This is a genomic window from Endozoicomonas montiporae CL-33 (assembly GCF_001583435.1).
GTDB lineage: Bacteria > Pseudomonadota > Gammaproteobacteria > Pseudomonadales > Endozoicomonadaceae > Endozoicomonas_A > Endozoicomonas_A montiporae.
On sequence record NZ_CP013251.1, the window covers coordinates 4,302,673 to 4,360,122 of the forward strand.

The following is a 57,450-nucleotide window of genomic DNA, read 5'->3' on the forward strand; positions in this document are numbered from 1 at the left end:
TCTGTTAGCCATTATTGCCGTCACGGGTATTTTTGGTTTACGACTTATCAAATCAAAACTGTTGCTCATCAGCATTGCCAGCTTTAGTCTGGTGATTCTTATCGCCGCTGCCGGAATCAGTGATCGTAAGTCCGGGGGTGCAGCCGAAGAAGGGGTTGACGCTTCTGCAATGGGTCGCATTCACGCCTGGGAAGCTGCATTTTTCATGGGATTGAGAAATCCGTTGACGGGTGTAGGTTTGTCAATGTTTCTGGATAATTACTGGAATTATGCGACTCACAGCCGGGCAGAAGGAATGGCGCACGTCACTCATAGTAGCTGGTTTCAGGTTCTGGCAGAGACGGGCTTCATTGGACTGGGTTTGTTTCTTTTTCTTATTTACACAAACTTTATGTCTATACGCTCCACCCTTTCAAGACTGGATAAACTAAGAGACACCCCTAATGAGAACCCGCAACTCACTGCAATTGCCATGGGAACTTACGCCGGTCTGGCGGGTTTCTGTGCTTCAGGCAGCTTCCTGAGTCAGGGCTTTTTGTGGCCAATTTATATAATGACCGCTATCTGCATCGCTATTGCCAACTACATGGACAACCATTACCCGGAACCAGAGCCTGAATTAAAGAATGACGAGCAAACAACAGATACAAAAGGAAAGTTTGCCAACAAGTTGAAGGTAAAGGGTTATTCGAATGCTAAACCGACTGAAGATCTGGCTAAAAAGCAGTGACAGTTTTCTTGCTCGCAAGGTATTTACTTTCCTGAAAGAAATTCGAACCTTTGAGTTCCCAGTCATTCGCCCGGTTCACGGATTACTCTACCATTGCCATAAATCCTTCACTGCCCTGGTTCATGGCACTCTGCGTTTTTTATACTGGACACCCCTGTTCAAAAGCCAGCTCAACAATAACCCCAAACAACTCTTCGTTTATTCTGGCATTCCTCTGTTAATCGGACCTTTGAAGATCAACATGGGCGATCAATGCAGAATATCAGGTCATACTACCCTGAGCGGAAGGCACTCCCGGAATTTCCAGCCTGAATTAACTATTGGTAATAATGTTGATGTCAGCTGGCAAAACGAAATTTTCGTTGGTCGTAAGGTCATTATTGGTAACAACGTTCGTATGGCAGTAAAGGTTCGGCTGATTGGCTATCCCGGGCACCCGGTTGATGCCAATGACCGCGCCAAAGGCTTGCCCGATACCGAAGACCAGATCGGTGACATTATCCTCGAAGAGGATGTCTGGCTGGCAGCGGGCGTAACGGTGATGGGCGACGTGACTATTGGTGCCGGCACCATTGTTGCCACTGGCAGCGTGGTCACCAAAAGTCTTCCTGCCGGCGTTCTGGCAGGAGGCGTTCCCGCCAAAGTGATTAAAACCCTGCCTTCAACCGTACCTCTGGAGAAGCAACATGGCTGACCTCGTGGTGTTCGGTGAAGACTGGGGGGGGTTACCCTCCAGTACACAACATCTGATCGGTCATCTGCTGAAAAGACACCGGGTCATATGGATTAACTCTATTGGCTTACGAAGTCCAAAACCCGGGTTAAGGGACTTTCTCAGAATTATCGCCAAAGTCAGGGCAATGCTCGGACTGTCTCAAAAACCAGAGCGAGTTAAAGACGGGCCGCAACCGATCATTCTGAACCCCAAAGTCATTCCTTTTCATGGCTTTTCACATGCCAGAAAAATCAATAAACGCTGGCTGACAGAAGCTATCCTTTCAGCCTGTGCCGAGCATGATTTCAAAGACATTATTCTCTGGACCTCCCTGCCCACTGCCGTGGATATTGTTGGCAGTCTGGGTGAAAAAGCTTCCATTTATTATTGTGGCGATGACTTTAATGCTCTGGATGGAGTGGATCATGCAACCGTAAACCCAATGGAGCGGGAGCTGGTGAGTAAAGTGGATCTGACTCTGGTAGTCAGTGAGGCACTTGCACACAAGTTCGCCGGCCACAACACCATCATGTTGCCCCATGGCGTGGACTTCGAGTTATTCTCAAAGCCTTCTTCATGTCCTCGCGATGTGCCTGACAAAAAACCGACTGCAGGATTCTATGGCAGCCTTTCCGAATGGCTGGATGTTGAAATGATGGCACAAACCGCAACCGCCATGCCCGGCTGGAATTTCGTCTTTGTAGGCACGGTAAAAACCCGGGTTGGCGTTTTGGAAGAGCTCCCAAATGTTCATTTTCTCGGTCCCAAAGCGCACTCCCGGTTACCCGGCTATGTCCAGAACTGGGATGTTGCCCTGTTACCCTTCAGACACAATCGCCAGATTCAGGCCTGTAATCCTCTTAAATTACGTGAATACCTTGCCTCTGGTACTGCTATTGCCAGCACCGACTTTCCTGCCGTCAGGCTTTATAAAGACCTGATAGCCATTCAGAAAAACAAAGAGCCTTTCTCAAGAGTGATTCAAAGAGCTTACGAAAGCCGTGACAATAAACAGGCCAGACAGGACTTGGTCGCTAATGAATCCTGGCAGCACCGGGCTAATCAACTTGAAGACCTGATCATTCATCTGGCTCAAAAGTAACCCTCTCAAGTCCTCCTGTTGCGAAAATTACAACTACAATTAAATACAACCTGTACGTCTAAGGCTCTGATGTAGAAACAAAAAATCGTCAAAAACCAATAATAAACCACGGTTTCAGAGCCTGATAAATGAATCATTAACACTTAATTGACGCCACAGGCAAGCACACTATGTAAAAGGGAACCTTGCAGTGAAAAGGACATTCAGTTTCCAGATAATCACCTTCTGGCTCATTATCACCCTGCCTGTCCTCTCAGGCTGTGCCAATAAAAATGGCCAGATGGGACCGATTCAGGCAGCCGTGTCCGGCACTGAGGCAGAACCTGAAACCAATCAGAAATTATTGACCTCCATCGAGAAGATGATCGAAGAACACCGGGGTAAAAGTTATGCCGATCATGCTTTTGTACGGAAGATGTCGCTTAATTTCGAGCCCAGCGTAAGAAACCTTACCGACCATCAAAAGAAAGTCGTTGAATTATTCTTTCAAACGCTTCCTTCCAATGACTCCATCAGCATCATTGTTTCAATAGCGCCCACATCGAAAGAAAACGGATTTGAAGATCTGCATACCTCCTGGCTGAGAGTTCAGGGGATAAAAAGCCTCTTGCAAAGCTATACACCCGATATAGAAGAGCTTTACCAGCCCAGTCAGGAAAAAGACACGGTGGTTGTTCAGGTGTTCGGAGGAAAAGGTGTCTAACGATGTATTGTTAAACCTGTTCCGACTACTGAATATTGCCTGGGTAAGACGTTACACCATTGTTATACCCATGTTGATCATGCCTGTCGTCGGATTTGCTGTGAGCTTTCTGTCGCCCAAATTCTATGAAGCTCACACAACCATTCTGTTACAGGACACGAGTGAACTTAACCCGATACTGGAAGACTTTTCCATCTCAACCAACCTTGAAGAACGACAGGCTGCTTTGAAGATACTCCTTAAAAGCCGAAACGTTCTTGGAGCAGTGGCTAAAGATGTTGGATACATCAATGATAACTCTCCCCAGAATGTTCTGGATGAAAAGCTCGACGAGCTATCACGCTCACTGTCCATTGTATTTGGTGGTGAGCTGATCAAAATATACTACCGCTCGGAAAGCCGCACCGACATTGCCCTTCTGCTGGAAACAGTGACCAAGCATTTTCTTAAAATAGTTCTGGCTCCCCACAAATCCTGGACCAGTACTTCAGCAGACTTTCTGGAAAACCAGCTGGAGCGACAACAGCAGGAATTGATAAAGGCAGAGCAAAAACTATCAGATTACAAAGCAAAATACGCCCTCGAACTCCCCGAGCTGCATAAGGCAAATATCACGCGTCTGGCAGAGTTGCGTCAGTTGTTAATGGAAAAACAAACCGATCTGTCAGGTGCTGAAGCTGCTGTGGAAGAATTCAACGGCAACCTCGCTCAAACCAACCCCGTGATAGGCAAGCTGGAGGAACGACTGATCGCCATTCGGGCTGAGCTGAGTATGCTGCGATCACGTTATACCGAGAACCACAGTAAGGTTCGTGCAGCAACAAGAGAGTTTGATCGTCTGGAAAGCGAACGCAAACGGCTTATATCAGAAACATCCCAATTGAATCCGGAAGACATCAAACGACTATGGAACCTGGCCTCCACCAGCGCAGGCAATCCTGATATTGGCAATCAGGGTACGCCCACCACCATTCTCGCCTCACAGTTGCAAGCAGTTCAGGAAGCGAATGCACGGGTAACGGGACTCAAAAACGAGGTGGAAACTATCCGGCAACAATCCGAAAAACTGCAGGACAAAGTGGTCTCGTTCGCCGAAGTAGAAAGAAGCCTGACCGAATTGCAGCGCGATTATGATATCAAGCTCAAGCTCTATGAAGATTTCCTCAACCGCTATGAAATGGCGCGGGTTTCAGGCGACTTGGGTCGGTATGAAGAAATAGAAAAAGTAAAAGTCATTGATAAACCTTTTACCCCCAGCCGCCCCAATGGCATACCGGCGATCCTGTTTATTGTTGCTGGTTTTTTTGCCGGACTTGGCATTGGCACCGGGCTGGCCGCCATTTCAGAAATATCAGACACCAGTCTGCGTTTAAGGGAAACCATAGAGACCATGACCGGTTTACCGGTTATTACCCGGCTGCCCGCAATGCCTCATGCCCTGCCACTGACATACAACCCTCAAACCGATTCATTCTCACATGACGAGGGGGCCAGCGTATGAAGCAGTCAGTAATCGCCCAGATTGTACAACAGCTTGCTCCCGGCGGGATCGAGACAATGGTTCTTGATCTACAGCAACTCTCTGATAATCCGGAACGAGTTCACATCATCAGTCTTGAGGGAACAACAGACTCTCTGAAAGAAAACTGGCCGAGATTACACAACATTACCCGCCTGCATGCACTCAACAAACCGCCAGGCATACAGTGGTCTACAGTACGACAGCTGACTGATTTACTCAGAACTCTTAAAGTGAATGTTGTTCACACGCATCATGTCGGCCCCATGCTTTATGGCGGACTGGCAGCCAAAATCGCCGGATGCGGTCACGTCCACACAGAGCATGACGCCTGGCATCTGTCCAACCTGAAACGCAGAGCTCTGGCAGGCACCTTTTTTCACCTGTTAAGACCCATCGTTATTGCCGACGCCCAGCTCGTATCACAAAGCATCCAGCGCTATATCCCGATGTTCTCTACTGAAGTCATTATGAATGGCATCAGTGTCGAACGTTTCTGCCTTGGCGATCAGAGTCTTGCCCGCCAGCATCTGGGGCTACCTTTGAACGTTCCGTTTATTGGCTGCGCAGCACGACTGACTGCCGTTAAGTCTCACGACGTGCTTCTCTCTGCTTTTTCGAGACTGTCCGCTGACACCCATCTGGCTCTGGCTGGCAGCGGTGAACTGGAGTCCACTCTGCGCAAACAGGCAGAGTCTCTGAATGTTTCTGACAGAGTGCATTTTCTCGGCGTTGTTGAAGATATGCCGTCATTCTTTCAGGCCATTGACGTCTTTTGTCTGGCTTCACAGCGAGAAGGCTTGCCTCTGTCGCCTCTGGAAGCCCAGGCCTGTGGCCGAAATGTTGTCCTTACCGATGTTGGAGGCTGTAGTGAAGCCGTTGCGCCGGATTATGGCTTACTGGTGCCTGCCGGTGATATCGACAGTTTATCCACCGCACTGCAACGTCAATTGGATGAAGGGTGTTCGGATCAGGCGAGGCACTCTGCCAGACAATTTGTGCAGAAGCATGGCGACCTTAACCGCATGATTTCCCAGTACCAGCAGTTCTATCTGCAGAGTCTCGGGAAACAGGGGTTGGCTCCGGAGGGTTATGATGTTTGACTGGTTAGCCCTTACTTTATTCATCGTCGCGTGTCTGGTGATTATTTATCACCACGTCGGCTATCCGCTGTTATTACGGATAATGTCCAGAAGTCATCCAACACCAACACCCTATTTTCATCGTCACTTTACCATTACTCCTCTGGATTTAATGTTACCCAGAATCTGTCTGGTGATGCCTGCCCACAACGAAGCCGACACTATTTCAGACAAGATCTACAACCTCGGCACGCTGGATTACCCGGATAACAAGCTGCGCATCATTATTGTCTGCGATGGTTGCACTGATGAAACCGCCGATATTGCCCGGGGTGCCGCCAAAGCCAGGGAGAACCGACATCTTACGATAGACGTCGTCGAGAAGCCGGAAAACTACGGCAAGGTAGCAGTACTCAATGAAGCCATCAGTCTGTGCGACTGCGATGTAGTGGCCCTGTCCGATGTCTCCGCACTCCTCTCCATCGACAGCTTACTGGTCACTGCTTCACAACTCAGTGAAGAAGACACAGGCGTTGTCTGCGGGAGTTATCAGTTTTTCCAATCGTTAAGTGCCGGTGAGCAGGCTTACTGGGCATATCAGCGTCAGATCAAGACCAGCGAGAGCGCTATTGGCGCAACCCTTGGCGCTCATGGGGCATTTTATGCCTTTCGCCACAAGCTGTTTGAGCGATTACCTCCGGATACCATTAACGATGACTTTGTTCTGCCCGTTAACATCGTTATGAAAGGGTATAAATGTCTTTACGACCCGCGAATCGTTGCCGTCGAGCTGGAACAGGCCTGTAATGAAATGGACTTCAATCGTCGTAAACGCATTGCTGCAGGGAATATACAGCAGGCCATTCGTTGCATCGGTTTATTACAGCCCCGATTTGGCAAGATCGCCTTTAACTTTTTCTCAGGCAAATTTCTGAGACCTATGATGCCTGTTTTTCTCTTTCTGGCACTGCTGTCATCAGCGTGGCTGTCCGTTGAACACTGGTTCTTCACACTGGCATTTGTAGGGCAATTAACCGCCTATGTGGTATCCATTTTATATATTGTGACAGGCAGCCAACCGGTCTGGAAGCCTCTGAGAGTCTTGTATTACATCATTTCCGGGCATCTGGCCATGAGCATTGGATTACTCCGGTATGCCATGGGTCTGGAGTCCGGACAGTTGAAGAAAGTCGAACCCGGTTCGGAAACTAAAAGAAGTAAGGGAAGTACCCAAGGAGTATGACGTTATGAAAGGCGTAACCTACGTCCACCCTGTGACAGCCATTTGCAAGCGGGCAATGGATATGACGATAGCCATTATCGGATTGATACTGGCATTACCGTTATTCCCGATAATTGCCATTGCAATCAAATTGGATAGTCCGGGCCCGGTCTTTTATAAACAAATGCGCATTGGCTATCAACGCAGCAACTATATCAGCCTGTTCCAGATGGTTAAATTTCGTTCTATGCGTGCAGATGCCGAGGCAAAAAGTGGCCCGGTCTGGGCACAGAAAAACGATCCCAGAATCACCAGACTGGGTAATTCCTTAAGAAAAACCCGCCTCGATGAATTGCCACAGCTATGGAATGTGCTGGTTGGTGATATGTCCATTGTAGGGCCAAGACCAGAACGTCCCGGCATTTGCAATAAGCTGGAGCGAAATATTCCCTTTTATACCGAGCGAACCTACGACGTTGTACCCGGACTGACAGGCCTTGCCCAAGTCAACCTTGGGTATGACGAAAGTATTGACGATGTCCGTAATAAAGTTGCCTACGACCATGCTTATGCGCTGGCACTGAGCAGCCCTGTGGACTGGCTGAAAATGGACACTTTTATAATGTTCAAGACGTTTATGGTGCTGGGCAAAGGACAGTGATTCAACACTGCCCTTAACAGGCTTTATTGGAACAGGTGCTGTTTTACAAGCAAGTCTAAGGCCTTTCTCATGGCCTCCCGACTGTGGGCGCCTGACTGATGCGGGTCTGAAAGGGGTTGCTGTTCAATTTTACAGCGAACACCTTCAGGAAGATCATATTCTTCGGGCCATAGCAGTAGGCCGGGGTACACTCCTGTCATCTCTTCCATCCAACCCAACTTGTCCGAAATAGACTGCTTTCCAACAACCGTTCGCTCAGGGTTTATGTTTCCGACAAACACCGTCATGGCATTACTGTTATTGATTGCCTCTGAAATACCATTCATCAGTAAAGACGGGAGAATACTGGTCATAAAACTGCCCGGACCAAGAATAATCAGGTCAGCCTGCTCTATAACACTAACGGCTTCAGACGTCGGCTTGATATCAGGAAGCAGCATCAATTTATCGGGCCGCTTATCCAATGCATCAATGGTGGTCTCTCCCACAATTTTTTCACCATCAAGCATGGCAGCCAGACGGGCAGGTTCTTCAGACATGGGAATAAGATGTGCGCCGACCTGAAGCATTTTGCGAATCAGATTTATGGCATCCAGAGGGCGAACACACATCTGATCCATAGCCAGCATAATCAGGTTGCCCAGATTGTGGCCACTGAGCTCCCCACTGTGTTTAAAGCGGTACTCAAACAGGATTCTGGCAAGGTTGGGGCTATCCGAACAGAGCTGACTAAGGCAGTTGCGCAAATCGCCCCAGGCAATACAGCCACTGGCCTCCCTGAGCCTGCCCGTTGAGCCTCCGTCATCGGTTGTGGCAACAATGCCCGCCAGTTTTTCTTCCATAAAGCCAAGGCTGGCCATAACTCGCCCCAAACCGTGACCACCACCGATGGCAACAATTTGACGACACTGATAAAGTGCTTGAAGGGATTCCATTGAAAGTCGGATAAGCCAAATAAGAATAATGAACAGATTATAGATTAATAATAAAACTATAGTTTTGATCTGCTTACTGATTATCCTGCCTTATCAAGATTTCCTTCGGAAAAAGAAAATCGATCCGGCGCTAATTCCGGGCGCTTTTGCTTCAGATATCGCTCCAGTTCCCTTATCTGGTCATCTGACAGAAACATACCCAGCTTACTTCTGCGCCACAGAAGGTCATCCACCTCATAAGCCCACTCAGTCCTGATCAGATAATCGACTTCCGCCGAAAAAAGGTCTGCGCCAAAATGCTGACCAAGATCATCCAGAGATTGAGCTCCCTGCAACCATTCGATACACAGGGTTCCATAACTCTGGCAAAGCCTTTGTGCAAAAGCATCGTTTAGCCATGGATAAGTATTCTGAAGCGTCTTCAGGAAGGTAGAAGGCGATTCGAACTGCTCTGCTCCCGGTAACTGCTGGTGTGCTGTCCACGCAGGATTCATTTGGGGAAAGTAATTCGCCAGTCGTCCGACAGCCGCTTCTGCCAGTTTGCGATAAGTTGTCAACTTACCGCCAAAGACCGACAACAAAGGCGTAGAACCTTCAGAATCTTCAAGTTCGATGGTGTAGTCTCTGGTAATGGCCTGAGGCGAATCGGACTCATCTTCACAGAGTGGCCTGACACCGGAATAACTCCAGACCACATCCTCTGTTGATACCCGGTGCTTGAAATGCTGATTTACGATGTCACATAAATACTGTTGTTCCTGCTCGGAACAGGTAGCCGATATTGGATCGCCATCAAACTCAACATCCGTAGTACCGATCAAAGTAAACTGCTGCAGCCAGGGTGTTACAAACGCAATTCGTCCATCCTGATTCTGCAAAATAAAGGCTCTGGGATCATCGTGAAGCTTTGGAACCACAATATGGCTGCCTTTGATGAGACGAATTTGTCGAGGCGCACGCTGTCTCAGAACAGCATCAAATACAGAACTGACCCAGGGACCTGCTGCATTCACCAGAGCCTTGCAGGTGACTTCGGTTTCTTCACCCGTTAAATGATCTTTTAAAACAACATGCCACAGCTGGTCGTCCCGCCATGCTTTTACTGCTTCCGTCCGTGTCAATACTGTGCCGTTCAATCGCTCCAGTGCCATAGCATTCAGCACAACCAGACGTGCATCATCCACCCAGGCATCAGAATATTCAAAACCCTGAACAAACTCCGGTTTTAACGGCGATGCCTCCGAAAACCAGACTTTGTGAGAACCGGGCAGAGATACCCGTGAACTGAGATAATCATAAAGAAAAAGCCCCGCCCGAATTAACCAGGCGGGTCTTAGCTGAGGGCGATGGGGCAGGCAAAAGCGCATGGGCCAGGCAATATGGGGAGCCATTTTCAAAAGAACTTCACGTTCAGCCAACGCTTCCTTAACAAGTCGAAACTCATAGTGCTCAAGATATCGAAGCCCGCCGTGGATCAGCTTGCTGCTGGCAGATGAAGTAGCGCCTGCCAGATCACCTTTTTCGCAAAGCCCTACCTTCAAACCACGCCCGGCGCAGTCAACGGCAATCCCCACACCATTGATGCCACCACCGATGATGAAGACATCAAACATTGTTGTTTTTTTAATGACAGACATCGTTTTTCCAACCGTTCAGGTTATGGAAAATCATCATACGATCATTAGCGAACTTTTGCGAGCCATTACGAACCCCTGAAACGCTGTCGTTTTATACCTTTACGTATCTTTTATATTTTTACGTATCAATGCTGATAATGCGTGGGGTTATCAGAAACAGTCGAACCTGCTGTCGGCTAATTGTCTTCTGGTTTCTAAACAATGTACCCAATACAGGAATGTCACCCAGCACAGGAACCTTTGTCGCATTTTCACTTTCCGTTTCCTGAACAAAGCCACCAATGAGCAGGCTTTCCGATTCATTAACAACGGCCTGAGTGCTGATCGAACTGTTGCTGACTTTAGGCAGAGAAGCCCCTTCTGCCGTCTCATCACCGCCATTCTGGATATTCACACTCATATGAATTTTACGGCCTTTTATCTCATTCACTATTCTCGGGGTCACCTGCACAACAGTTCCCGAGGTGACGGGGAACAGCTCGGCATCCTCTGTACTTTCGACTTTGACGTAAAAAGTACTACTGCTATCAAATACCGCTTCAAGATTATCCAGAGTCAGGATAGAAGGCCTGGAAACCACTTTGGCACGGCCTTCATCAGCCAGCAGACTCACTCTTGCATTAAAACTCCCAAGGTTCATGCCTACAACAGTGGTAAATGACTGAAAATCCTGAGCATGGGTGGAGCCTGCCGGATTGAAAGAAACCTCCGAACTGGTGCCGCGGGTATTGTTCCAGTCAACCCCAAGCGCCGAAATATCCTGAGAGTTCACATCAATAATCGACACACTGACTTCTACCTGGGCAGAGGGTTTATCCAGCGACTTAATCAGCTCCTCATACATGGGCATCTTGGATTCAAGGTCATGAACAATAATCGCGTTTAAACGAGGGTCGGCATTGATCAATACCTTCTCGGCTTCTGCGCCATCATTCAGTGGTTGCGGGGCACTGGCCGCATCCTGCGCAGCTCTTAATGCGGCTTTTTTCTCTGCCGCCCTGGTGACACCCTGAGCCGGTTTAAGGGAAGGATTAGACAGAGTTTTACGGGTAACCTGAGCCACACCTCCACCACTGATAATGCTGCGTAATAATGAGGCTACCCCCGGAACGGTGACGGCCTGACCACGGAAATTAAATTGCTTATCGGTTGCCCAGGCGTACTTCAGGCGGAACATCTTTACTGATAACTGGCTTTTCTGCCGATCACCTTCTTTCCGGTCCAGCAACTCAGCTGTTTGCGTGACCATCTCAATATAACGAGGCGGCCCGGACACGTACACCAGACCATTTTTCGGTTGCTCTTTCCAGAAAAAGCGGCCATCCCAAATGCCGACCCGCTTAAGTGTTTTCTTGAATTTATCAATGCTCATGTAATCAAGACTGATGATTTTCTGCTGGGCTGCATTACCGTTGTACACATAAAGCGTATGACCATCGAAATACCAGATAAAACCATAGACATTGGACATATGATCCAGAAAATCAACCGGTGTCAGTGGGCCAATTTTTCCATTTACCAGCCCTTCCAGATCTTCAGCCAGAATCGTGGGCATATAATAACTGGCCGCAAAATTTTGCAGAACTTCGGTCAGGTCTTCACCACTGCCATAATAGGCATAGGGTCGCTCCCCAAATGCTTCCAGCGAGGGTGAAGAATCATCCGGAATATTTTCCGCTTCACTGCCAGACTCTGCCATTTCAACTTCAGTCTCTACCTGTCCGTCTTCTGCTATTGTCTGGTTCAGCAGTTTTGAATCATTATCCAGTGGCAAGTCAAATCCGGCCTGTTGTGGATTTTGCTTTAAAGGAGGTTCCTGATTCACCGAGTTTAACTGGTAGTTATAATCAACACTCTCAACACCCGATCCCATCTGATGCTCATCAAGCCACTGCTGTAACTTATAATATTCTTCCTGAGTCGGCTTGGCTTCTTTCGGCGGGAATGACTGGGCATCCAGAGAATTCATACTCTGCATGTCTGGCGAGGCTGGTAGCGCTTCAACAGGAATGTAAATAACCTGCCCGGTCATCAGCCCGTCAGGATTCGTAATATTATTGAACGAAATCAGTTCGTAAATATCAAAACCATAGTTTTCAGCAATAATTGCAAGCGTTTCATCAGGGCGAATGATATGACGGCGAGCATTTTCTTTATCAATATGCCCCCAGTTATTGTTTGAAACTGCATTGGGCGTGACCAATACAAAAATAAGCGGTATGAATAATATCCACTTAATGTAGCACTGACCTGAACGGTGCAGGTTGATAAGAAAGCTCATTACACGAGTGCCTCCATGCCAGTCTCGCTACAGCTCACTTCAACTACTTAATCAAACAATTTGGACTTCTCTTTTAAGTATTTCGTCAATTCGCATAAAAAAATAAAGTTTTAATGCTGAAATCGATAAATAATTCCATTTAATTGACAGTGTATCCAACTCCGCCCGCTAATTCTAATGGTTTTAAATTCCACACTTACAGCTCGACTACCTGTGGCCGATTAAATGTCTATCCCTTTTACCTAAGAAGAATACGACTATGGATGTTTCATTTAACAGTGGTTTGTCAAGTATTTCCAGAGTTGCAGACGACGTGGTTGATAAAGATTTCCCCAAAGATAAGTCATCGTTTAAACCTTCTGGCGAAGGGATTACAGCCTATTTCTGGACTGCACTCGAAATGGGCAGGACATTCCAGAACCGGGAAAAACGCTTTGCCATGAGCGTAGACTCAAGCAAATTGTCCCTGTCGCCCGATGAACATCATATGATGACCAATATGGCATTAGCCATTTTTGAGAAACACAAAGATGAAAGCCCGAAATATCAAAAAGCACTCGACGTTCTGAAGGAGTCCAGAGAGCTTCAGGAAATGCTGATGATGAGCCGCAATATACTGGTGGCCGGATAAGGAGAAGTCCCATGGATAAAACGCTGAAAGAGTGGTTATTCGCCCAGGCCGCTTACTATCTGGAATATTTACAACCGCGCAAATCGATTGCCCTGCTTGAAGCCATGCGCCAGATGGAGCCTGAAAACCCTGATGTTCATCGCATGCTGAGCTATGCCTACCTTCAAACTGACCAGCCTGCAGAGTCCATCAAGGCGGCCGATACTTTTCTGCAGTACGTGAAGCCCGGCACAGACACCCGTGCCATAAAATGGATCAAGGGACGCGCCCTGCTCAGGAAGAAAAAGCTTAGACAGGCTACTGTTCGTTAATAGCCTTTTTTCAGCCTGACACTAACGCCCCCACAATCAGGCTGAAAGCATGAATCCTGCTCTTTCCTTTCTCAACAAAATGGGCCAGCGTAACGACTTGATGCTGGCTGTTTTGCTGGTAGCTATTGTCGGCCTGATTATCCTGCCCATGCCCACCCCGGTGGTGGACTTTCTGATCGCTTTGAATATGGGGCTGTCATTCATTCTGATGATGACGTCTATCTACCTGAAGTCGCCCCTGGAGTTTTCGTCATTTCCGGCAGTACTGCTGGTGACAACCCTGTTCAGGCTGTCACTGTCTATTACCACCACGCGTCTGATTCTTTTGCAGGCCGATGCCGGTGAGATTGTTTACACCTTTGGTAACTTCGTGGTGGGCGGTAACCTGATTGTGGGTATCGTTATCTTCCTGATCATCACCATTGTCCAGTTTCTGGTTATTACCAAGGGTTCTGAACGGGTGGCAGAAGTAAGCGCACGCTTCTCTCTTGACGGCATGCCCGGCAAGCAAATGAGTATCGACGCCGACCTGCGTGCCGGCTCTATCGAAATGGAAGAAGCACAGAAGCGCCGTGAGTTGGTTCAAAAGGAAAGCCAGATGTACGGCTCCATGGACGGTGCCATGAAGTTTGTTAAGGGTGACGCTATCGCCGGCCTCATCATCATCTTCGTGAACATTACAGCAGGCGTCGCCATTGGTTCCAGTATGCTCGGACTAAGTGCCGGAGAAGCCCTGCAACTCTACGCGATCCTGACCGTGGGAGACGGCCTGATTTCCCAGATTCCCGCCCTGCTGATCTCCATCACCTCAGGTATTATCGTTACCCGTGTTTCGAACGAAGATTCCAAAGACCTCGGTAATGAAATTGGTGGACAGTTACTGGATAAACCCAAAGCTCTGATGGTTGGGGGAATCCTGTTGCTGTGTTTCGCCATGATTCCCGGCTTTCCAACACTGATCTTCCTGTTTCTGGCAGGTTTCATTGGCGGCGGCGGTTATTATCTCCTGAAAAAAGCCACACAGGCGGAACAGGATGAAGCTGATGGTGGCATCCCCGCCATGGCAGCAGCTACAGAAACACCGGACAAAGCTAAATCCCGCCTTGACCAGCAGGAAGAATTCACTCAGACACTGCCTCTGATCATCGACGTACCCACTTCCATTCAGGAAAGCCTGAACACGCAGTCATTGAACGACGAATTGCTAAAAGTTCGCAAAGCCCTTTACATGGATCTTGGCGTACCGTTTCCGGGCATCCATCTGCGCTTTAATGATTCCATGGCAGACAACACCTACTCGATTCTGTTACAGGAAGTTCCGGTGGCCAGCGGCCATTTCCGTCCCGGCTTCATTTTTATCCGTGAGTCCATTGATCATCTGGAAATGCTGAAGATTCCATTTGAGCAAGAGGATGATTTTTTGCCGGGACTCGACACCATCTGGGCCACTGAAGACCAGAAAGAGCGTCTGGAAAAAAACAATGTAAACTTCATGGATGCTCCGAAAATCCTTACTTTCCATCTGGCACATGTGCTGAAAAAATATTCTGAAGAATTTGTCGGCATTCAGGAAACCCGCTACCTGCTGGAAAAAATGGAAAGCTCGTTTGGTGAACTCATCAAAGAAGTACAGCGACTGCTGCCCGTTAACAAAATCACTGAGATTTTCCAGCGGCTGGTGTCGGAAGACATCTCTATTCGTAACCTGCGCTCCATCCTGCAATCATTGGTCGTCTGGGGACATAAAGAAAAAGAAGTAGTGCAACTGACTGAATACGTTCGCTCATCATTAAAGCGTTATGTCAGCTACAAATACTCTAACGGTCAAAACATGCTGCCAGTCTATCTTCTGGATCAGGACGTTGAAGACACCATTCGAGGCGGTATCCGACAAACCTCTGCAGGCAGCTATCTGGCACTGGACCCATCGCAGTCAGCACGTTTTGTAGAAAACGTTAAAAACACGGTCGGCAAAATTGGCCATCTGGAACACAAGCCCGTACTGATAACGTCAATGGACATACGTCGCTATGTGCGCAAGCTGTTGGAGTTAGAGGTATATGATCTGGCGGTGCTGTCCCATCAGGAGTTAACCGAGGAAATTACCGTTCAACCATTGGGCAGAATATCGCTATGAGACGTTTGGGTTAACCTTTGCATACAGAAACTGGTCATAGAAACGCTCGCCTTTGTAGATGTGCTTTCTTAATACGCCTTCACACTGGTATCCACATCTTTCAAGAACTTTGCAAGAGCCTTCATTGTACTCAACGACATCTGCAAACAGCCTGACAATTTTCTTTTTTGCAAACGCATAGTCAGACACATAAGCAACCGCTTTAGACATAATGCCCTTGCCCCAGTGCTCTTCCGATACCCAGTAACCGATCTCGGCAGAGAAACGATGCACATCCAGCTGTGTCACAAAGCCAATTTCGCCAATCGCTTCCTGCCCGCTGGCAATAATAAAACGAGTATCCGCTTCGTATTCCTTTACATGCTGAATCCACGCCCGGGCATGCTCAATACTGTAAGGATTGGGGAAACTGTCTCTGAGATTTCGGGCAATTTTGGCGTTATTCCCATGACGGGATAAAGAGGATGCATCCCCATACAGAAAACTTCTGACACAATACCCACCACCCAGATCGAATTGCATATCCATTGCCTTTGAAAATCATCAACAGATATGTCATCGGCTTAATAATGACAGCCTTGAAAGCCCTGAAACCTTTAACACGCATCTCTTATAAAACCCGATCAAGCCGATAAATACCCTGTTCAATCAGGCGAAAAAGATATGCCAATACGAGAAACAAACACTTCAAAGTATCCTGAAAATATGGTGGTCAACGACCATTATGTAGGGACTGCAAAAAGTAAGGTGGGAAAAGGTCTGCTGGGGATTGGCCGGTTTCTTACCTATCCTGTCAGTCGGGTTGCCAATAATGTTACCAAACTGATCGGTAATAGAAGACCGGGAAAAAGTAATCACTTTACCAGCAATTCCCGACGAATTAATTCAGCCCAACAGTACCAAGGTCTGAGAAGGACCCATAAAAAAGCAAATTCCTGAACTTTGAGCTAAATTTCATGCAGTACTCATTCACTGTCGTATTTCTATGCCTGCTAAGCAAGACAAAATTTTGGTCGATCGGTTAATCAATACTGTTCGCCAGCAAGCATCCCTAATACCTGATCATCGTCCCAATAATTGCAAGGAAAAAATTCTTCTCTCTGATGCAATAATGTCCGGTCTGGCTGTGATGCACATGAAATGCCCTTCACTTCTGAGCTTTGAGCATGAATGTAAAAATCCAAGGGTTGTTCACAACCTGCGCCAGATGTACGGCGTTCAGCGTATTCCCAGTGACACCCATCTGCGGGAGATACTTGACCCTATTGAAACTGATCATTTCAGGCCATTTTTCAAGTCACTCTTCTCTTACGTCCAGAGTTCGAAGTGGCTAAAAAAGTTTCAGTATTTTGAAGAAGGCTATCTGGCTCCAGTGGATGGTACAGGGCATTTCGCTTCAGGCAAGATTAGCTGCCCTGAATGTTGTATCAAAAAAGCCGATACTGATACCCCCCAGTATTACCACCAACTGTTGGCTATATGTCTGGTCAAGCCCGGACAAAAAGAGGTCTTGCCTCTGATGCCAGAGCCTATTACCAAGCAGGTCAATGCTTCTAAAAACGATTGCGAAAAAACCGCACTAAAGCGGTTGCTGGAAAACGTCTACAGAGAACATCCCAAACTAAAACTGGTACTGACATTTGATGACCTGTATTCAGATGGGCCGACGATAAAAATGGTCAAGTCTTATGGGTACAGCTTCATTATGGTGGCCAAGGACAGCGACCATGCGTCATTGGTTGAGGCGGTTGATACTCTGGATGCCAGGGGTGAGGTTAACCGTTATGAATACGTTGATGAGGACGGCTACCGGCACTGGTTCAGATACGTCAACAACGTTCCCATCAACAAGAGTCACAAGGATGTTCTGGTCAACTATCTGGAATATGTTGAGATTAGCCCCAAGGGCGAGAAATACACCAATGTCTGGGTAACAGATATCCAACTGACTGACGACAGCGTCACCAGAGTGATGCGCGGAGGCCGTGCGAAATGGAAGATTGAAAATGAAACCTTCAACACGCTCAAGACACAGGGTTACCACCTCGAACACAACTACGGACACGGCAAGGAGCATTTGGCTACAAACTTTGCCTGCCTGACGTTTACCGCCTTCCTTATTGATCAGATAGAACAGTTAGGGTGTTGCTTGTTTCAGAAAGCCTGGACGGCAAGCCACTCTAAAAAAGCGCTTTGGGAGCATATGAGAAGCCTGTTTCAGTGGTTTTTCATTGACTCTTGGCGAGACTTTTTTATGGCAATAATCTCAAGAACCTCTGAAGGAGTTGGTCATAATATCCGTTCTGTTATTCCAGATACTTCATAGCTGCCGGGGTGAGCCTGTGTCTGAGCGAAAAATTCATCCAGAATGTCAGCTTTGGGCTGAAGGTTGTTTGCTGCAAATCCGAAAAATGGTTCACCCTGCAGCAGGGTATACGTCTTAAGGCGTATATTTGTCGGGAATTGCTGTCACTTTACAGACATTGAACGTAAAAAGCGGAAACTGCCACTGGCAGCCCGCAAGGCACTGAAAGCCGTTACCACGGCTCTGTTTATTATCCCTTCTCTCGCTCTTGCCGTCATTGGCATGCCTTTTCGTATTGCCGGAAATGCGTTTCGGAGTGAGATGTCGATGATTTGTTCAGGTAAACCTGAGAAGCAATACTCACCACAACAGGGACTTCATCTGATGACATATAACACCGGATTAATGCCCGGTTTTATACGAAATTTAAACGACTTACGCTCATCCAATCGTCGAGCAGCTGAAATAGCTGAAGCACTGAATAGCCAGTCATCCTCTACCCAGCCGGATGTAGTCTGTTTTCAGGAAGTCTTTGATCGACATGCAACAGAGCACCTTTGCGAAGGGCTCAAACAAAGCTACCCATACATCGTCCACAGTGTTGCGCCCCGGGAAACAGGGCTAAATAGCGGATTAGCCGTTGCCAGTAAGTTTCCTGTACTGGATGCGTCATTTCGGCCATTTAAAGATCTGGCAGGTGAAGATCAACTGGCCAACAAAGGCCTGTTACGACTGGTTCTGGACTTGGGCGAGGGAAAGACAGCCATCGTATACAACACTCATCTGCAAGCCAAAGAAGGCGACAAATATCATAAGATCAGAACCTCTGAGCTGGCACAAATCCGGCAATGGATGGAACAGGACAGCAAAGAAGAAGAGTCGCAACACGAAGGCATTTTTCTGTCGGGCGATTTGAATATTTCTCAGGCTGATGAGCAGGGAAAATCAAATGCCGGGAAAGAGTATCAGGAGGGCATCGATGCTTTGGGCAGCGATTTTCATAACAGCTTTTATGAAACACACAACCCGCAAGATGGCAAGCGACTGCCTGGTAGTGCTCCTGTATTCCTCGATCTGAATCAGCCTGAGAGCCAGCACACACATACAGAACCCACTGGATCATGGTATCAGGGCGCAGGTGCTTCAGAACGACAGGACTGGGGAACGTCTAATTGGGAAGACAGCCGGAAAGTCGCTGATCACTGCTTGTATGACTACCAGTTTCTTTATGGCCCGGAAAAGGAGAATTGGGCATCTCATGCCGAGGTTCAGCAAATAGGAACAAACCTCAAACCTCTGCAGCAAAGTGGCCTGTCAGACCACTTGCCCGTTTCAGTCATATACAAAGAAGCAGCAGGGCTGAAACCAGCCCTTATGTCGATCAGAAACAGTCAGTTCCATACCCGTAAAATTCAACTTCTGATCGACCTCCTGAAAGACAAAAAGCACCTTAACCCCCTCGTACAACTACAACAATTCAGGTCGCGAGAGGGTAGTAGTCTCTCAGATAAAGAACACGAAGAACTCAACTTGCTGGAAAGAACCCTGAGAAATGCTTTCAGGCTTGAATAACAATTTAAAAACGATATGGCAGGTTGGTAATGCCAGAAACACAGAGACATAAGCTTTTTGCCTGTGTCAGGGAGTGGGACTGTGCCCTTTTATTCGCAAATTTATACGACATTTAAATGGCAACTCCCAACACAGCTATATAAATCCCAGCTTAACTGGATGTCATACAATCAGCTTCAAGCTTCCTGTAAATCAATCCAAGGATATCCCATTTCTTCATTGCCCACTCTGGTGAAAGCAGATATTGCCTCTCTCCAGAACCGGTCAGCCGATGAAACAGCAGATGTTCAGGTGCACGACGAATGACTTCTGCCATGACATGGGTGTATTCATCCATAGTCATTTCTTTTACCCTGCCCTGCTTCCAGTCCCGAGCCAGCTGAGTGCCTTTAACAATGTGCAATGGGTGGACTTTGATGGCATCTACACCAAGCTCGACCACACGATCAAAGCTGGTCAGAGTATCTTCCGGCACCTCTCCGGGCAGCCCCATAATCAGGTGTGTACACAGTTTCAATCCAAAGCCTTTCGCTCGTTTTACTGCGTCTTCGTATTCAGCAAATCCATGTCCCCGGTTAACGGCTATTAACGACGCATCAAAGGTGGATTGAAGTCCCAGCTCCAGCCAGACTTCATAACCTTTGTCCTGATACTCTTTCAGGAGAGCCAGTACCGGATCAGGTACACAGTCAGGACGTGTACCAACCGCCAGACCAATCACATCGTCATCAGACAATGCTTCGTCATAGTAGCGTCGCAAGTCATCAACAGAACCATAGGTGTTACTGTAGGACTGGAAATAAGCAATGAACTTCCCTGCTCCGGTTCGCTGTGACACTTTCTTTTTAGCGGACTGAATCTGGGCAGTGATATCTCCGGCATTCGTTGTGTCAGGGCTGAATGAAGCGTTATTGCAAAACGTACAGCCACCAATACCTTTAGTGCCATCACGGTTTGGACAGGTGAAAGAAGCATTGACTGATATTTTGTGGACTTTTTCACCGTACTTTGCACGCAGATAGCGTCCAAAGGTATTGACGAATCGTGTCATGTCCATAAAAGAGGGCACCTGAGACTTACAAAAGGGCGACAACATAATGTCTGACAGGTCTGCCGCCTATACGCATATTACGTGGACATGAAGGTGAGTTTGGAAATAGCCTGCAGGAAAGGTACACAGGTTAATACCATCAGTAAAACCTGTGCCTGAAGTCAATCAGCTTTTTTCATACGGTCAATCACTTCATCAACAACCGCTTTGACTTGTTCTTCATTCGCCTGAAGCGACAGCGTGTTATCGTCAGGAGCTACGCGCCATTCAATAATACGCTTAGCCAGTTTGCGAGCCATGACACCCACAACATCGTCCAGATAAGTGTCGTTAAACATGGGCAGGGGCATAAACCGCAAGTGCACCAGCAGCTGTTCCGGCTGTCCGTCTTCTTTCATGTGAATAGCAAAATCACCAGGGTCCGTGGTGCTCTGACTAATCGTTAACGTGAAGTGTTCACCGCTCATAAGATTCTCCATACCTGACTAAGTCAGTTGTCGGCTCTGATATCGAGGGCTAAAGATCGTTTTTACATAGATTGGAAATAACGATTTAACCTGTTTAGAACCGGTATCCCTGAACCAGCTTTTACCAGCCCATAACTTTTAGCTGATCATTGATGGCCAGCTATCAAGAACAAGGTCGATATATCTATCTATAGTAAATATGAGAATCAGCCCATAAACGGGGAGCCAGAAATGATCAATAACACCGACGCCGAACCACTTCGACCCGATAACAGTCGTGATCCGGTCAACCCGGTACAACCCAAAAGCCCGGTTGACGCCATAGAGGCCGACCGTTTTTCCGACATGATGAAGAAAAACAAAGACATGGAGGCTTCAGCTGAAGCTGATCAGGGTGCTGAAGGTGAGATTTCCCCTGCAGAATTGCAGGCACAAATTCGGGAAGGGATGTTCAAAACCGGATTTCAAAAGGCGATAGAAAGAGCAAGAGAAATGACAAAAGAAATGAAACAGTAGTATTTTGAAAAAAATACCGAATTCAAAGTCATTAGATTGACACCAAGCATATAGCTTCAAATTAATATGAAGTAAATATATAAAAAACACCCCCTCAATAAATTACACTAATTAAAATACCTTTTATCCAGGCTAAACTCGCCAACTGACTAAACGGTTTTATAGAGATCAACATCGTACAGGGAGTTGTTGTACATGTCTGAGAAGAGCAACAATGTAGTCTCTATCAATAAGCCCACCTCTCCTGTTATGCAGTTTGAGATTGAAACCTTATTTGAAAAATTAATCGACCAGTACATCACTCCCCAGCTCCCTTCTGTTGTTAATATTTTGATCGATCATGTATCGGAACAGCAGTTATCTGCTGTCAGTAATGTGGAACTGATGCAGTTAATGGAAACAGAAAAGAAGATAAAAAGCTCTAAAACCGAAATCATTGATTCGTGCGCAGATTATTTATACAACAGCATTAACAAATGGACACAGTCCGAAAAGAGCATTGATTCGACTTTGTCAGAAGACGACTTATGTCTGGTTGATAACACCACCTTTGAACAGAAGCTGGCGTGGCAGGCAGCGGCCAGACAGATGGAAACTTGTGAACAGGTTCAAAACCTTTATAACTGTGAATCAAGACTAAAAGACTTCCTCCCCCCCGACAGTCCACAAATACCTATCAGTTCTAATACTCTTTGCTTTAGTTTTGCCACAGCTCTCGCTCCATTAAATCTCAACCTCAGCACCATACATGAGTTTTTATCTTTCTTTGCAAAACATTTGAAGCTGCCGGCAGCACAGATGTGGCAACAGGCTGACAGCGATCTATCGGAGATGGGTCTGGAGTTAAACACACCTGAAATCGCGTCACACAGTGCAACAAGTGACCCCGTTACTCCTCAAACAAGCTCGAATGGATCAAAGAAAGCCGACTCCGCTCTGGTCGATCATATTGCTGAGCAGGTTGTTTCAAAAGTCGAGTCACTGATTGGACAACAAATTAATAAGACTATGAGTGAAACAGGCTCAGATTCATTAATTGTTTCCCCAGCCAGTTATCCAAGTCAGGATCTTGCTTCAATGCTGACCAGTATTCAGGATGAGCTGTCTGAGCAAACGTCCGTCATGTCCAATTTATCGGAATCCATAAAACACGGACTGGTTAATCGTGGAGTTACCCAGCACCTATCACCAAGGCAGGAAGATCTGATCAACCTGGTAGGTTTATTATTTGAATTCATCATTGACGACCATGAGCTTCCCGATGTTATAAAAAAAACCATAGGGCTTTTACAGATTCCAGTGTTAAAGCTGGCTTTAATTGATAAAGACTTTTTAACGAACCGAGAGCACCCCGGAAGACAGCTCCTGAATGATATGACATCCGCAGGCATGCACTGCAAAGAAAATGACAAACCGGTGGTTCACCTGATTGAAACTACAGTGATGACCATTATTCGAGGCTTTACTGATAACCCGAATATCTTTTCAGAGTGCCTCGACGAATTTAACCAAAGCCTGTTATTAATCAATCAAAAACCAATACACACTGTTGATGCTGACTGCTGGGGAACAGAAAGCGCTGAAGATATTACGGTGGCTACAACCCTCAACCACGACGTTACAGAACAGACAGAAGATGAGCCCGATATCACTGATACAAGCAGTTCTATTGATGAGGTATTGGACACATACCTGTCCAGATACAACCCTCAAAACCCCCTCAAAGATTTGGTATGCACAGGCTGGAAAGCTGTTTTACTCGATGCTGCAGTTTTTGATATTTGAGGGAGAGCAGGAAATGGCAGGGTGGCATAAGAGCAGACTACTACTGCAGCTCCGAATTCAAGCCTTGCGAGATTCCATCATAGCCACAGCAGCAGGTTGGAGGTAAGATCTCATAGGAACTTAATAACCGTCAAGTGTCGTATCTTGCTAATTCGCCCATTACCCGTTGTCACTGCCTTTCTGGATGCTTTGAATGATTCGCTCAAGTCCATCAATTCCTCTGCGCAGTTGAGTAGATCCCAGAAAGTGGCACTGGGCGTTTTTATCATGGGAATCGTGGTAACTAAAACTATTAACTGGGCTGCTTTTGAGCGCAGAAGCTTAGGCAGATTCAAAGCGACCCGTCTGTGCTGGATGTTTTATCAAGCAGAAATTGCATGGCAAAGCCTGCTACAGGCCAGCGTCAGAAATATTCTTCTACGCTATGGAATACAAAGTGGAACCCTTGCTATCGACGATACAGGAAAAAAGCGCACTAAAAGGACTTCAAAAATCGACGGTGCCCATAAGATAAAAGACAAATCAACAGGTGGTTATTTTAATGGGCAGGAACTGGTGTTTATGGTGCTCGTTACTGAAGTAGCTACCTTTCCAGTAGGGTTTCGCTTTTATATTCCTGACCCTGAGTTATCTGCATGGAGGAAGAAAGACAAGGCGCTCAGGAAGCAAGGCATTCAGAAAAAAGAACGACCGAACCGTCCTGAGCCAGATCATGTTCGTTACCCCACCATGCAGTCGTTGACGCTGGTTATGCTGCAAGAATTTGTTGATTCGTTTCCCAACATTACGATCAAAGCAATTCTCGCTGATGCACTGTATGGCACAGGAGACTTTATGGATAAGGCTGCGGAAATAACAGGCGGAGCCCAGGTTGTCAGCCAACTGCGCTCGAATCAGAAAGTATCCAACCGAAACTACTCGGAAGCGACTCTCAAAGCTTACTTTTCGCGCCAGAAAGGCGCTGAAACTCAACTCATAATACGCGGTGACAAAGAAGAGCAGGTCACGATGCTGGCTGCTCGGCTGTATGTTAAGGCTCATGGGAAAAGACGTTTTGTTATTGCCCTGAAGTATGAGGGTGAAGAGGATTATCGCTATCTGGTGGCTTCAGATATGTCATGGCGGCATACCGACATAGCCAGGATTTACACCTTGAGGTGGTTGGTCGAGGTTTTCATTCAAGACTGGAAAGCTCATTGTGGCTGGAACAGGTTGAGCAAACAGCAAGGTGCTGACGGATCGCAGCGCGGCGTGATCCTGAGCCTGCTGTGCGAACACATGCTGTTACTGCACCCTGAGCAATTCGTCCTACTGAAAAACAAACAGGCCGGAATGCCCGCAGGCTGTCTGATCGAACGCCTCAATGCAGAAGCCTTGCTTGCTACGGTGAAATCAGTTGTTGAATCGGAAGATCCAGATACCGAGCTTAAGGCTCTGGCCTTAGCCTTAGAGCATACTTTGCCCAAGCGGGAGTCGAGCAGGCATATGGCTGGTAGAGACCTGGGAGAACAAAAGGCAACTGACTCACTCAAAGCACACGCCCGGAAGTTTAAACTTTTAGATGCAGCTTAGAATCGAGATAAATACGTTACTTGTTTAGGTAAAACTGCAGCATCGAGTTTTAGAATTCTCGCTGAAACAAAATCACTCTGATGTGCAATGGTTCCACCGCGTCAATATTATGGATATGCTGCTATGGAATCTTCAGGAGGGCCACCAACAATCGCTCTCTCATGATGACTGGCTATTACTGAAAAATCACCTTTTGGAACTCCTGAATGAAATTGAATTCAACCCTTTCGATGTTGCGGAATGGTTTCATACCATCAATGCCATGACAAGCAGGCAACTTGATCTTGAAGAAGAAGAAATAATCATCCAGAAAGGAGTTGAACAGAACCCTAGCCAGTATCAGTTTAACGTTGATAATAACTGGGAGCCTGAATTTGAGGATACAGAATATGAAATGCCAGTGGTTGGGCAGTGGGTTGAGTTCATCGGAAAAAATGACCACCGCTTGCGATGTAAGCTGGCTACAATTAATTTACGCACGGATCGTTATGTTTTTGTGAATAAGTCAGGCATGAAAGTTGCTGATTGGTCGGGCTCAGAACTGGGAAGAGCAATTAGCAACCAGAGAGTAGAGCTGCAGGACAATCATCAATTCTTTGACCGGGCATTACAGGCAGTAATGGGAAACTTCCTGAAGTTTTAATTTGCTAAAAGGACAAAGAAACGGAGAAACACCATGCTGGACCTGACCAACCTTCAGCAGATCACTGACGGCAACAGAGCCATGCTTAATTCACTTTTATCCGAGTTTGTACGCACGACAGACAGTGACCTTAAGGATCTTGCCAACGCAGTCAGCAGCCAACAAAAGGATCTGATCACCAGACTTTCTCACAGAATTAAAGGCGCGGCCTCAATTGTCGGTGCTTCTGAGCTTGCCGAATTAACCGGTGAGCTGGAAACAAAAGGTAAACAGGCTCATCCTGATGATTCATCAGAATTGCTAAATAAAATCATCGATTGCTACAACGATGTATCTAAAGAGATTGACCTCTACAAATGAGTCGGGGGAGAAGTTCCCAGCCCCGTGATTCCCTGGAAAACAATCTCAACTGCCAATGCGCATAACAGCATCCCCATCACCCTGATCAAAATAGCTGAGCCACTGTCACCCAGCCATTTGTGAATCGAATTAGCCATTAACAGAAGCAGATAGGTAATAAGAAGAACGACAATAAGCGTCACTGATGTCAAAAGCTGCTCATCAAGGCCATATCGACGGTTATCGGTGATCACCACAACGGCTGTCAGCGCGCCCGGACTTGCCATGGAAGGAATCGCAAGAGGAAAGACTGCAATATCATGTCCGGGCTCTGCCCGATCGTGAGAGTGAGAAACATCATCCCCAAACAACATCTTCAGACTGAACAGGAACAGAATAACACCACCTGCAATCTGGAATGATCCCAATTGAATACCCATCGCGGTAAGAATTAGCTGACCGACCACAACAAACAGCAACAGAATGGCGCCACTGTAAATGGTTGCGCGTAATGCAATACGGTTTCGGTCACGAGGAGCAAATCCGCCTGTTATTGACAAAAACAGCAACAAAGTACCGATCGGATCAATAACAGCAAAAAGCAGGACAAAGTCGTGAATCAGTTGTTGCATAAGTACGCCGGCCAGTTGAAACAAAAGAAACTACCGTTAATAAATATCGACCAATCACATACTTACTTCTGTAATCCCCGCCGAGCTGTTTTGTCTCGCTCTGACGCCGGGCTCAAAACGACATAAAAGCCTGCTGGCAGTGCTTCAAATGTAATGATTTTAGGGGTTAGACCCGCCGATGAGGCGATTATATTGGGTATGATAAACATCGTACTGCAGGAAGATGGAACCTCAGTATAGTTCCATCTTCCGACTTCTCATCGCGAACGCCGGCTTACCAGGGGATGACCGAACCATCGTATTTAAAGAACTGGCCGGACGTTTCAAGTGTGAGCTGCTCCATGACGTTACGCAGACCACCAATGGAGGTTTCAGTGTTAATCAATGCATTGGGGCCACCCATATCAGTCTGTACCCAGCCCGGATGACAAATCGCCACACTGATACCTTTACCCGACAAATCATGGGCAAGGCTTTTCCCAACCGCATTCAGCGCAGCTTTGGAAGAACGGTAGATATAACTTCCGCCAGAAGTATTGTCTGCGATACTGCCCATTATGCTGCTCATCAAGAGAATTTTCCCGTCAGCAGCCATCAGTTCTACCAGTTCCTGAACCACCAGTAATGGAGACACAGTATTTATCTGTAAAACCTGCATCCACTCCTGCTCTGTTACTTCACCAAAAGGCAGGCGCTCACCGTATATACCAGCATTATTGATGAGCAAATCAATGCGCTGTCCCTGCAGGGTGTATTTCAGATTAGTCAGCTGTGCAGCATTGGTAACATCCAGAGGAATCGTTTCCAACCGATCACCGACATCCTGCTTAAGCTTCAGCAACTCTCCCGCAGACTCGGGTGCACGACAGCAGGCATAGACCTTATCCCCATCCGCCAGATATTGTTTACAAAACTCCAATCCCAAGCCTCGATTGGCTCCGGTAATCACAACGATTTTACTCATGGCTTTCTAAACTCCATAAAAGCGCTTTCAAGTTGTTGAAGATATCCAGCTCTCAATTCATCAGTGATAAAGCTGGCGTGAAAACTGTTTTTTACTAACTGGTAAATATCGTCGTCGGTTAATGACAAAGCCGCCTTGATTGCCCGATAGTTGTCGTTCACATAACCACCAAAATACGCCGGGTCGTCAGAATTAACGGTTACCAGCAGTCCTTTGTTTAACATAGACTTCAGATTATGATCTTCAAGGCGTTTGACGACCTTCAATTTCTCGTTCGACAAAGGACAAACTGTCAGGGGAATCTGGTTTTCAACCAGATAGCCCACCAGATGGCTGTCTTCCTCACACCGAACACCATGATCAATACGTTCTGCCCCAAGACTGTTGATGGCTCCCCAGATGTAGTCCGCAGGCGCTTCCTCTCCGGCATGAGCTACCGTTTTTAAGCCATGTTCTCTGGCTTTATCAAATACTGCTTTGAATTTTTCAGGAGGATGACCCATTTCAGAAGAGTCCAGCCCCACACCGATAATCCACTGATGCCATGGCCGTGACAGCTCCAGAGTGTCCATGGCAGCTTCAGCACTCAAGTGGCGCAAAAAACACAGAATAATCTCGCTGGTAATACCCAGCTTCTGCTCACCATCCCTGAGTGCAGAGTGAATGCCTGTAATCACCGCTTCAAACGAAATCCCGCGATCAGTATGGGTTTGAGGGTCAAAAAAGATTTCGGTATGAACAACATTATCCCGCTGGCAACGCAATAAATAAGCCCAGGTCAGATCATAAAAGTCCTGACTGGTTTGCAAAACACCGGCTCCGGCATAATAAATATCAAGAAACGATTGCAGATCACTAAACTCGTAGGCTTGACGAACCTCTTCAACACTGCTGTGTGGTAACTCGATGTTATTGCGGGCGGCCAGCTCAAACATCAACTCCGGCTCCAACGTTCCTTCAATATGCAAATGTAACTCAGCCTTGGGCAACGCATTAATCATGGAGGAAGCTCCTTCAGATATTTCGGGCTATTATGTCAATAATGGAGTAATAATTAATGTAAAGATACTTCTAAACTCAGGGATTGAAGGTCATGGCAGGAAAGATTGACAACAACTCGGGCATTACTCCTCCTATACAGCCAGAGAGTACACCTCAAACTGAGCCGCCTGTTGGAAAGTTAGGCAGCAAAACCGTTTCTCCCCATTCCCTTGATGAAAACCTGCAACAGGGACTGCAATCCAGAGCCCAGCCCGATAAAGAGATCACTGACCGTTCAGTGTCACGGCCGCCTTTGAGCAAGGAAAAACTTGATTTGGTGCGAGACCTGATCCGCAATAAGTCATGGGGGGGCGTTCAGAATGTGTTGAATGAAGATGTCAAGTCACTGGAGCACTTTGACCAGCTGGCTGAGATTGCTCCAAGAAAACTGCCTCTAGAAGCCCAACAGCTCGTGGTTAACCGTTATGCAGAAGTAGCGGCCGAGCGTATTCATGCACAACTGACCGATTTAAAGGGCAGTGCTTCGGAACAGCTCGACAGCCTGAATTTATACTTTATTCGTCCAGACAGCCCACACAACGCCGTTAAAATTATATGCCGCTCTGTCAGTAATGACTTTATGCAAGCCAGCAAATTTCAGCCTTCTCTTGAACAATCACTCAGAGATCAGATGGAAACTCACTCATTTAAGCTCTTAAAGCGGAGTGTAAAAATACTGGACGAACAAGTTGCCACTGAAGGTAGCCCGGAACAGAAACGGAAAAACCTATGGCAGATTAACCAGCGGTTAATTGAAGTAGGCGGGTGATTCTGGGACACCAGCGATAACCCTGATTACAAGTCACCTAACTGATAATCAAACTGGGCTGCAGCCTGCCGTTTTTGCCAGCGTAATTATGGTGTACAGAAGAATAACTGTAACGGTATCAAAACTGGCAGCAACCGATTGAGACGTAATACCAATTCCGTTTTCTAAATATGACCATGAGCAAACCATTCCGGGTCGCGGGACAAGGCGGAATTGGTATAAACCTTGTCCCAGAGCTGCAAGTTGTAATAGTTTTTCCTGACAATGAATAATCCTTTGAAGATCACTGATGTCTCGACTTTAGAGTTCCCAAAGAACACCGTGAAACTTCTGTCTTCAAAATCATACAGACAAAAAAAAGGAGCAAGCCAAAAAGCTCACCCCTTTCTTTTTTGTCACTGACTGTCCCTTTATCAGAACAGTACAGCCACCACTGTCGCAATGCTCAATACCAGAGTACCGCCGTAGCACAGAGCTTTAACGGCAACGCCAGGGTGCATGCCCAGATCGTGAGAACCGTGATAGATACGGTGGATACAAGCCCAGTAAGAAGGAACCAGTACCACCAGCAGTGCCAGCTGACCAATGATGTTGTTCAGGAAGAAACCGGACATACGCTCGTAAGACAACGCTTCAGCCGGAATCACGCCCAGAGAGGACAGCAGAACAACCAGAATCATCGCCGGGAAAAACAGCGCGATGGTAGTGCCGCCAGCACCAAACAGGCTCCACAGCAGGGGTTCAATATGACGCTTCTGACTCATCTTATTTACTCCCTTAAACCATTACTGCTGCAGCCAGAATCACAGCAGAAATACCTGCCAGACCCGCATACATCAGCTTGTTAACAACATTATCAGCAACTTTCTTGCGAATGAACTGCGGCAGAACGCGCGGCGTCATGTCGAAGTAAGTCACAGCGTGGTACAGGGTCATGCCCAGAGTCACCACAGTGAACAGAATCATCAGTGGGTTAGCCTGGAAAGACAGCCAGCTGCTCCACGCTTCTTCACTTTTGCCCAGTTGCAGGATACCCCAGAACAGGTTAACTGCGTACAGCGCATCGAACACACAGGATGCTTCACGCACCATGTAGTTACGGTAGTACGGGTGATCCATGAACCAGGTACGCTTCATCGGGCGTACATAAGGACGACGACTCATCACTTAGCTCCTTTGCGTGGCATCAGGAAGGACAGAGCCCAGTCCTGGGAACCTTGCAGTTTGTTCTGGTTGATAGCAGCAGCCGGGTCAACGTTCTTAGGGCAAACCTCTGAACAGTAACCAACGAAAGTACAGGACCATACGCCGTTCTTGCCCTGAATCACTTCTGTACGCTGATCGTAACCTTCGTCACGGGAGTCCAGATTGTAACGGTGACCCAGAGCGATAACCGCAGGACCAGTGAACAGCGGGTTCAGACCCATCTGTGGGCAAGCGGAGTAGCACAGCATACAGTTGATGCACATGGAGAACTGCTTATAGAGGCCCAGCTGCTCAGGTGTCTGCTTGTTCACACCTTCTTCAACCGGCTTCTCCATCGCATTGATGATGTACGGCTTAACGGATTCCAGCTTCTTGATGAAGTCAGCGGAGTCCACCACCAGGTCACGCTCGATCGGGAAGTTGGCCAGAGGCTCAACTTTGATAGCGTTCGGGTAGTAGTCGCGCAGGAAGGTTTCACAGCCCAGCTTTGGTGTGCCGTTGATCACCATACCGCAGCTACCACACACCGCCATACGGCAGGACCAGCGGTACGACAGGGAAGAGTCCAGTTCATCCTTGATGTGTTCAAGAGCGTCCAGCATGGACCAGTCTTCAACGTAAGGAATCTCAAACGTGCCGTAACTTGGCTTTTCATCGGTTTCCGGATTGTATCGCAGAATCTCGATGCTAATGGTTTTATTGCTCATTCACGCAACTCCTTTTACTTCTTGTTCTTTTCAGCTTCAGCACCGTACACACGGGCTTCTGGCTGATAACGGGTAACGTTTACGTCCTGGTATTCCAGAGTCGGTTCAGCGTCACCATTGAAGTAAGTCAGGGTGTGCTTCAGGAAGTTCTCGTCGTCACGCGCTTCGAAACCATCGATACGCTGGTGCGCACCACGGGATTCCTTACGGTTAACACCACCCACTGCCATACAGTGAGCAACGGTCAGAGAGCTTTCCAGTTCGAACGCCTGCAGCAGCTCAGTGTTGAAGACCTTGCTCTTGTCTTCAATCTTCACGTTTTTCATGCGCTCACGCAGTTCGGCCATCTTGTCAACGCCTTCCTGCATTTCTTCACCGATACGGTAGATGCCGAAGCACTTCTCCATAGTCAGTGCCATTTCCTTACGGATATGGGACAGCTTTTCAGTACCGTTAGCATTACGCATGCTTTCAATGCGATCCAGGTGAGCACGAGCCTGATCGAGCAGCTTCTTCTCGTCAGACAGGGTGGCCTGCTTGGCGAAGTCAGCGGCACGATCACCGGCAACAGCACCGAATACAACGGTTTCTGCCAGAGAGTTGGAACCCAGACGGTTCGCACCGTGCATACCAACAGACGCACACTCACCCGCAGCGTACAGGCCAGCGATGTCAGTCGCAGTATTGATGTCAGTGCGGATACCACCCATGGTGTAGTGAACCGCCGGACGTACTGGTACAGGTTCTTTAACCGGATCAACACCCAGATAGTTCTTGGCCAGGGAGCAGATCAGAGGCAGACGCTCCATCAGCTTCGCCTCACCAAGATGGGTCAGGTCCAGCATGACGGCATCACCCAGTGCGGTTTTCACAGTGTTGCCCTTACGCTGTTCCTGCCAGAAAGCCTGAGACAGCTTGTCACGAGGACCCAGTTCCATGTATTTGTTCTTTGGCTGACCAACTGGAGTTTCCGGTCCCAGACCGTAGTCCTGCAGGTAACGGTAGCCGTCTTTGTTCAGCAGGATACCGCCTTCACCACGGCAACCTTCGGTCATCAGTACGCCAGAACCCGGCAGACCGGTTGGGTGGTACTGAACGAATTCCATGTCACGCAGAGGTGCGCCAGCACGCAGAGCCATACCGTGACCGTCACCGGTAACGATAGCGCCGTTGGTGTTGAAGCGGAAAATACGACCGGAGCCGCCAGTTGCGAAGACAACAGACTTGCCCAGGAATACCTTAGGCTCGCCAGTTTTAACTTCGATTGCGGTAACACCCTGAGCACGGCCATCTTCCATGATCAGGTCAGTGGCAAAGTACTCGTCGTAACGTTCGATAGACGGGAACTGGGTGGAGGTCTGGTACAGGGTGTGCAGCATGTGGAAGCCGGACTTGTCCGCTGCGAACCAGGTACGCTCAATCTTCATACCACCGAAAGCACGTACGTTTACATCGCCGTCGGCCTTACGGTTCCATGGGCAGCCCCAGTGTTCCAGACGAATCATTTCGTTGGTGGAGTTCTGAACGAAGTAATCGACTACGTCCTGATCACACAGCCAGTCACCACCTGCAACGGTGTCCTGGAAGTGGTTTTCAAAGGAGTCGTGATCCTGGATTACGCCAGCAGAGCCACCTTCAGCCGCCACGGTGTGGCTACGCATTGGGTAAACCTTGGAGATCAGGGCAACTTTCAGACTCGGATCTTTTTCCGCTACTGCAATGGCAGCTCGCAGACCGGCACCGCCAGCACCTACGATTACTACATCGGCCTTAATGACCTGCATTATGCCAACCTCTGTGAGGGTCCGGTGTACCCGAATCGCAAGCGCCTCTGGTTCCGGACGGGTTTATTGAAAACTGCTCGAAAAGCACAAAACCTGAATGGGAATAGCAGCTGTCATTGACCGCTATTCCCGTTCAGGCTTTCAGTAAAAATTTGACCAGACTCATTCATCAAACTGACATCCCAACTGCGGATTAAGACGCGAAATTGAATACCGAATGTATTTGGCTGGCTTGACAGTATTTAGTCATGGTCGCGTACTCCGGTTTGTAAAGCACTGAATTGTCACAGAAACTGGACGGAACAGGCCATCAGTATAGCTGCGATAACGACTTCGGCTTCCCCACTAGGAGCCTGTCGGACTTAGCCGACCGTAGCGAGAAAAAGACCGGTTTGAGACAGTTTTGACGATCATTTGAGGCGAATAGCGAGCTATTCAACGAAAAGGATCGTCAAAAATGGCCAAATCCGGCTTTTTCGCAGTAGGTCAGTGGTAAGTCTGACAGGCTCCTAGGAGGCTGTCCGAGAGTAGCGCCCGTAGCGAGGATGGCAGAAAATTGAGGATGAAAAAGCGGTTTTGTAAGGAGAATAGCGAGCTATTTGACGAACAAAAGCGATTTTTCAGACCAATTTGCTGCCACCGCAGTAGGGCAGACTATTCTCGGACAGCCTCTCCTAGTAACGACGTCGATATATACATACTGTCAATAATTAATTTGTTAGCGAAATTTAGAGATTTGAGGGGAAAAACACAATCACGAAATCCCTCAATTAAATCCGTATTTGACGTAGGACAAGGGCAGGAACGAAGTCGTTCACAAGTGAAAACAAAAGAACAGGATCGTCAGTAAAAACACGTCATTAATGCAACAGCTTTAACAGTTTTAATCATGCCCAAGAAGGCTGTCATCATTACTGATACTTTTGATCGCCGAGGTATGAGTTTTTTCAAACCGCTTTTGCAGTGCCGCAATTTGCAGGTCTACACTGGCATCAACGACACCTATCTCGCTCTCCATGATACAGTCGCCCGTAGAAAGACGCTGGTCAGCAACAAGATCAATAAAGCCAACACCTTTATATTCAGAAAGAATGTCGTTTAACTTGGCCTTCACCATCTTGAATTGACTGGGAGGAATACGAATGGTGACCTGCTTTTCATTTCTGACATGCTGCAGGGCATTGCGAACCAGGTTAACCGCCAGTTCTTCCTGATCAAACTCGCCAATAATCTTTTTTACACCGGACATCAGGATTTCTGCCAGCGTTGTTTCCACTTCCGCAAGATAGTTAATGGTTCGACTGACGACTTTAAACATCTGGTCAGCCTGATCTATCTTGCTTTCGGCAACACCATCCTCGTAGCCTCTTTGCTTTTCCTGCTCATACGCAAGTTTGGACGCTTCAATGATCTGCCCTGCTTTTTCCCGGGCTGCAAGGATAATGTCCTTTGCCTCCAGGTACTGAGCATAATCACGGGCTTTTAATACTTTGGCTGCCGGGTCAATATGCAGCATGCCATCAATCAGGACAACAGGAGACGCCATTCTTTATCAACCTCCCTGTAAGCTTTGACCATTAAATTGACACATTCTGTTTCCGAGAGATTCAGAGCCTGAGTGTCTGATAACGAGGCTTTACACGACTGAGGCAGTTTTAACTCCAGCCTTTTTCTGAACGACTGCGGTGATTGGGAAAATGCCTTCCCGATCACCTGTAAGCCATTGGTCTGGAGAAACTGTCTGAAGCGTTGTAAATGATTCCAGTCAATCAACAAACTGGGCCCCTGGCTGCTGGCTGCCCGACTGATAAACTGCGCTTTTTTTACAGCAAACCGGTAAGCGTCGGCCCCAAGACACTTTTCCAGAGCAACCCGCTCTTTACGGCGAACCGCATTGCGGATGACATCCTCATTGAGAACAATGCCTATATAGGTCGCAGTCTTTAAAACAGTATCCGTTGTCGCCAGGACAATTCTTTTTGCGGGCTGCTCAAAATCATAGTCGTAATCTTCCTGCAATGAGAACTGCGTTAGCAGATAGTGGGAAAGGTAGAAATCGGCATTCCCGGCCTTTCTGAGCTGGGAGACCAGCGGTGACAGTTTTACTGTTGTCAGCCAGGTAGAATCAATGTAACGAACCAGATAAAGGTTGAACTCAGCAACCCGTTGAAACAGGTCGAGGCTTTGCCGACCATCAATAAGCGGATGAGAGGTAGTCATTTCGCTTCTCCAACCGCTTTAGCCGGAGTACGCATGTAGAACCACCAGTAGGCACCACCTGCACCCGCCAGAATAAGCACCACCAGACCCAGTAGAATAAAAATGATCAGAGTCGATTTTGACTGGCTCTTTTCAGGCGTCAGCAGGCTGTTCTGATTGATTCGAGTCGCGGGAAACAGGGAAACCGTGATTTTATCCAGTGACAAGCCTTCAATGCTGTTTGAAACCAGTGTTTTTACTTTAGGGATAAAACCTGCCAGCTCCAGTTCCGGAGTGTATTTGATAAAGACCGAGGCTGAAGACGGGTAGTTAACATCGCTCAGAGTATCCTGTTCCTGTGGTAATACCACATGAACGCGAGCCGTAATCACACCATCAATCATCGACAGGGTAGACGACAGTTCCTGTGACATTGAATAGGTATAACGCGCTCTTTCTTCTGTTGGTGAAGAGATCAGGCCATCTTTAGGGAAAATGTCACCAATGGAGGAATACTTTTCTTTGGGGTATCCAAGACTTTTAAGTAGCTTTATGGATCGGGACACTTCGTCAGTCGCTACGACTAAAGTCACATTTTTGTCTTTGTCGAGTGTTTTTTCTGCTGCCACTTTACCGTCCAGCAAAATAGCGAGCATTTCATTACCTTCTTTCTCGCTAAGACCGGAATAAAGCTCAACCTTACAAGCCACAAGCAATAAACTGAGAGAGAGAACGCCCAGTACCCTGAGCCTGCGCAGTAAGTTATATTTCATCAAAGAGCAACCTGCTGGTTACAATGTTCCGGACGATTGCTACCAGCCAGGAAGCCTTACTGGTTCTTCAATAGCGTATCGAACGTTTGAGTGCTCTTACTGACGATTTTACCGATGTAATCCTCAGTCACCATCAGGTTGGTCATCGCCATCTGAGTCTTAAACATTTGTTGCATGTTCATGACCTCACCTTCACCAGGTGGTGTCATGGCGCTCTGGACATTAGCTCGCCCAGCTTCCACATGATCTCTTAATCCCTGCATACCCCGGAGTATTTTGTCTCCCAGAGTCAGTGCTTCACCGTCAACAGGTGCTACCTGCTCAACCCCTTCTGCCAGAACGTTTTGTCCGTTCGCATTTTTTCCGGGGTTTTGTGACAGCAGCTCTCCAAATTTTTCAGCCGCTGAAGCATCCGCCTGATCAGGGGATTCAGTCGGCTCCAGAGATTTGAGAGCCTTTTCAGCCAGCTGGCTGGAGTTGCTAATATTTTCGGCCATTTTTGGGACCTCTTGAGTCGCTAAGGTACTCCATCGTCAGGTGATACTCCTCCCGAATGAGAACACCTTACGCAGAATTAAACACTCCCAATTTTTTCGAACTGCTGGGTTAATGTGTCAATCGAAGTTTCAATATTAGGTCTTGTAAACTCTTCGTTCGCGAGATAGATAAACAGCAGAAGTTCTTCCTCGCCTTTCAAGCCCACCTGCAGGGGAAATCTGGACGCTTTTGTGTAGTGGCATTCTTTTAGAGCGGCTACCAGCAACCCAAGACAGTCATGAACAGGAATTGTGCGAACCAGATACATCAATACACCGTCGTCCTGCTGTTCAAGATATAACTCACCACGACGCTCAAAATTGAGACTCAGTACGCCACTCTCGCCGAAGCCGAGACCTTCAATCCCCATCCCTTTGCCTATATCGGCCATCACATCGTCTCGCCAGTCCATAACCCGGGACTCTCCCTGTTGCTGTTCCTAGGAGTCTGTCGGACTTACCACTGACCTACTGCGAAAAAGCCGGATTTGGCCATTTTTGACGATCCTTTTCGTTGAATAGCTCGCTATTCGCCTCAAATGATCGTCAAAACTGTCTCAAACCGGTCTTTTTCTCGCTACGGTCGGCTAAGTCCGACAGACTCCTAGCTCGCCCCATAAAAACTCGGCGAGCTTTCTATGACCCACGCCCTCTTCTTGGTCTTTTTGCAGAAGGCTACTCTTCACTTTCATCATTGGGTCTTTTAACGGATGTCAGATCAACCGCAATTTCTCCGATGATACTGTCAGAATCCTGCGGGCTTGCGACTTCCTCAGCAGCTTCCTGCTCGATTTTGGAGTCCAGCCCCTCTGCAGCAGCCGAAATAATGGCCTGCTTGGTATCATCGTTGACAAAGACTTCATCCGGAATCATACGCACCGCTGCAACGACTTTAGTCAGCGTAAATATCTGTGCATCAAGCTGCTGCACATTCATTTTATCGGGTATTTTTTCAAAGTCGGCTTCGGTCACCCATTGCTGCTGTATCAAGTTAAGCAACTGTCCCATCAGAACATTCTCATTCAATTCTGTTTCAGGATACGTTCTGACCAGCTGCTCTTCTGTTTCAATACAACTATCATGAATAGCCACCAGCTGTTTCAGCTTGCTCAAATCCTTAACAATGGCATCCAGATGTTCTGGCGGTGCCGACGGATCCATAGAAGCCATTTCAGACGAGAGCAGTTTCAACTGCATAATAATGGCTTCTTCCACATCCTCAGTACCATAGTTTTCAGTAAGAAAATGATGCAGCTTTTCCAGCGACTGGTCATCTCGAACATAAGACTGAACATTGCTGTCGTAGGCTTCACGAATATCCCTGACTTCACCCAAATGAGGAAACCCGGCAGCGTCTTCAGAGACATTGACAGCTGCTTTTATCAGCGACTTGTTCTCGGCCCTGATGTCATCTCGTATTTCCCGGATCTGATCCGCTTTTTCTTTGTCGCCCAGGCGCTCAAAATAGTCTGCTGCAATATCGAGAGCCATAAACTGATCAACCTGATCATCGGAAAACTCTTCCAGTCTTTCCCGAATCTGCTGGTTCGTCAGGTTTTTCTGAGTCTGGAAATTATTGAGGAGATCTTTAACACCCTGAACGCCCTGGATGGTCTGGATTTTTTTGACACGATCGAGGATGGAAGCAGACAGTCCGGAACCCGTCTTGAATTTACGCTTATCTGAGGTTTTATTTTTAAATTGTCCGGCAATAAACGACATTTCTTCTGCAGCATCGGCGAACTTGGATGCATCATTAGAAGTGGCAACCAACCCTTCACCCTGCAGTTTGCCCGGTTGTCCCTGTGGGCTTTTTGCACCTTCAAGCTGCTTTGTGGGACCAGGATGCTGTGTAAAGTGTACGCCTCCGGTCTCGATCATTTACCTTCTCCCTGAAAAAAACAGCCAGCAATTAAGCTGGCTGTTATCCATTTCATTAACCGCGCGTTGTAGTCTTCAACGTCTCGAACCAGGTTCTTATTATCTCATCCATTCGGCTTTGGACGTTCTTAACGGAATCCTGCATGAGCTGCATCCACTCACTTTCACTGGTTGCTGAATTTTCATGAGTTTTCTGTAAAGCTTCTTCTTCTTTCTGCTCTGCCTGTTCCTGGGCCACCTGATATTGAAAGCCAGCCCCAACGGTTTCCCCGGTACTGCCTGTCATTGTTCCAGCAGCAGATGTTTTCTGCAATTGCGCGTTAGTCGCTGCAGATTTGGCTGAGGATGCGGCATTGGCATCAAGACCATCAGTATCCACTTTAGTGCTCTTGGCTGCACCACCTAAAGAAATGCCACCTGAAGCAATCTTCATCGTACCACCAACAACACCTGCTACCAGGGCACTAGTACCTGCTTTTCTGATGTCCTCAGCCTGACTGAGTACGGACTCTTTTGCTGAATCGTATTCAATGGCCCTGGATTCTCTGGCTATCTTGCGACCAGTAATGCTCATCTCAAACATAAGCTCAAGCACAACAAAAATATCTGCCAGTGCTTTTACCAGAACATCGCCCGGGTAATTACCATTCGCCAATCCGTTAGCCGCTGCAGCAGCACTTTGCAACAAATTTATCTGCTGGCTGTTGTTCGTTAACAATACCTTCTGGTTTTGAAGAGTCGTAGGGTCTGAAAATGCCAGGGCAACCTGTGCCTGCTTATCAGTGAGACCGAACTTCATTAACTGCTGCAACTGCTGATTACTGCCCGCTGTTTTGCCTTCCAGCAAGGCCAGAATACGCCCGGCCTGTTCCTGACTAAAGCCCAGAACTCCCAACTTGGCTTTGTTGCCTGTAGCCTGATGCATCGAAACCAGAGCATTCCCTTCATCGTCGGGATCGGCCAGAGCCATCAAAGCATCAATTTGAGCATCACTAAAGCCCATGTTCTTAAGCGAGTCTTTTTTACCCTGAAGTGCAGCTGCTCCGCCATGCATGGATTCCAGTGAGTTCGCAGCAGTATCTGGATTGGCCAGAGACATCAATGCATCCATCTGCCGTTCACTGAAGCCAAATGAAGCAAACAATGACTTTTTACCTTCCGCCCCAGAAGTCTTTTTACCGCTAAGCTGCTCCAGAAATACAACCGTGTCTTGAAGAATTTCAGCCGAATTTTGCAGTTTGGTCATTTGCTCTGGTGTCAGCTTGCCTTCTTTAGCATTTCGAATGATATCGAAGGTACTGGCCACAGCTTTATCCGTAACTTTTTCTAAATCATTCAGGTTATTTTTAGCCTGTTCCAGGTGAGTCGGTTTTACATCCTCCGGAGGATCAATGTCTGGTGTTCTGGTTCCCTGACCTTTAAGGACGCTAGATTCGTCTGCTTTTCGGCTGGCACTGATATTTTTCCCATCCAGATCACCAGAGCCAACTCTTTCTATGTCCTCTCCACCCTGTAGCGCACTTACCTGAGAAGCAACGTCTACATTAGCCGTCGAAGTTGATTGTCCTATTTGTGACATAACTGACCTCCTGTCAAAGACTCATCACTTAAGCCCGTAAGTTACGTGCCAGTGTGGATTTCGTATCATGGTTTGCCTTGATGATGTTCGTCGCAACGCTGTAGCCTGATTGCAACTCATCAATGGCCCGCTGAAGCCCTTCCATCGCATCGTCAATTGACTGCTGAATTCTTAGCATGAATGCTTTTTGATCCAGTGCGTCGGCCTTGAGATTCTCTGCCTGATAAGAGTAAACAGCAGAAGCTGTCGAGGCAGCCCCATCGCCTATGGTGGCAGCACCCTGCACGCCTTGAGCAACCTTTTTAAGCCTGTCCATCATACTCGAGAATTTTGCTGCAGTTGCGGCAGCCTTGGCAGCAGTATTAGTTGCTGTCGCCGTGACAGATGCTCCTGTTGAAGCTCCGGAAGCTGCAGTATTAGCTGCCGTACCAGCGACTTTTGCCCCCGCAGACGCTGCATTAGCGGCACCACTTGCCGCCCCTGCAGCTCCCAAAGACAGCAAAATGGAAAGGCTCGTCCAAAACGCCGTCGCTCCCGCTTGGGCTCCTTCACCGTCACCAAAAATTTTCATCATAAAATTGTTCGTTTCAGATGAAGCTACCATCGTGACAGAAAGAGCCAGAGCAGCAAACATCATGCCACCAGCTACCGCACCCACTCCCGTTGCCACCATGGCGATAGCTGCAACAGCCATTACAGCTAGCGCGATATAGCTAAATATTCTCCCTATCCAGCCGCTTGCCTTGGCTTTGTTTGCTTTTTCAATCGCTTCTGTGATTTGAGAAATACGCTTGCTGCTGGCTTCTTCTCTGTTCATCTGCCCAATCCGGATAGTCTGCTCATCAAACTTGATTCTTTCGTTCTGAAGTTTGCTCTGCAGCTCTGTAATCATGGTTGTTGCAGCATCGATATCCAGCAGGTCTTTATTTTGCAAAACCGCTTTCGTTAAATTTGTCACATCAGCCTGGATGCCTTTTTGCAAATCCTCGGGTATATCAGTAATCGCTGCAATCCGAGTCATGGTATCCTCAAAAGCATTGTACAGTTTGCTGAGTTTCTGTTGACCGTCAGACGCAAACAGATCTTTCATACGGGCAGAAGCTGAGTGCATGGATGACAGAGAGTTGTCAGGATCATCCGGGTCTGCCAGTGCAGTCATACCGTCAATCTGCGCTTCATTGAAGCCCATTTTCTGTAATTCGGCTTTTTTGCCCTGAAGGGTTGAAACCTGGGCTGCCAGAGGCGTTTTTTTTAACTGCTCAACACTTTTTCCCAGAGAGGCTGCCACTGGCGTGTCGCCATCCTGCTCAGCCGCTTTTAGAACCTCTGTGGTCGCTTTTTCGGATTCACCCTTTTCGGAAGGTTTATCCAGACTTGGTTTAGGAACCTGTGAGGCTGGCGCTGTATCTTTTTGATCACCTTCTGTTCTGGAGTAAGAATTTTGCCCACTAAACCCCCGGTCAACAGGTTTTTCAGTCTCCTGAACTTCATTTCCCGAAGCAATCAAACCTGCATTCTGTGAAGGGTCTGTACTTCCAACAGAGCCTGTATTAATTCCACTCATTGACGTTACTCCCTGAAAGTTATTCGCTTTCTTCTGAATCAGTTAAATTATTGAGCATTTCTGCGGCACGCTGTTTTTCATCATCGTACTCTGAGCTTTCAGAAGCCCACTCAATAGCTGATTCATACGACTGTCTGGCTTTTGTCTTATCTCCCATTGCCAGGTGGCAATCGCCAATGTAAATCATCGGACGGGGATCATGCTCGTCAAGCACCAGCGCAAAGGTGAAAATTTCGATAGCGCTCTCAAACTGTTTTTGCATTTGCTGGCAGGCACCCAGACCTAAGAAATATTTACGATTAAAGTGGTCGTAGAAACATAGAAACTGAAACACTTTCTGAGCTTCCTCATATTTACCACCCTGATAGAGGTTGTATGCCACGCTGTAGATAGCTTCCATTGCATCTTCGCTCATATTTTTAAGGTCTTTGAATGTCCCGCCCTTTCCAAAGAACTCCATGAGCATGTCTTCCATTTCTTCACCAGAAAGCTGGTCGATATTTTGATCATTCACGCTTGTTTCCTCCCTGAATTAAACTCAGCGTAGATTCTGTATTACGGTACTTAAAGACTGATAATACTTATTAATAAAGTTAGACAACATCTCGAATGACTGGTTGTATTTGTTGATTGTTTGTTGAAGCTTAGTTGTTTCCAACTGGGATTGACTAGTCAATGCTTCTATCTGTGTTTTCAAACCCTCAATATTGACTTCCCATTGAGAAGAGTTATGTTCACTGCCTTCAAAAGAGTTAGCCCCAAAGCGATTCCAAACACTTTTAAATTCATTTGTGAATGTGGTTGTCCCTGTAGTTCCTTTATCAGCTGCTTTCTGTTTTTCATTCTTTGCCTTTACCAGCCAGCTATTCGCTTCTTCTAATCGCTTGTTTTTCTCTTGAATGGATTCAATCTGCTCACGCAACTGCACCTGAATGATATCAGCCCTGGCTGTCAGAACCGACATAACCAGTGCATCCAGACTAGGTTTGGAGAAATCCACCTTTTCCCCCAATGTATAAGCATTTATCGTTTGCGCACCTGGACCGATATAATTATCACCCTGCCAGTTTGCAGGATTGCTCACCTGATTCAGCATTGAGACCGGTGTCTGGACATAGACAAGCTGTTTCGCTGCATCATTCAACTCACCAGCGTATTTCAGGGCATTCAACGTTGATTTATCAACTGCATAAAAATGCGTTGGAGTCAGTGAATTACCCTGATCATCGGGATCCGCAAGTGCCATTAACGCTTCTATCTGGGCATCACTGAAACCAGAGGCTCTTAAAGAGCTTTTTTTACCTTCATTGATGGTGACGGGAGTAGAACCAGTATTTGCTCCAGTAACTCCACCACTTCCTGACCCATCTACTGACGGTGTGCCATCTGCCATCTGAAAAGAACTCCCTGTATTTCGTGCAAGAGATTAATTTCGCACATTACCTTTAATCTAGGTGATTCCTGAAAATTGACACTAAAATCAAATGAGACTTCGGTATGAAATCTCATTTTGTTATATTTATTTATTTTTAATTTCTAAATTTTTTCCTTTTTAAAGCGAGGCTGAACGTTAACAATATCACCCACTATTTTCTTCTGAGCTGCTGTAATGAAATCACTAAAATAAAGGCTGGCAATAAATAAAGCTCCCGGGAGCGCATCATCAACTGACAATTTTTTGTGCGCTACCCTCAAGATTGTATCAGCATCTTGCTCACTACAGCTCTTGTTACCCATTTTTTCAATCAGCTCTGCTCTCAATAAGAAATAGTGCCGCCTGTTCGTTAAGTTATCTATATCAATTGGGCTGTTTGGCCCGACACTCACACCACCGCTTCCATCTGTCCGATCATTATGTCCAGTACCATTTGTTTTTGCAGTTTTATTCGGCGTATTTGGCTTGGGAGCAACCGCTGGTGGCTGTTTGACTGCACGTCGATCCAAACGTTCATCAATAGCCGCAATATGCACTTTAATAACTTTTTTAGCTCTGGGCGGTAGGCCCTCCTGATTCATGAATATCTCAGCAGTAGATTTATAGCCTCTTAGCTTCTCATCATCAAGATCAGGTAAGTTATCAAGCATATCCTCTGTAGCTATATGCATTTCATCCAGCAATTCTTCTTCAAATCGTTCGTCGTCAACCCCTTCTGGTTTCATAGCGGCTTTTTTCACAACATTGAAAATGCTCGATACAGCTTCCCAGCCTTCACGATTTTGGGGATCAAACCCGGCCTTTGAAAATAAGGGGGCCAATATACTGGCAATATTATCAGATCGACTTCCTTCGCCATTAATCACTTGCTCTTCAATTCTGGCAATATCCTGTGGATCTATTCTTTTCCCTCTTACAATTTTATCTTTCAATTTATCCAACTCATCACCCCGATCTGATGATTTTATAAAGCCAGTGTTCTCTACAGCCAGAAAATCGTTCTTCGGCACACGAGGTTGAGCAGTATCATCGGGTTGAGCAGTATCATCGTCTTTTTTCTTTTTGGATTCTGCAGATGGCGGAGGTGGCGCATTCTGAGGACCGTCATCAGCATAAAGGAAAGCCATTGACATTGATAACATCATGACACCCGTCGCATAAAAAGGTGCGCCTATGGGAAATGTCAAAGCACCACCAATAATCATAGCGGCTCCAATAACGCCGCCAATGGTGAACTTTTTATGAGGTATTTTATCGATAAAAGAGAGTTCTTTTTTCAGCCCGGCTTCAATTTCTTTCTCTCGTTCAGTATCCGGATCATTACCAACTTCTTCTGTCGAAGTAATTTCCACATTTCTTCTTGCAGACTGAACAGGAGGCTCTTCACCTGTGTGAGAAGCTGTTGCAGGTAACCGGCTATCCGATTCATCACTCAAACGTGCCTGCTTGGAAGGTGTAGCACCATCAATCGGCTTAGGCACATCATCAGGATGTTTTCTTTTTAAGTGCTTATTCATCAGAGTATCTAGATCAGCATCAGAACCATAGCCTTCATCTTCAGACCCAGAGCCAAACCCCTCAGGATCAAGGCTCTCGTTGGAATTAGTTGCATGACGTTCTTGAATTCGCCGCGTTGGAGGACTGTTGTCACCCTGACTTCTGGCTCTTCGGACAACAGGCTTGCCTCGCGCAGACTTAACTTTGCTGCTGCCGAGCTTTCCGACGCCTTCTCTCTGGGGTCCCTCCGGATCTAAAGAGCCACCTGGTTGACGGGGTCCCGTTGGTCCGCCTGAATATCCTATTCCCATAAAAAGCCGGTTCCAAAGTTCCTTTTTCTTATACTTGATAAAGTCTAGTTTATTTATATCTGCACTATCGGCACGTAGCAGCTATGCAAAGACTCTATGTCGCCATCTATTCCGGACTCACCAGTCAAACAGGTAAAGCCCCCTTGCTCGAAATACTCTATATAATAGCCATCACTGTAGAAGCCATGTCCGGAGCCATAGCCGCTGGCAAAAAGCAGATGGATCCTTTTGGCATACTCATCATTGCCTGTGTCACCGCATTTGGCGGCGGTACCTTGCGGGATCTCGTTCTCGATAATCACCCGCTGGTCTGGGTTGGCCGGCCCGACTTTTTGATTATTACCTGTTCAGCTGCTTTACTGATCATCCTGGTTCGCCCATGGATTAAATACCTGACAGAAGCTTTCCTGGTTCTGGATGCCATAGGGCTGATCACGTTCAGTATTATTGGCGCACAAAAGACCCTTCAACTGGGTCACAGCTATCTAATCGCCAGTATTATGGCGGTATTTACCGGGGCTTTTGGCGGCGTTATCAGAGATATTCTCTGCAATCAGGTACCACTGGTTTTCAGAAAGGAGTTGTATGGAAGTATCTCCTTTTTGGCAGCATGGATGTTTCTGGGTCTGACCATGACATCACTATCAATGACAGCTTGCATAGTCATGACACTGATTACAGGTTTCGCCTTACGGATACTGGCTATCACCATGAATCTTGAGCTGCCCAAATTTAATTTCGATGATCAGAATAAAAAAGGCTGAAAGACGTTATGAAAATGCCTTACGTATTAGTTCCACTGCTGCTTTCATTTAAACTACTGGCAGCCCCCGTACCGAACAAGGACACTATTCATCTTTCATTGCTGCCCTTCTTTTCTTCCGCTGCTGTATTTATTGCCAAAGAAAAAGGCTGCTTTCGGGAGGAAAATCTCGATGTTGAATTCATACACGCGGGGGCTGCCCAGAACGTCGCTTTGTCCGTTGCTTCAGGAGAAGCCGATATAGGCGTAACCGCCCTGACCGCTGGCTTTTATAACCTTGCCGGTAAAGGCGAACTGAAAATCATTGCCGGTCAGTACCAGGAGAAAAAAGGCTGGCCCGGTTCCACCTTCTTAGCCTGCAACACAGCCTATGAAAAAGGCCTGACTTCCCCTGAGATGACAATTCACCACAGCATGGGCATTACCCAGACCGGTTCAACTTTCCACCGCTGGTTCGGTGCCATGGCCGATAGACAGGGAGAAACGCTGGACAATAACCTTCTTATTCGTCTACAAACCGTTCCTGCAATGATCGCCGCCCTAAACTCCTGTCAGGTGGATAGCATCACTATGATGTCGCAAGTTGCCTACAAACTTTCCAGTGAAAATAAAGCCCACATCATCGGCAGAGTGTCAGACTACAGCCCCGGACAAATGGGTATAGTCTTTGCGTCTCCCCGGTCGATCAAAAATCAACCGGACAAAATTCAACGCTTTTTGAACGCCTACAAAAAAGCCAGTCAGATTTACTTTGACACGCTGATAACCGGTGATAATAACAATGAAAAACAAGCTCTATTGTCACGAATCAATCAATACCTGACTCCCAAACTACCAGAAAATCTACTCCCTGAAGCCGTAGTTTATCTGGACAGAAGCGCCCGGCCCGATATTCCATCCATGCAGGAAAATCTGAACTGGTATCAGCAACAGGGACTCGTCAATAAAAAGTACAACCTCGACGAGATGCTGGCTCTGGAGCTGCTGAACAATCCCGATAAAATCCCGGTAACCAATGGAAAACTGCCTTGAAATATCGAACCTGAGCTTTGCCTATTCAAAGCAGCAGGTTCTGACTGATATCAGCTTCAGCCAGAAAAGGTCTGAGTTTCTGGGCATAGTAGGAGAATCAGGCTGCGGCAAGTCCACCCTTCTGCGTCTGATCAATCAGCTGTTACAACCCGATGAAGGCAGTATCCAGCGTTATGGACTGTCATCCATACTGTTTCAGGACGATCGTCTTCTGCCCTGGAAAACCTGCAGGGAAAACGTCAGGCTTGCAATGTCTCAGCAACCACCAAAGCATCACGACGGCACAAAACAGATAACATCACTGTTTAAAAAGCTCAGAATCCCTGAAGTCAGACATCAGTACCCACACCACTTATCAGGCGGTATGCGTCAACGGGTTGCTTTGGCAAGAGCCCTGATAAGCCAGCCCGATTTACTGCTTCTCGATGAACCTTTTGCAGCCGTTGATCATTTCACCCGACAGACGCTCATATCTGAATTGCTTTGTGAGCTTAAACAGCTCCGGAAAACCCGTCCTGTCTCAATGATTCTGGTCACACACAATATCGACGAAGCGCTGTTTCTCTGCGACAGAATACTTATTTTGGGAAAAAATCCGGCGACTATTCAACATTCACTGGACGTTCCAGAACTGCCTGCGGACTGGCAAACCTTCTACCAGTCAAACGACGCTACCAGACTGAAACTAAACACTCTCAGTCTTCTGGAAGATCTGCAGTAATGAGTTTGAAATCAGTTGTGAAGGCACACTCACCACTGATGAACCTTGTTGCAACGAGTATCATTCTTCTTTTGTGGCAGGCGGGCTGTGAAGCAGGGGTCATCAACACCACGTTTATGCCTTCCCCACTCACAATCACAGAAACATTATTTGAAGAAATCGTTTACGGTGAGCTGCTTCAGCATTTAAAGGCTTCTCTGATTCGTCTGTTGACGGGCGCATCATGCGGCATTCTTTTTGGTTTACTGGCAGGTCTGGCTGTGCATCTTTCCAGAGTCGCTCGCTCGGTTCTTTCTCCCTGGGTTTCCAGCCTGTTTGCCGTGCCAAAAATTGCCCTGTTACCGTTATTAGTGATCTGGCTGGGAACCGGTGAAAGCAGCCGCCTTGCCATGATTGCACTGGGTATCGCGCTACCTACCGCCATTTATACGTGGAACTCGCTGGATCAGGTGAATGACAAATGGGTGGAACTGGGGCAATCGCTCAGGCTGTCCCGCTTACAAATGGTTTACCACATCCTGTTACCCGCAGCATTACCCAACATTCTGACGGGCATTCGCCTGTCCATCACTATTGGCATCATTTTACTAACCGCCGCCGAAATGCTGGGTTCATCGACAGGGATAGGCTTTTATCTAATGAACGCCGGACATCTGGCTCTGGTTGAACAAATGATGTCAGCAGTGGTTGTACTGATAATAATGGCAAACAGTTGCAACCTGTTGCTGGCACAACTCAGTCGCTACCTTCTCGGATGGATGGAATGACGAAGATTATTTCGCAAATACCCATTATAATGTCGGTTTTTAACTAGAAGCCTGATCAGAAACATGAGCTACGCAAACATTCCAGCGGGCAAAAGCCTTCCAGAAGACATCTTCGTCGCCATTGAAATACCAGCCAATGCATCCCCCATTAAATACGAAATCGACAAAGATATTGACGCTCTCATGGTTGATCGCTTTATGGCGACCCCCATGTTTTATCCAGCCAACTATGGCTATATCCCACAAACTCTGGCCGATGATGGCGACCCGTTGGATGTACTGGTCGTAACCCCTTATCCGGTGGTTCCCGGTTCAGTCATTCGTTGCCGTGCCGTGGGTATGCTGAATATGTCCGACGAAAGTGGTCAGGACGAAAAGCTGATCGCCGTCCCTCACGACAAGCTGACCCCTGTCTACAAAGACGTGCAGGAGTACACCGACCTTCCTCCCCTGCTGATTCAGCAAATCGAGCATTTCTTTGAAAATTACAAAGATCTGGAAACCGGCAAGTGGGTTAAAATTGATGGCTGGAAAGGGCGCGAAGCAGCCTTCGAAGTCATCAAACAGTCCGCAGCCAATTATAAAGGCTAAAGAAACTCACACCCGTGGCAGAGGCATCCTTTGCCACGACTTGCAGACCGACTTGCAAGCAGGGCATTAGCTTCCACAATTAAAGGACTCCAACATCAATAAAAGCCTTTATCGAATGTCCGGAATATCACTCACATTATCAAATAAAGCAACTGTGCCTTCAAAAGCGCACTTGTTTCTATTTATGTTCCTGTTTCTGTTCAGCTGTCTGGTGCGTGCAGAAGGCTTCCAGAATCTGATCAGCCAGCCATCTTCAGGCCAGCAGGCGTTTATTCCCGTTGAAGAAGCTTTTCAGTTGTCCGGTGAAATTCGAGACAATCAGGCTCTGATCCATTTTGTTGTGACTCCGGGTCATTACCTCTATAAAAAGCGCTTTAACTTCGCAGCCCGGCATGCAGACCTCTCTCTGGGTGAAGCAACATTCCCCTCTGGTAAAGAAAAATACGACGAAAACTTCGACGAAATTCTGGAAGTCTTTGACCGCGATATCACCATACAACTCCCCGTCAACACTTCTCAGGAACTGCTGGAAATTGATGTCCGTTTTCAGGGGTGTGCCGAGGCAGGGCTCTGTTATCCACCGCACACCAAAACGTTAATACTTGCCGGTTCTGATAGCTCCCCGACATCAGGGACGACCATCAGCCCGACAACCATTAACACTTCAGAAAACTATGAAACCAACCTGTTCGAAAAGAGTTTTTTCACTTCGCTACTGCTCTTTCTACTGGCAGGCATTGGTCTGACATTTACTCCCTGCGTTCTGCCTATGGTGCCTATTCTGTCGAGCATATTGGTGGGAAATTACTCTGCATCACGTCCGAAGGTCATCAGCCTGACGCTCGCTTATATCCTGAGCATGTCCCTGACCTTTGCTGCGGCAGGTACTCTGATGGGACTTTTTGGTGCCAGTCTCAACCTACAGGCAAAACTGCAATCACCATGGCTGATCGGTCCTTTTGCTGCCCTGTTTGTTCTTCTGGCCTTGAGCATGTTCGGACTTTATGAGTTGCAACTGCCTGAAAAACTACGCAATAAACTGGGTAACGCCGGACAATCCCAGGGCAGCCTGACCGGAGCACTGATAATGGGTGTTCTGTCTGCTCTGGTTGTCTCCCCTTGTGTATCTGCTCCTCTCGCCGGCGCGCTTATCTACATAGGCACAACCGGTGACGCCCTGCTAGGCGGGCTATCACTGTTTGCTCTGGGTTTAGGCATGGGGTTACCGCTGTTGCTCATTGGTATTGGGGGGCGTCACCTGCTGCCCAAAGCAGGGCAATGGATGGATTCCGTAAAAGTCTTCTTCGGTTTTTTACTGCTGTTTGTTGCTATCTGGATGATCGAAAGAATCATTCCCGGCTATCTCACACTGCTTCTCTGGGGAAGCCTCTTCGCAGGCGCAGGTGTAAAGCTAGGCGCTATGAATTTCCAACCCAAACAAGGCTGGGCAATAATCCGCCAGTCTCTGGGTATTATTTTTCTGATTTATGGAGCCTGCCTCATAGTAGGTGCAGCCCGTGGAAACACTGACCCTTTACAGCCACTCGCAACCACTACTTTCACCAACCCTGCTTCTTCAAACAGTGGGTTAACCTTCACCAAAACCCAGTCCATTACAGAACTTAACAATTTATTACAGCAGGCAAAAAACCAACAACAACCGGTCATGGTGGATGTTTATGCAGACTGGTGCCTGTCCTGCAAAGTCATGGAGCGCACCGTCTTTCCTGATCCGGCAGTACAACCATTGCTTCAGCAGCTGCAGTTAATCAAGCTTGATGTTACCGACAATTCCCGCCAGCATCAGGTCTGGCTGAATGATTATCAGTTGTTTGGCCCTCCAGCCCTGCTATTTTTTGACCTCTCGGGACAGGAATTGAGCCAGCTCAGAAGCCTTGGTGAAATACAGGCTCCTGCGCTGGCTGGAAAACTGGAAAATCTATTGTCCGTCCAGTAACAAACTGAAACAGTTCGCTGAATAAATTTCATGCTACAAATTAGCTGAAATGCTTCGTAACTGTCATTAACGCACCGTAACAAGCACGAACTGGACGATTTTCTAACATTACGGCACAATGCAATGCGATTGTGAGAGGAATACATGGCAAGCATACTTGTACTCAACGGCCCAAACCTTAACCTGCTCGGAAAACGAGAGCCAGGGGTTTATGGTGCAACCACTTTGAAACAGATCAACCAGAATTTGGAGACACTGGCGAACAGTCAGGGGCACCAGCTGGAGTCCTTTCAGAGTAATGCCGAGCATGAGCTGATTGAGCGTATTCATCAGGCTGGCGAACAAGGCGTTGATTTTATCATTATCAATCCTGCCGCCTATACCCATACAAGTGTTGCTATTCGAGATGCCGTTCTGGGTGTTTCCATCCCATTCGTTGAAGTGCATCTCTCCAATATCCATCGCCGTGAACCTTTCCGTCATCATTCCTATTTCAGCGATATCGCCGAAGGCGTTATTGCCGGACTGGGGCCCAAAGGTTATGAACTGGCTCTGAGTTATGCTCTTGAGCAAATAACCCGACAGTAAGACAAACAAGAACAATGAATTCGAGCTTTCGACCGGGCACATCCCGTCCAACTCGTACCCCTTTCAACCCTTGGCAAAGCCTGCCAAACAGAATTTGAGATTGAACCATGGACATCAGAAAAGTAAAAAAGCTCATTGAGCTGCTGGAAGAATCCGGAATTGATGAGCTGGAAATTCATGAAGGGGAAGAATCCGTCCGAATCAGTCGTTACTCTCAGAACGCACCTGCTGCCAGCTTTGTTGCTCAGCCGGCTCCGGTAGCCGCCGCACCAGCTCCTGCAGCCGCTGTAGCGCCTGCGGCTGAGGCTGTTGCTCCGGCAGCCGCACAACCAACTGGCCATCAGGTTAACTCTCCCATGGTTGGCACCTTCTACACCGCTCCCTCCCCCAGCTCACCCGCTTTTGTTGAAGTCGGTCAGCAAGTCAAGGAAGGCGACGTACTGTGCATCGTCGAAGCCATGAAGATGATGAACCAGATCAAAGCCGACAAGTCCGGCACCATCGAAGCCATTCTGGTTGATAACGGCCAGCCCGTTGAATACGACCAGCCATTATTCACAATCTCCTGAGAGTAATGCCATGCTGGATAAAATCGTTATTGCCAACCGGGGTGAAATCGCCCTGAGGGTACTGCGAGCCTGTAAAGAGCTGGGCATAAAAACTGTCGCAGTCCATTCCAAAGCAGACAAAGACCTGATGCATGTTCATCTGGCTGATGAATCCGTCTGCATTGGTCCAAACAGTCCGGTAGAAAGCTACCTGAACATTCCGGCCATTATCAGCGCTGCCGAAGTGACCGATGCCACGGCCATTCATCCTGGTTATGGTTTCCTGTCTGAAAACGCTGACTTTGCCGAGCAGGTAGAACGCAGTGGTTTCAACTTTATCGGCCCGTCAGCAGACGTCATTCGTCTGATGGGCGACAAGGTGTCTGCCATCGCCGCCATGAAACAGGCTGGCGTGCCCACAGTGCCCGGTTCCGATGGCCCGCTGACCAGCGATACCGAACGCACCCTTGAGATCGCCCGTCGTATCGGTTATCCGGTCATCATCAAAGCCTCCGGTGGCGGTGGCGGCCGGGGCATGCGTGTGGTTCACGAGGAATCTGAGTTGTTGAACGGTATCAGCCTGACCAAGTCAGAGGCCAAGGCTGCGTTTAATAACGATGTGGTGTATCTGGAAAAATTCCTGCAAAACCCTCGTCATGTAGAATTTCAGGTGCTGGCCGATGGTCAGGGCGGCGCTATCCATCTGGGTGATCGCGATTGTTCATTGCAGCGCCGCCATCAGAAAGTCATCGAAGAAGCACCAGCGCCTTACATCGACGAAGATGCTCGCGCCACGGTTGCTGCAGCCTGTACCCGAGCCTGTATTGAAATCGGCTACCAGGGTGCTGGCACCTTTGAGTTTCTCTATGAAGACGGTCGCTTCTACTTCATTGAAATGAACACCCGTGTTCAGGTCGAGCACCCGGTCACTGAAATGATTTCCGGCGTCGATATTGTCAAAGAGCAGCTGCTCATTGCCAGTGGTCAGCCCCTGAGCATTACTCAGGATGATGTTGTCCTTCAGGGCCACGCGTTCGAATGCCGTATTAACGCAGAAGACCCGACCACCTTTATGCCCTCACCGGGTAAAGTGAGCCAGTTCCATGCGCCAGGTGGTAACGGTGTCCGGGTAGATTCCCATCTGTATAACGGCTATACCGTGCCGCCCTATTACGATTCACTGATTGCCAAGCTGGTGACCTTCGGACCGGATCGCGAAACAGCTCTGAAACGGATGCGCAATGCTCTGGATGAAGCCGTTATAGAAGGCATACGAACCAATATTCCTCTGCACCAGGAGCTGGTTCGTGACACCAACTTTGAAAAAGGTGGTGTCAATATTCACTATCTGGAAAGCAAACTGGCTGAAGACTGATTCCTGATAGCCGGAACCGATTCCCATGGCGGACTGCTCTGCCATGGGAACCACTCTTTCGTGCAGACCTCAAGCCAACACCCTGCTAGAATTATCCCCGTTTTCCGCAGAATGTCTGTTCTGCCTTTCTTCTCTTTTTTACAAGTTCTCTTCTCATGCCCTGGATACAAATCAGACTTGATACCAATTCCGATCATGCCGCAGAACTGGAAGATCTGCTGCTTGAAGCCGGAGCCAGTGCCGTTACCCTACAGGACGGAAAAGATCAGCCACTGCTTGAGCCGGAACCCGGCAGCACCCCGCTCTGGCACCATACCGTCGTCATCGGCCTGTTCGACGCCCATACCGATATGGAAGCAGTGGTCAGCCAGCTTCAACATCAGTACCAGCGAGAGCCTTTCCCAAATCATAAAGTTGAAATTGTGGAAGACAAAGACTGGGAACGTGAATGGATGACCCACTTTGTGCCCATGCAGTTTGGTAAACGGCTGTGGGTTTGCCCGAGCTGGAAGGAGGTTCCGGAGCCGGACTCTGTGAACCTGATGCTCGATCCGGGTCTGGCTTTTGGTACCGGTACTCATCCAACCACCGCATTATGTCTGGAATGGCTGGAAAAGCAGGGCGACCTGTGCGAAAAAACCGTCGTCGATTACGGCTGCGGCTCTGGTATTCTGGCCATTGCAGCCCTGCTGCTGGGTGCCAGACGCGTCACCGGTGTAGACCTGGACCCGCAGGCTTTGACCGCCACCATCAACAATGCTGAACGAAACAACATTGCTCCGGAAAAACTACAGGTCTTTCTGCCAGAAAAAGCCCCGCAGGAAACAGTGGACATAGTACTGGCCAATATTCTTGCCGGGCCGCTGGTTCAGCTGGCTCCCACTTTGGCTGACTACCTGAAACCGGGCGGCAAGATCGCTCTGTCCGGCATTTTGTCTGAACAGACCGACAGCATTGTCAGCACTTACTCTGAATGGTTTGATCTTGAACCGGTTGTGCACAACGATGACTGGATTCTGGTAACAGGTACCCGTCGCTGATTTATCCATTTCCAGTGTAGATTCCGTGAAAGCTCCTACACTGGACTCCCCCTTTACTCTTTGGTCTAATTCCTATGGTAATGGTTGAAACCCACCACATGACCACTCTGGAATAGATACGCCCAATGACGCCCTCAAGGATCAGAACCACCCGCTGCCCCAAATGCCACACCTCTTTTCGCGTCACTCAGGCACAACTCCAAACAGCTGGGGGCTCTGTTCGCTGCGGCTCTTGCTTGAATATTTTTAATGCGGGCAAGGATGTGGACAGTGAGCCGGAAAGCATCATTGAAAACAAACAAACCAAAGCTTTAACAAGCGATGCTGAAACCTCAAAACCTGAACAGTCACAAGACGAGGTCACTGCCTCGCCCACTACTGGGCAATCAAGCTCCACTCTTAACTCATTACTGAAGAAAGTAGATAAAGAGCAAGTCGAAATCCGCCATGAAAGACGCACAAAGCGAAGCAAAATCAGCAAAAAACGCCTGCTTCAATACAGTGTCGTCTTAAGTGCCTGCCTGACACTGGGCTTTCAATACCTGTGGTTCAACAAAGATGAGCTGTCTTTAAATCCAGCAATACGCCCTTATTTACAATCAGTGTGTAAAACCTTGAACTGCACGCTGCCTCCAGTTGTCAATATCAGTGAAATACAAAGCTCACAATTGCTGGTTCGTATTCACCCGGATAATGAGCAGATGATGGTGGTGGATGCAGTCATTGTTAACCAGGCCAGCCACCCCCAACCCTGGCCCAAACTGTCTCTGGCGTTCACCGATCTTCAGGATCAACCCGTTGCCAGCCGAACTTTCAGTCCGAAAGAGTACCTGGGCGGCGAACTGGCAGGCACAAAAGAGATGCCTGCCAATCAGGCGATTCGACTGAGTCTTGAACTGCTTGACCCCGGCCCCGACGCTGTGAACTATCGCCTTACCTTCAAGAGAAAAACACGGTAGATAACGGAAAAACACCGTTGCACACCATCCAACAGATAATGATAGTTACTTAATATTTAAACTATTAACTACTTGATTTAGATCAAGAATCGGTCAGATTACAGCGGCAACACCTTGAGGTTTTCACCAGATAAGTCACTATATAAACGCCGATGAAAAAGATTATTTATCTTTAGTTAACCAATAAGCGGTTAAATCCACCTTTAAAAGGTAGGTTTATCGAAGCCGTTCTTTGCGAGTGACTGAAGCGGCTGACTGACAGAGGAATTTCGTACATTTTCACTTTCGTACATTTTTTGTACAGAGTATGATGATAGATCGGATCACGGTTAATAAGTCTGTACAGCTGATCCGTCAGGTGGCTTTTCTGCAAAGCTCTTTATCCAGAGTGACCATTAGCTGCCCGAAGTTGTCCACTCATGTTGTACGTTATTTTTCCTAGGAGGCTGTCCGAAAATAGCGCCCGTAGCGAGGATCGTAGAAAATTGAGGATAAAAATCCGGTTTTGAGAGGAGAATAGCGAGCTATTTGACGAACAAAAGCGGATTTTTAGACCAATTTACTACGACCGCAGTAGGGCAGTCTATTATCGGACAGCCTCCTAGTCAGAGGCACCCTTTTGTTGAAGATTGGCCCATATACCATCGAGAATCCCGTTATTCTGGCACCAATGGCAGGTGTAACGGATCGCCCTTTTCGCCAGCTGTGTCTGGAGATGGGCGCAGGCATGGCGGTATCCGAAATGGTTACCAGCAACTCGAAACTCTGGAACACCCGAAAGTCCAGATTACGTATGGACCACAGCGGTGAACACGAGCCACGTTCTGTCCAGATTGCCGGCAGCGAGCCTGCCCAAATGGCGGAAGCCGCCCGGGCAAATCAGGAGCGCGGGGCACAGATCATCGACATCAACATGGGATGTCCGGCCAAAAAAGTATGCAACAAAGCCGCAGGCTCCGCTCTGATGAAAGAACCGGAACTGGTCAGGCAGATACTGCAGGCCGTCGTTACGGCTGTTGATATTCCAGTCACTTTAAAGATCAGAACAGGCTGGAGCCCTGATCAGAAAAATGCACTGGATATAGCCAGAATGGCACAGGATTGTGGCATACAGGCACTTTCCGTTCACGGAAGAACAAGACAGTGCATGTATAAAGGCGAAGCCGAATACGACACGATCCGCAGCGTCTGCGAGGCAATAGACATTCCGGTGATTGCCAATGGCGACATCACAACACCGGAAAAAGCGAAGCAAGTGTTTGAGTGGACCGGGGCAAATGCCGTCATGGTCGGCAGGGCAGCCCAGGGAAGACCCTGGATTTTCAGAGAGATTAATCATTATCTGAAAAATGGAGAAAAGCTGCCAGAGCCTGAATCGGAAGAAGTGCAGCGAATCCTGCTCGGACACCTCAATGCCCTTTACGAGTTCTACGGAGAACATCAGGGGGTACGCATCGCCAGAAAACACGTTGGCTGGTATTTGCAGGCCAAGCCATCAGGTTCCGAGCTGAGGAAGCAATTCAACAGACTGGAATCTGCAGAAACACAAGAAAACTGCATTCTGGAGTATTTTCAGAGTTTTTCAGAGAACGACACAATCAGATATTCAGAGACCTCGCTAGAAAGTGCGGCTCAGGATAGGGGTAAAAAAAAGGACATAGCAGCATGACAGCCACACAAGTTTTTGTAGAAGACCGCAATGCAGGCGCTCATCATCTGGTCGGCAAAGTCGAGAGCGAGAGCCAGACTCTGCGCGACAGCGTTGAGAAAGCCATGAACAACTACTTCGCACATCTGGACGGCCAGGAAGTGACTGACGTATACGAAATGGTTCTGTCCGAGGTTGAAGCACCACTGCTGGAAACCGTTATGGCTTACGTAAAAGGTAACCAGACAAAAGCAGCCATTCTGCTGGGTCTGAACCGTGGTACTTTGCGCAAGAAGCTGAAGCAGTACGGTTTGCTGTAAAAACGGATAAGGCTATTATGAAGGCGGCTTTTTAGCCGCCTTTTTGTTGCTTCAAATTTTTCGAACGGATATTCAGAATAATTGCTGCAAAAAACAACGGTACCGGCTAAAATCTGCCAGCTTAACAGGCAACACTAACCTTCAGCTGTATCTTACAGCTGCTTCAGAGAAAGGAAAGATGGCAGTAGATTCCCCTGTATCTCCTATTCGTCGAGCTCTTATCAGCGTATCTGATAAAACCGGTATTGTAGAATTTGCCAGTGCGCTGCATCAGCGTTCTGTAGACATTCTCTCCACAGGTGGCACTTATAAGCTACTGATTGATAACGATATCCCTGCCACCGAGA

Annotated in this window: 58 protein-coding genes and 1 pseudogene (2 of these 59 cut by a window edge); 35 read left to right on the top strand and 24 right to left on the bottom strand. The window is 47.6% G+C overall.

Annotated features, from left to right (window positions below; all coding sequences use genetic code 11):
* From EZMO1_RS19680 to EZMO1_RS19715, 8 genes are all read left to right on the top strand, one after another.
* A protein-coding gene (locus tag EZMO1_RS19680; protein ID WP_082212080.1) for an O-antigen ligase family protein crosses the window boundary here: on the top strand, positions 1-730 show its 3' end. Its footprint begins 773 nt before the window's first position; only the last 730 of its 1,503 coding nucleotides appear in the window; its start codon lies beyond the left edge, outside the window; it ends in the stop codon at positions 728-730.
* Positions 693-1,424, top strand: a complete 732-nt coding sequence (locus EZMO1_RS19685) for an acyltransferase (RefSeq protein ID WP_034876071.1) — start codon at positions 693-695, stop codon at positions 1,422-1,424. The genes EZMO1_RS19680 and EZMO1_RS19685 overlap by 38 nt, the downstream gene beginning before the upstream one ends.
* Complete coding sequence (locus EZMO1_RS19690) at positions 1,417-2,547, top strand: glycosyltransferase (RefSeq protein ID WP_034876069.1); 1,131 nt, start codon at positions 1,417-1,419, stop codon at positions 2,545-2,547. Before EZMO1_RS19685 ends, EZMO1_RS19690 begins: the two co-directional genes overlap by 8 nt.
* A gap of 190 nt (positions 2,548-2,737) precedes the next feature.
* Entirely contained in the window at positions 2,738-3,250 is a 513-nt protein-coding gene (locus tag EZMO1_RS19695) for a hypothetical protein (protein WP_034876067.1), read from the top strand.
* Positions 3,243-4,751, top strand: a complete 1,509-nt coding sequence (locus tag EZMO1_RS19700; protein WP_051789940.1) for a GumC family protein — start codon at positions 3,243-3,245, stop codon at positions 4,749-4,751. The genes EZMO1_RS19695 and EZMO1_RS19700 overlap by 8 nt, the downstream gene beginning before the upstream one ends.
* Positions 4,748-5,872 carry a glycosyltransferase gene (locus tag EZMO1_RS19705; RefSeq protein WP_051789938.1) on the top strand — a complete coding sequence of 375 codons (1,125 nt, stop codon included), beginning with the start codon at positions 4,748-4,750 and terminating at the stop codon, positions 5,870-5,872. Before EZMO1_RS19700 ends, EZMO1_RS19705 begins: the two co-directional genes overlap by 4 nt.
* The gene (locus EZMO1_RS19710) at positions 5,862-7,094 is read left to right on the top strand and encodes a glycosyltransferase family 2 protein (protein WP_051789936.1); all 1,233 of its coding nucleotides are present in this window, start codon (positions 5,862-5,864) and stop codon (positions 7,092-7,094) included. The genes EZMO1_RS19705 and EZMO1_RS19710 overlap by 11 nt, the downstream gene beginning before the upstream one ends.
* A 4-nt stretch (positions 7,095-7,098) precedes the next feature.
* Positions 7,099-7,734: a sugar transferase gene (locus EZMO1_RS19715; RefSeq protein WP_034876065.1), complete on the top strand. Its 636-nt coding sequence runs from the start codon at positions 7,099-7,101 to the stop codon at positions 7,732-7,734.
* A gap of 23 nt (positions 7,735-7,757) precedes the next feature.
* On the opposite strand, the gene yvcK is transcribed toward EZMO1_RS19715, so the two are convergent.
* The 3 genes from yvcK to sctC all read right to left on the bottom strand — a co-directional run bounded on the left by yvcK (position 7,758) and on the right by sctC (position 12,587).
* Entirely contained in the window at positions 7,758-8,669 is a 912-nt protein-coding gene (yvcK, locus tag EZMO1_RS19720; RefSeq protein ID WP_034876063.1) for a uridine diphosphate-N-acetylglucosamine-binding protein YvcK, read from the bottom strand.
* A gap of 80 nt (positions 8,670-8,749) precedes the next feature.
* Positions 8,750-10,306, bottom strand: coding sequence for a glycerol-3-phosphate dehydrogenase (gene glpD, locus EZMO1_RS19725; RefSeq protein ID WP_201772194.1), 1,557 nt, complete (start codon positions 10,304-10,306; stop codon positions 8,750-8,752).
* 118 nt (positions 10,307-10,424) lie between these two features.
* Positions 10,425-12,587, bottom strand: coding sequence for a type III secretion system outer membrane ring subunit SctC (gene sctC, locus EZMO1_RS19730; RefSeq protein ID WP_034876061.1), 2,163 nt, complete (start codon positions 12,585-12,587; stop codon positions 10,425-10,427).
* Positions 12,588-12,846: 259 nt separating this feature from the next.
* Between sctC and sctX the strand changes: the two genes are divergently transcribed.
* From sctX to sctV, 3 genes are read left to right on the top strand one after another with little or no spacing between them, the layout of a single operon-like run.
* Positions 12,847-13,218: a type III secretion apparatus assembly protein SctX gene (sctX, locus tag EZMO1_RS19735; protein WP_034876059.1), complete on the top strand. Its 372-nt coding sequence runs from the start codon at positions 12,847-12,849 to the stop codon at positions 13,216-13,218.
* Between the two features lie 11 nt (positions 13,219-13,229).
* On the top strand, positions 13,230-13,529 hold the full coding sequence (locus EZMO1_RS19740; protein WP_034876056.1) for a tetratricopeptide repeat protein: 300 nt from the start codon (positions 13,230-13,232) through the stop codon (positions 13,527-13,529).
* Positions 13,530-13,578: 49 nt separating this feature from the next.
* Positions 13,579-15,666 carry a type III secretion system export apparatus subunit SctV gene (gene sctV, locus EZMO1_RS19745; protein ID WP_034876053.1) on the top strand — a complete coding sequence of 696 codons (2,088 nt, stop codon included), beginning with the start codon at positions 13,579-13,581 and terminating at the stop codon, positions 15,664-15,666.
* Here the strand turns inward: sctV and EZMO1_RS19750 are convergent.
* A complete protein-coding gene (locus EZMO1_RS19750; RefSeq protein WP_051789934.1) occupies positions 15,661-16,188 on the bottom strand; it encodes a GNAT family N-acetyltransferase in 528 nt (175 codons plus the stop codon). The genes sctV and EZMO1_RS19750 overlap by 6 nt on opposite strands.
* Positions 16,189-16,329: 141 nt before the next feature.
* On the opposite strand from EZMO1_RS19750, the gene EZMO1_RS26995 reads away from it, so the two are divergent.
* The 3 genes from EZMO1_RS26995 (at position 16,330) to EZMO1_RS19765 (ending at position 19,543) form a co-directional block, all read left to right on the top strand.
* The gene (locus EZMO1_RS26995) at positions 16,330-16,605 is read left to right on the top strand and encodes a hypothetical protein (protein ID WP_034876047.1); all 276 of its coding nucleotides are present in this window, start codon (positions 16,330-16,332) and stop codon (positions 16,603-16,605) included.
* Positions 16,606-16,651: 46 nt separating this feature from the next.
* Positions 16,652-17,992, top strand: coding sequence for a transposase (locus EZMO1_RS19760; RefSeq protein WP_145912517.1), 1,341 nt, complete (start codon positions 16,652-16,654; stop codon positions 17,990-17,992).
* Between the two features lie 63 nt (positions 17,993-18,055).
* A complete protein-coding gene (locus EZMO1_RS19765) occupies positions 18,056-19,543 on the top strand; it encodes a sphingomyelin phosphodiesterase (protein WP_034876044.1) in 1,488 nt (495 codons plus the stop codon).
* A 151-nt stretch (positions 19,544-19,694) separates the two neighbouring features.
* Here EZMO1_RS19765 and mnmL read toward each other — a convergent pair whose 3' ends face one another.
* Positions 19,695-20,639 carry a tRNA modification radical SAM protein MnmL/YtqA gene (mnmL, locus tag EZMO1_RS19770; RefSeq protein ID WP_244886713.1) on the bottom strand — a complete coding sequence of 315 codons (945 nt, stop codon included), beginning with the start codon at positions 20,637-20,639 and terminating at the stop codon, positions 19,695-19,697.
* 116 nt (positions 20,640-20,755) lie between these two features.
* Positions 20,756-21,061 (bottom strand): hypothetical protein, encoded by a 306-nt coding sequence (locus EZMO1_RS19775; RefSeq protein WP_034876037.1) that lies wholly within the window; start codon positions 21,059-21,061, stop codon positions 20,756-20,758.
* Between the two features lie 231 nt (positions 21,062-21,292).
* Between EZMO1_RS19775 and EZMO1_RS19780 the strand changes: the two genes are divergently transcribed.
* From EZMO1_RS19780 to EZMO1_RS19800, 5 genes are all read left to right on the top strand, one after another.
* Positions 21,293-21,577, top strand: coding sequence for a hypothetical protein (locus tag EZMO1_RS19780; protein ID WP_034876034.1), 285 nt, complete (start codon positions 21,293-21,295; stop codon positions 21,575-21,577).
* A gap of 249 nt (positions 21,578-21,826) precedes the next feature.
* The gene (locus EZMO1_RS19785) at positions 21,827-23,362 is read left to right on the top strand and encodes a DUF1631 family protein (protein WP_236632039.1); all 1,536 of its coding nucleotides are present in this window, start codon (positions 21,827-21,829) and stop codon (positions 23,360-23,362) included.
* A 144-nt stretch (positions 23,363-23,506) separates the two neighbouring features.
* Entirely contained in the window at positions 23,507-24,934 is a 1,428-nt protein-coding gene (locus EZMO1_RS19790) for a transposase (protein ID WP_145912680.1), read from the top strand.
* A gap of 82 nt (positions 24,935-25,016) precedes the next feature.
* Positions 25,017-25,577, top strand: coding sequence for a DUF1631 family protein (locus tag EZMO1_RS19795; RefSeq protein WP_160174057.1), 561 nt, complete (start codon positions 25,017-25,019; stop codon positions 25,575-25,577).
* A 33-nt stretch (positions 25,578-25,610) separates the two neighbouring features.
* Complete coding sequence (locus EZMO1_RS19800; protein WP_034876024.1) at positions 25,611-25,937, top strand: Hpt domain-containing protein; 327 nt, start codon at positions 25,611-25,613, stop codon at positions 25,935-25,937.
* Here the strand turns inward: EZMO1_RS19800 and EZMO1_RS19805 are convergent.
* The 3 genes from EZMO1_RS19805 to EZMO1_RS19815 form a co-directional block, all read right to left on the bottom strand.
* Positions 25,928-26,548 (bottom strand): MarC family protein, encoded by a 621-nt coding sequence (locus tag EZMO1_RS19805; RefSeq protein ID WP_034876021.1) that lies wholly within the window; start codon positions 26,546-26,548, stop codon positions 25,928-25,930. The two genes, EZMO1_RS19800 and EZMO1_RS19805, sit on opposite strands and share 10 nt — an antisense overlap.
* 274 nt (positions 26,549-26,822) lie before the next feature.
* Positions 26,823-27,512: an SDR family oxidoreductase gene (locus tag EZMO1_RS19810; protein ID WP_034876017.1), complete on the bottom strand. Its 690-nt coding sequence runs from the start codon at positions 27,510-27,512 to the stop codon at positions 26,823-26,825.
* On the bottom strand, positions 27,509-28,513 hold the full coding sequence (locus EZMO1_RS19815; protein ID WP_034876014.1) for an adenosine deaminase: 1,005 nt from the start codon (positions 28,511-28,513) through the stop codon (positions 27,509-27,511). Before EZMO1_RS19815 ends, EZMO1_RS19810 begins: the two co-directional genes overlap by 4 nt.
* Before the next feature lie 92 nt (positions 28,514-28,605).
* Between EZMO1_RS19815 and EZMO1_RS19820 the strand changes: the two genes are divergently transcribed.
* Complete coding sequence (locus tag EZMO1_RS19820) at positions 28,606-29,322, top strand: hypothetical protein (protein WP_034876011.1); 717 nt, start codon at positions 28,606-28,608, stop codon at positions 29,320-29,322.
* A 413-nt stretch (positions 29,323-29,735) separates the two neighbouring features.
* On the opposite strand, the gene frdD is transcribed toward EZMO1_RS19820, so the two are convergent.
* The 15 genes from frdD to EZMO1_RS19895 all read right to left on the bottom strand — a co-directional run bounded on the left by frdD (position 29,736) and on the right by EZMO1_RS19895 (position 44,794).
* Entirely contained in the window at positions 29,736-30,086 is a 351-nt protein-coding gene (gene frdD / locus EZMO1_RS19825; protein ID WP_034876008.1) for a fumarate reductase subunit FrdD, read from the bottom strand.
* A gap of 13 nt (positions 30,087-30,099) precedes the next feature.
* Positions 30,100-30,486: a fumarate reductase subunit C gene (locus EZMO1_RS19830; RefSeq protein ID WP_051789933.1), complete on the bottom strand. Its 387-nt coding sequence runs from the start codon at positions 30,484-30,486 to the stop codon at positions 30,100-30,102.
* Positions 30,486-31,235: a succinate dehydrogenase/fumarate reductase iron-sulfur subunit gene (locus tag EZMO1_RS19835; protein ID WP_034876002.1), complete on the bottom strand. Its 750-nt coding sequence runs from the start codon at positions 31,233-31,235 to the stop codon at positions 30,486-30,488. Before EZMO1_RS19835 ends, EZMO1_RS19830 begins: the two co-directional genes overlap by 1 nt.
* A gap of 14 nt (positions 31,236-31,249) precedes the next feature.
* A complete protein-coding gene (gene frdA / locus EZMO1_RS19840; RefSeq protein ID WP_034875999.1) occupies positions 31,250-33,019 on the bottom strand; it encodes a fumarate reductase (quinol) flavoprotein subunit in 1,770 nt (589 codons plus the stop codon).
* Positions 33,020-33,902: 883 nt separating this feature from the next.
* The gene (locus EZMO1_RS19845; protein ID WP_051789931.1) at positions 33,903-34,565 is read right to left on the bottom strand and encodes an HrpE/YscL family type III secretion apparatus protein; all 663 of its coding nucleotides are present in this window, start codon (positions 34,563-34,565) and stop codon (positions 33,903-33,905) included.
* Positions 34,544-35,239, bottom strand: a complete 696-nt coding sequence (locus EZMO1_RS19850) for a SctK family type III secretion system sorting platform protein (RefSeq protein ID WP_034875996.1) — start codon at positions 35,237-35,239, stop codon at positions 34,544-34,546. The genes EZMO1_RS19845 and EZMO1_RS19850 overlap by 22 nt, the downstream gene beginning before the upstream one ends.
* Entirely contained in the window at positions 35,236-35,991 is a 756-nt protein-coding gene (gene sctJ, locus EZMO1_RS19855; RefSeq protein ID WP_051789930.1) for a type III secretion system inner membrane ring lipoprotein SctJ, read from the bottom strand. Before sctJ ends, EZMO1_RS19850 begins: the two co-directional genes overlap by 4 nt.
* 56 nt (positions 35,992-36,047) lie before the next feature.
* Positions 36,048-36,488, bottom strand: coding sequence for an EscI/YscI/HrpB family type III secretion system inner rod protein (locus EZMO1_RS19860; protein ID WP_034875995.1), 441 nt, complete (start codon positions 36,486-36,488; stop codon positions 36,048-36,050).
* Between the two features lie 77 nt (positions 36,489-36,565).
* Entirely contained in the window at positions 36,566-36,940 is a 375-nt protein-coding gene (locus EZMO1_RS19865) for a type III secretion system chaperone family protein (protein ID WP_034875992.1), read from the bottom strand.
* A 262-nt stretch (positions 36,941-37,202) separates the two neighbouring features.
* Complete coding sequence (locus EZMO1_RS19870; RefSeq protein ID WP_034875989.1) at positions 37,203-38,408, bottom strand: TyeA family type III secretion system gatekeeper subunit; 1,206 nt, start codon at positions 38,406-38,408, stop codon at positions 37,203-37,205.
* 55 nt (positions 38,409-38,463) lie between these two features.
* Positions 38,464-39,987, bottom strand: a complete 1,524-nt coding sequence (locus tag EZMO1_RS19875) for a hypothetical protein (protein ID WP_034875986.1) — start codon at positions 39,985-39,987, stop codon at positions 38,464-38,466.
* A 28-nt stretch (positions 39,988-40,015) separates the two neighbouring features.
* Positions 40,016-41,551 (bottom strand): type III secretion system translocon subunit SseC family protein, encoded by a 1,536-nt coding sequence (sctE, locus tag EZMO1_RS19880; RefSeq protein ID WP_034875984.1) that lies wholly within the window; start codon positions 41,549-41,551, stop codon positions 40,016-40,018.
* A gap of 19 nt (positions 41,552-41,570) precedes the next feature.
* Positions 41,571-42,065, bottom strand: coding sequence for a SycD/LcrH family type III secretion system chaperone (locus tag EZMO1_RS19885; protein ID WP_236632018.1), 495 nt, complete (start codon positions 42,063-42,065; stop codon positions 41,571-41,573).
* Between the two features lie 24 nt (positions 42,066-42,089).
* Positions 42,090-42,944 carry a hypothetical protein gene (locus EZMO1_RS19890; protein WP_034875981.1) on the bottom strand — a complete coding sequence of 285 codons (855 nt, stop codon included), beginning with the start codon at positions 42,942-42,944 and terminating at the stop codon, positions 42,090-42,092.
* Between the two features lie 143 nt (positions 42,945-43,087).
* Positions 43,088-44,794: a hypothetical protein gene (locus EZMO1_RS19895; RefSeq protein ID WP_034875978.1), complete on the bottom strand. Its 1,707-nt coding sequence runs from the start codon at positions 44,792-44,794 to the stop codon at positions 43,088-43,090.
* An 83-nt stretch (positions 44,795-44,877) separates the two neighbouring features.
* On the opposite strand from EZMO1_RS19895, the gene EZMO1_RS19900 reads away from it, so the two are divergent.
* From EZMO1_RS19900 to purH, 15 genes and pseudogenes are all read left to right on the top strand, one after another.
* Positions 44,878-45,558 (top strand): trimeric intracellular cation channel family protein, encoded by a 681-nt coding sequence (locus EZMO1_RS19900; RefSeq protein WP_051789929.1) that lies wholly within the window; start codon positions 44,878-44,880, stop codon positions 45,556-45,558.
* 14 nt (positions 45,559-45,572) lie between these two features.
* On the top strand, positions 45,573-46,589 hold the full coding sequence (locus tag EZMO1_RS19905) for an ABC transporter substrate-binding protein (RefSeq protein ID WP_160174056.1): 1,017 nt from the start codon (positions 45,573-45,575) through the stop codon (positions 46,587-46,589).
* On the top strand, positions 46,573-47,310 hold the full coding sequence (locus tag EZMO1_RS19910; RefSeq protein ID WP_051789926.1) for an ABC transporter ATP-binding protein: 738 nt from the start codon (positions 46,573-46,575) through the stop codon (positions 47,308-47,310). The genes EZMO1_RS19905 and EZMO1_RS19910 overlap by 17 nt, the downstream gene beginning before the upstream one ends.
* Positions 47,310-48,077: an ABC transporter permease gene (locus EZMO1_RS19915; RefSeq protein WP_051789924.1), complete on the top strand. Its 768-nt coding sequence runs from the start codon at positions 47,310-47,312 to the stop codon at positions 48,075-48,077. Before EZMO1_RS19910 ends, EZMO1_RS19915 begins: the two co-directional genes overlap by 1 nt.
* Positions 48,078-48,140: 63 nt before the next feature.
* On the top strand, positions 48,141-48,668 hold the full coding sequence (gene ppa, locus EZMO1_RS19920) for an inorganic diphosphatase (RefSeq protein WP_034875975.1): 528 nt from the start codon (positions 48,141-48,143) through the stop codon (positions 48,666-48,668).
* 154 nt (positions 48,669-48,822) lie between these two features.
* Positions 48,823-50,625, top strand: coding sequence for a protein-disulfide reductase DsbD (gene dsbD / locus EZMO1_RS19925; RefSeq protein WP_222842147.1), 1,803 nt, complete (start codon positions 48,823-48,825; stop codon positions 50,623-50,625).
* Between the two features lie 144 nt (positions 50,626-50,769).
* Entirely contained in the window at positions 50,770-51,213 is a 444-nt protein-coding gene (aroQ, locus tag EZMO1_RS19930) for a type II 3-dehydroquinate dehydratase (RefSeq protein WP_034875970.1), read from the top strand.
* A 107-nt stretch (positions 51,214-51,320) separates the two neighbouring features.
* Complete coding sequence (gene accB, locus EZMO1_RS19935) at positions 51,321-51,782, top strand: acetyl-CoA carboxylase biotin carboxyl carrier protein (RefSeq protein WP_034875967.1); 462 nt, start codon at positions 51,321-51,323, stop codon at positions 51,780-51,782.
* A 10-nt stretch (positions 51,783-51,792) separates the two neighbouring features.
* The gene (accC, locus tag EZMO1_RS19940; protein ID WP_034875963.1) at positions 51,793-53,136 is read left to right on the top strand and encodes an acetyl-CoA carboxylase biotin carboxylase subunit; all 1,344 of its coding nucleotides are present in this window, start codon (positions 51,793-51,795) and stop codon (positions 53,134-53,136) included.
* Positions 53,137-53,291: 155 nt separating this feature from the next.
* Positions 53,292-54,176, top strand: a complete 885-nt coding sequence (prmA, locus tag EZMO1_RS19945; RefSeq protein WP_034875960.1) for a 50S ribosomal protein L11 methyltransferase — start codon at positions 53,292-53,294, stop codon at positions 54,174-54,176.
* 125 nt (positions 54,177-54,301) lie between these two features.
* Positions 54,302-54,382 (top strand): annotated as a pseudogene (locus EZMO1_RS28290) (MJ0042-type zinc finger domain-containing protein); the annotation flags it as partial.
* Between the two features lie 30 nt (positions 54,383-54,412).
* The gene (locus EZMO1_RS27000; RefSeq protein WP_051789921.1) at positions 54,413-55,135 is read left to right on the top strand and encodes a DUF3426 domain-containing protein; all 723 of its coding nucleotides are present in this window, start codon (positions 54,413-54,415) and stop codon (positions 55,133-55,135) included.
* 619 nt (positions 55,136-55,754) lie between these two features.
* Positions 55,755-56,804, top strand: a complete 1,050-nt coding sequence (dusB, locus tag EZMO1_RS19955) for a tRNA dihydrouridine synthase DusB (RefSeq protein WP_222842148.1) — start codon at positions 55,755-55,757, stop codon at positions 56,802-56,804.
* Entirely contained in the window at positions 56,801-57,103 is a 303-nt protein-coding gene (fis, locus tag EZMO1_RS19960; RefSeq protein WP_082212067.1) for a DNA-binding transcriptional regulator Fis, read from the top strand. The genes dusB and fis overlap by 4 nt, the downstream gene beginning before the upstream one ends.
* A gap of 178 nt (positions 57,104-57,281) precedes the next feature.
* Positions 57,282-57,450, top strand: partial view of a bifunctional phosphoribosylaminoimidazolecarboxamide formyltransferase/IMP cyclohydrolase gene (gene purH / locus EZMO1_RS19965; protein ID WP_034877326.1) — the 5' portion only. The gene runs 1,424 nt beyond the window's last position; the window shows 169 of its 1,593 coding nt (coding positions 1-169); the start codon lies at positions 57,282-57,284; the stop codon falls past the right edge of the window.

Excerpts from the sequence above, each read along its gene's own strand:
- EZMO1_RS19685 (WP_034876071.1), top strand. The coding sequence starts at position 693 with ATGCTAAACCGACTGAAGATCTGGCTAAAAAGCAGTGACAGTTTTCTT.
- EZMO1_RS19690 (WP_034876069.1), top strand. The coding sequence starts at position 1,417 with ATGGCTGACCTCGTGGTGTTCGGTGAAGACTGGGGGGGGTTACCCTCC.
- EZMO1_RS19705 (WP_051789938.1), top strand. The coding sequence starts at position 4,748 with ATGAAGCAGTCAGTAATCGCCCAGATTGTACAACAGCTTGCTCCCGGC.
- EZMO1_RS19710 (WP_051789936.1), top strand. The coding sequence starts at position 5,862 with ATGATGTTTGACTGGTTAGCCCTTACTTTATTCATCGTCGCGTGTCTG.
- EZMO1_RS19715 (WP_034876065.1), top strand. The coding sequence starts at position 7,099 with ATGAAAGGCGTAACCTACGTCCACCCTGTGACAGCCATTTGCAAGCGG.
- yvcK (WP_034876063.1), bottom strand. The coding sequence starts at position 8,669 with ATGGAATCCCTTCAAGCACTTTATCAGTGTCGTCAAATTGTTGCCATC.
- glpD (WP_201772194.1), bottom strand. The coding sequence starts at position 10,306 with ATGTCTGTCATTAAAAAAACAACAATGTTTGATGTCTTCATCATCGGT.
- sctC (WP_034876061.1), bottom strand. The coding sequence starts at position 12,587 with ATGAGCTTTCTTATCAACCTGCACCGTTCAGGTCAGTGCTACATTAAG.
- sctX (WP_034876059.1), top strand. The coding sequence starts at position 12,847 with ATGGATGTTTCATTTAACAGTGGTTTGTCAAGTATTTCCAGAGTTGCA.
- EZMO1_RS19740 (WP_034876056.1), top strand. The coding sequence starts at position 13,230 with ATGGATAAAACGCTGAAAGAGTGGTTATTCGCCCAGGCCGCTTACTAT.
- sctV (WP_034876053.1), top strand. The coding sequence starts at position 13,579 with ATGAATCCTGCTCTTTCCTTTCTCAACAAAATGGGCCAGCGTAACGAC.
- EZMO1_RS19750 (WP_051789934.1), bottom strand. The coding sequence starts at position 16,188 with ATGCAATTCGATCTGGGTGGTGGGTATTGTGTCAGAAGTTTTCTGTAT.
- EZMO1_RS26995 (WP_034876047.1), top strand. The coding sequence starts at position 16,330 with ATGCCAATACGAGAAACAAACACTTCAAAGTATCCTGAAAATATGGTG.
- EZMO1_RS19760 (WP_145912517.1), top strand. The coding sequence starts at position 16,652 with ATGCCTGCTAAGCAAGACAAAATTTTGGTCGATCGGTTAATCAATACT.
- mnmL (WP_244886713.1), bottom strand. The coding sequence starts at position 20,639 with ATGTTGTCGCCCTTTTGTAAGTCTCAGGTGCCCTCTTTTATGGACATG.
- EZMO1_RS19775 (WP_034876037.1), bottom strand. The coding sequence starts at position 21,061 with ATGAGCGGTGAACACTTCACGTTAACGATTAGTCAGAGCACCACGGAC.
- EZMO1_RS19780 (WP_034876034.1), top strand. The coding sequence starts at position 21,293 with ATGATCAATAACACCGACGCCGAACCACTTCGACCCGATAACAGTCGT.
- EZMO1_RS19785 (WP_236632039.1), top strand. The coding sequence starts at position 21,827 with ATGCAGTTTGAGATTGAAACCTTATTTGAAAAATTAATCGACCAGTAC.
- EZMO1_RS19800 (WP_034876024.1), top strand. The coding sequence starts at position 25,611 with ATGCTGGACCTGACCAACCTTCAGCAGATCACTGACGGCAACAGAGCC.
- EZMO1_RS19805 (WP_034876021.1), bottom strand. The coding sequence starts at position 26,548 with ATGCAACAACTGATTCACGACTTTGTCCTGCTTTTTGCTGTTATTGAT.
- EZMO1_RS19810 (WP_034876017.1), bottom strand. The coding sequence starts at position 27,512 with ATGAGTAAAATCGTTGTGATTACCGGAGCCAATCGAGGCTTGGGATTG.
- EZMO1_RS19815 (WP_034876014.1), bottom strand. The coding sequence starts at position 28,513 with ATGATTAATGCGTTGCCCAAGGCTGAGTTACATTTGCATATTGAAGGA.
- EZMO1_RS19820 (WP_034876011.1), top strand. The coding sequence starts at position 28,606 with ATGGCAGGAAAGATTGACAACAACTCGGGCATTACTCCTCCTATACAG.
- frdD (WP_034876008.1), bottom strand. The coding sequence starts at position 30,086 with ATGAGTCAGAAGCGTCATATTGAACCCCTGCTGTGGAGCCTGTTTGGT.
- EZMO1_RS19830 (WP_051789933.1), bottom strand. The coding sequence starts at position 30,486 with ATGAGTCGTCGTCCTTATGTACGCCCGATGAAGCGTACCTGGTTCATG.
- EZMO1_RS19835 (WP_034876002.1), bottom strand. The coding sequence starts at position 31,235 with ATGAGCAATAAAACCATTAGCATCGAGATTCTGCGATACAATCCGGAA.
- frdA (WP_034875999.1), bottom strand. The coding sequence starts at position 33,019 with ATGCAGGTCATTAAGGCCGATGTAGTAATCGTAGGTGCTGGCGGTGCC.
- EZMO1_RS19845 (WP_051789931.1), bottom strand. The coding sequence starts at position 34,565 with ATGGCGTCTCCTGTTGTCCTGATTGATGGCATGCTGCATATTGACCCG.
- EZMO1_RS19850 (WP_034875996.1), bottom strand. The coding sequence starts at position 35,239 with ATGACTACCTCTCATCCGCTTATTGATGGTCGGCAAAGCCTCGACCTG.
- sctJ (WP_051789930.1), bottom strand. The coding sequence starts at position 35,991 with ATGAAATATAACTTACTGCGCAGGCTCAGGGTACTGGGCGTTCTCTCT.
- EZMO1_RS19860 (WP_034875995.1), bottom strand. The coding sequence starts at position 36,488 with ATGGCCGAAAATATTAGCAACTCCAGCCAGCTGGCTGAAAAGGCTCTC.
- EZMO1_RS19865 (WP_034875992.1), bottom strand. The coding sequence starts at position 36,940 with ATGGACTGGCGAGACGATGTGATGGCCGATATAGGCAAAGGGATGGGG.
- EZMO1_RS19870 (WP_034875989.1), bottom strand. The coding sequence starts at position 38,408 with ATGATCGAGACCGGAGGCGTACACTTTACACAGCATCCTGGTCCCACA.
- EZMO1_RS19875 (WP_034875986.1), bottom strand. The coding sequence starts at position 39,987 with ATGTCACAAATAGGACAATCAACTTCGACGGCTAATGTAGACGTTGCT.
- sctE (WP_034875984.1), bottom strand. The coding sequence starts at position 41,551 with ATGAGTGGAATTAATACAGGCTCTGTTGGAAGTACAGACCCTTCACAG.
- EZMO1_RS19890 (WP_034875981.1), bottom strand. The coding sequence starts at position 42,944 with ATGGCAGATGGCACACCGTCAGTAGATGGGTCAGGAAGTGGTGGAGTT.
- EZMO1_RS19895 (WP_034875978.1), bottom strand. The coding sequence starts at position 44,794 with ATGGGAATAGGATATTCAGGCGGACCAACGGGACCCCGTCAACCAGGT.
- EZMO1_RS19900 (WP_051789929.1), top strand. The coding sequence starts at position 44,878 with ATGCAAAGACTCTATGTCGCCATCTATTCCGGACTCACCAGTCAAACA.
- EZMO1_RS19905 (WP_160174056.1), top strand. The coding sequence starts at position 45,573 with ATGCCTTACGTATTAGTTCCACTGCTGCTTTCATTTAAACTACTGGCA.
- EZMO1_RS19910 (WP_051789926.1), top strand. The coding sequence starts at position 46,573 with ATGGAAAACTGCCTTGAAATATCGAACCTGAGCTTTGCCTATTCAAAG.
- EZMO1_RS19915 (WP_051789924.1), top strand. The coding sequence starts at position 47,310 with ATGAGTTTGAAATCAGTTGTGAAGGCACACTCACCACTGATGAACCTT.
- ppa (WP_034875975.1), top strand. The coding sequence starts at position 48,141 with ATGAGCTACGCAAACATTCCAGCGGGCAAAAGCCTTCCAGAAGACATC.
- aroQ (WP_034875970.1), top strand. The coding sequence starts at position 50,770 with ATGGCAAGCATACTTGTACTCAACGGCCCAAACCTTAACCTGCTCGGA.
- accB (WP_034875967.1), top strand. The coding sequence starts at position 51,321 with ATGGACATCAGAAAAGTAAAAAAGCTCATTGAGCTGCTGGAAGAATCC.
- accC (WP_034875963.1), top strand. The coding sequence starts at position 51,793 with ATGCTGGATAAAATCGTTATTGCCAACCGGGGTGAAATCGCCCTGAGG.
- prmA (WP_034875960.1), top strand. The coding sequence starts at position 53,292 with ATGCCCTGGATACAAATCAGACTTGATACCAATTCCGATCATGCCGCA.
- fis (WP_082212067.1), top strand. The coding sequence starts at position 56,801 with ATGACAGCCACACAAGTTTTTGTAGAAGACCGCAATGCAGGCGCTCAT.